The organism is Hydrogenophaga sp., assembly GCF_018780385.1.
In the GTDB taxonomy this organism is placed as follows: domain Bacteria; phylum Pseudomonadota; class Gammaproteobacteria; order Burkholderiales; family Burkholderiaceae_C; genus Hydrogenophaga.
On the sequence record NZ_JADMJO010000003.1, the window covers coordinates 223,173 to 278,901 of the forward strand.

Annotated in this window: 53 protein-coding genes, 1 other RNA gene and 1 riboswitch (2 of these 55 only partly in view); of the genes, 20 read left to right on the forward strand and 34 right to left on the reverse strand. The window is 67.2% G+C overall.

The features are described from left to right. The 17 genes from bioB to IV113_RS01730 all read right to left on the reverse strand — a co-directional run. Window positions 1–299: the 5' portion of a biotin synthase BioB gene (bioB, locus tag IV113_RS01650; RefSeq protein ID WP_291080169.1), read on the reverse strand. It extends 727 nt beyond the left edge of the window; 299 of the gene's 1,026 nt are visible here — the first part of the coding sequence; the start codon lies at window positions 297–299; the stop codon falls past the left edge of the window. Window positions 300–363: 64 nt separating this feature from the next. Further along, complete coding sequence (locus IV113_RS01655; protein WP_291080171.1) at window positions 364–1,164, reverse strand: CbtA family protein; 801 nt, start codon at window positions 1,162–1,164, stop codon at window positions 364–366. A gap of 115 nt (window positions 1,165–1,279) precedes the next feature. Further along, entirely contained in the window at window positions 1,280–1,465 is a 186-nt protein-coding gene (locus tag IV113_RS01660; protein WP_291080173.1) for a CbtB domain-containing protein, read from the reverse strand. A gap of 166 nt (window positions 1,466–1,631) precedes the next feature. Beyond that, entirely contained in the window at window positions 1,632–2,042 is a 411-nt protein-coding gene (locus tag IV113_RS01665; RefSeq protein ID WP_291080175.1) for a DUF1636 domain-containing protein, read from the reverse strand. 17 nt (window positions 2,043–2,059) lie between these two features. Beyond that, window positions 2,060–2,746, reverse strand: coding sequence for a VWA domain-containing protein (locus IV113_RS01670; protein WP_291080177.1), 687 nt, complete (start codon window positions 2,744–2,746; stop codon window positions 2,060–2,062). Continuing rightward, on the reverse strand, window positions 2,743–3,801 hold the full coding sequence (locus IV113_RS01675) for an AAA family ATPase (RefSeq protein WP_291080179.1): 1,059 nt from the start codon (window positions 3,799–3,801) through the stop codon (window positions 2,743–2,745). Before IV113_RS01675 ends, IV113_RS01670 begins: the two co-directional genes overlap by 4 nt. Continuing rightward, window positions 3,798–7,604 carry a cobaltochelatase subunit CobN gene (gene cobN / locus IV113_RS01680; RefSeq protein WP_291080181.1) on the reverse strand — a complete coding sequence of 1,269 codons (3,807 nt, stop codon included), beginning with the start codon at window positions 7,602–7,604 and terminating at the stop codon, window positions 3,798–3,800. Before cobN ends, IV113_RS01675 begins: the two co-directional genes overlap by 4 nt. Before the next feature lie 161 nt (window positions 7,605–7,765). After that, entirely contained in the window at window positions 7,766–8,830 is a 1,065-nt protein-coding gene (cobW, locus tag IV113_RS01685; protein WP_291080183.1) for a cobalamin biosynthesis protein CobW, read from the reverse strand. A 15-nt stretch (window positions 8,831–8,845) separates the two neighbouring features. Next, window positions 8,846–9,718, reverse strand: a complete 873-nt coding sequence (locus IV113_RS01690; protein ID WP_291080185.1) for a helical backbone metal receptor — start codon at window positions 9,716–9,718, stop codon at window positions 8,846–8,848. A gap of 68 nt (window positions 9,719–9,786) precedes the next feature. Then, window positions 9,787–10,356, reverse strand: coding sequence for a cob(I)yrinic acid a,c-diamide adenosyltransferase (cobO, locus tag IV113_RS01695; protein ID WP_291080187.1), 570 nt, complete (start codon window positions 10,354–10,356; stop codon window positions 9,787–9,789). Window positions 10,357–10,384: 28 nt separating this feature from the next. Next, the gene (locus tag IV113_RS01700; protein WP_291080189.1) at window positions 10,385–11,146 is read right to left on the reverse strand and encodes an ABC transporter ATP-binding protein; all 762 of its coding nucleotides are present in this window, start codon (window positions 11,144–11,146) and stop codon (window positions 10,385–10,387) included. After that, the gene (locus tag IV113_RS01705; protein ID WP_291081149.1) at window positions 11,143–12,120 is read right to left on the reverse strand and encodes an iron ABC transporter permease; all 978 of its coding nucleotides are present in this window, start codon (window positions 12,118–12,120) and stop codon (window positions 11,143–11,145) included. The genes IV113_RS01700 and IV113_RS01705 overlap by 4 nt, the downstream gene beginning before the upstream one ends. 83 nt (window positions 12,121–12,203) lie before the next feature. Beyond that, window positions 12,204–13,076 (reverse strand): helical backbone metal receptor, encoded by an 873-nt coding sequence (locus IV113_RS01710; protein ID WP_291080191.1) that lies wholly within the window; start codon window positions 13,074–13,076, stop codon window positions 12,204–12,206. After that, window positions 13,073–13,636, reverse strand: a complete 564-nt coding sequence (gene cobU, locus IV113_RS01715) for a bifunctional adenosylcobinamide kinase/adenosylcobinamide-phosphate guanylyltransferase (RefSeq protein ID WP_291080193.1) — start codon at window positions 13,634–13,636, stop codon at window positions 13,073–13,075. The genes IV113_RS01710 and cobU overlap by 4 nt, the downstream gene beginning before the upstream one ends. After that, window positions 13,629–14,447, reverse strand: coding sequence for a cobalamin-binding protein (locus IV113_RS01720; RefSeq protein WP_291080195.1), 819 nt, complete (start codon window positions 14,445–14,447; stop codon window positions 13,629–13,631). Before IV113_RS01720 ends, cobU begins: the two co-directional genes overlap by 8 nt. Next, on the reverse strand, window positions 14,444–15,787 hold the full coding sequence (locus IV113_RS01725; protein WP_291080197.1) for a cobyrinate a,c-diamide synthase: 1,344 nt from the start codon (window positions 15,785–15,787) through the stop codon (window positions 14,444–14,446). Before IV113_RS01725 ends, IV113_RS01720 begins: the two co-directional genes overlap by 4 nt. Continuing rightward, complete coding sequence (locus IV113_RS01730; protein WP_291080199.1) at window positions 15,784–17,628, reverse strand: TonB-dependent receptor; 1,845 nt, start codon at window positions 17,626–17,628, stop codon at window positions 15,784–15,786. Before IV113_RS01730 ends, IV113_RS01725 begins: the two co-directional genes overlap by 4 nt. A gap of 77 nt (window positions 17,629–17,705) precedes the next feature. Next, window positions 17,706–17,956: riboswitch (cobalamin riboswitch) on the reverse strand. A gap of 50 nt (window positions 17,957–18,006) precedes the next feature. On the opposite strand from IV113_RS01730, the gene IV113_RS01735 reads away from it, so the two are divergent. The 4 genes from IV113_RS01735 to IV113_RS01750 all read left to right on the forward strand — a co-directional run bounded on the left by IV113_RS01735 (window position 18,007) and on the right by IV113_RS01750 (window position 19,768). Then, window positions 18,007–18,255, forward strand: a complete 249-nt coding sequence (locus IV113_RS01735; protein ID WP_291080201.1) for a DUF904 domain-containing protein — start codon at window positions 18,007–18,009, stop codon at window positions 18,253–18,255. Window positions 18,256–18,316: 61 nt separating this feature from the next. Next, window positions 18,317–18,700 carry a cell division protein ZapA gene (locus tag IV113_RS01740; protein ID WP_056276750.1) on the forward strand — a complete coding sequence of 128 codons (384 nt, stop codon included), beginning with the start codon at window positions 18,317–18,319 and terminating at the stop codon, window positions 18,698–18,700. Between the two features lie 70 nt (window positions 18,701–18,770). Then, window positions 18,771–18,950: non-coding RNA, 6S RNA (ssrS, locus tag IV113_RS01745), on the forward strand. 2 nt (window positions 18,951–18,952) lie between these two features. Next, complete coding sequence (locus IV113_RS01750) at window positions 18,953–19,768, forward strand: sulfite exporter TauE/SafE family protein (RefSeq protein ID WP_291080207.1); 816 nt, start codon at window positions 18,953–18,955, stop codon at window positions 19,766–19,768. A gap of 94 nt (window positions 19,769–19,862) precedes the next feature. Here the strand turns inward: IV113_RS01750 and rraA are convergent, their stop codons facing one another. Then, window positions 19,863–20,366 (reverse strand): ribonuclease E activity regulator RraA, encoded by a 504-nt coding sequence (gene rraA, locus IV113_RS01755; RefSeq protein WP_291080209.1) that lies wholly within the window; start codon window positions 20,364–20,366, stop codon window positions 19,863–19,865. Between the two features lie 270 nt (window positions 20,367–20,636). Here rraA and IV113_RS01760 point away from each other — a divergent pair, with 270 nt between their 5' ends. The 4 genes from IV113_RS01760 (at window position 20,637) to IV113_RS01775 (ending at window position 26,129) form a co-directional block, all read left to right on the forward strand. Continuing rightward, window positions 20,637–21,086: an SWIB/MDM2 domain-containing protein gene (locus tag IV113_RS01760; protein WP_291080211.1), complete on the forward strand. Its 450-nt coding sequence runs from the start codon at window positions 20,637–20,639 to the stop codon at window positions 21,084–21,086. A gap of 139 nt (window positions 21,087–21,225) precedes the next feature. Then, a complete protein-coding gene (locus IV113_RS01765) occupies window positions 21,226–23,058 on the forward strand; it encodes a hypothetical protein (RefSeq protein ID WP_291080213.1) in 1,833 nt (610 codons plus the stop codon). A 150-nt stretch (window positions 23,059–23,208) separates the two neighbouring features. After that, window positions 23,209–24,201, forward strand: coding sequence for a phosphatase PAP2 family protein (locus tag IV113_RS01770; RefSeq protein WP_291080215.1), 993 nt, complete (start codon window positions 23,209–23,211; stop codon window positions 24,199–24,201). Continuing rightward, window positions 24,198–26,129, forward strand: a complete 1,932-nt coding sequence (locus IV113_RS01775; RefSeq protein WP_291080217.1) for a hypothetical protein — start codon at window positions 24,198–24,200, stop codon at window positions 26,127–26,129. Before IV113_RS01770 ends, IV113_RS01775 begins: the two co-directional genes overlap by 4 nt. A gap of 3 nt (window positions 26,130–26,132) precedes the next feature. Here the strand turns inward: IV113_RS01775 and IV113_RS01780 are convergent, their stop codons facing one another. From IV113_RS01780 to IV113_RS01790, 3 genes are all read right to left on the reverse strand, one after another. Beyond that, the gene (locus tag IV113_RS01780; RefSeq protein ID WP_291080219.1) at window positions 26,133–26,783 is read right to left on the reverse strand and encodes a Crp/Fnr family transcriptional regulator; all 651 of its coding nucleotides are present in this window, start codon (window positions 26,781–26,783) and stop codon (window positions 26,133–26,135) included. A gap of 6 nt (window positions 26,784–26,789) precedes the next feature. Then, a complete protein-coding gene (locus tag IV113_RS01785; RefSeq protein ID WP_291080221.1) occupies window positions 26,790–27,485 on the reverse strand; it encodes a hypothetical protein in 696 nt (231 codons plus the stop codon). Between the two features lie 123 nt (window positions 27,486–27,608). Next, on the reverse strand, window positions 27,609–29,309 hold the full coding sequence (locus tag IV113_RS01790; RefSeq protein ID WP_291080223.1) for a thiamine pyrophosphate-binding protein: 1,701 nt from the start codon (window positions 29,307–29,309) through the stop codon (window positions 27,609–27,611). A 38-nt stretch (window positions 29,310–29,347) separates the two neighbouring features. Here IV113_RS01790 and IV113_RS01795 point away from each other — a divergent pair, with 38 nt between their 5' ends. From IV113_RS01795 to IV113_RS01840, 10 genes are all read left to right on the forward strand, one after another. Then, window positions 29,348–29,998, forward strand: a complete 651-nt coding sequence (locus tag IV113_RS01795; protein ID WP_291080225.1) for a TetR/AcrR family transcriptional regulator — start codon at window positions 29,348–29,350, stop codon at window positions 29,996–29,998. Window positions 29,999–30,075: 77 nt separating this feature from the next. After that, entirely contained in the window at window positions 30,076–31,080 is a 1,005-nt protein-coding gene (locus tag IV113_RS01800) for a tripartite tricarboxylate transporter substrate binding protein (protein WP_291080227.1), read from the forward strand. Between the two features lie 21 nt (window positions 31,081–31,101). Beyond that, on the forward strand, window positions 31,102–31,590 hold the full coding sequence (locus IV113_RS01805; protein ID WP_291080229.1) for a tripartite tricarboxylate transporter TctB family protein: 489 nt from the start codon (window positions 31,102–31,104) through the stop codon (window positions 31,588–31,590). A 21-nt stretch (window positions 31,591–31,611) separates the two neighbouring features. Beyond that, window positions 31,612–33,111 carry a tripartite tricarboxylate transporter permease gene (locus IV113_RS01810; RefSeq protein WP_291080231.1) on the forward strand — a complete coding sequence of 500 codons (1,500 nt, stop codon included), beginning with the start codon at window positions 31,612–31,614 and terminating at the stop codon, window positions 33,109–33,111. Then, a complete protein-coding gene (locus tag IV113_RS01815; RefSeq protein WP_291080233.1) occupies window positions 33,108–33,938 on the forward strand; it encodes a sugar phosphate isomerase/epimerase family protein in 831 nt (276 codons plus the stop codon). The genes IV113_RS01810 and IV113_RS01815 overlap by 4 nt, the downstream gene beginning before the upstream one ends. Continuing rightward, window positions 33,935–35,290 (forward strand): hypothetical protein, encoded by a 1,356-nt coding sequence (locus IV113_RS01820; protein ID WP_291080235.1) that lies wholly within the window; start codon window positions 33,935–33,937, stop codon window positions 35,288–35,290. Before IV113_RS01815 ends, IV113_RS01820 begins: the two co-directional genes overlap by 4 nt. Before the next feature lie 173 nt (window positions 35,291–35,463). Then, entirely contained in the window at window positions 35,464–36,435 is a 972-nt protein-coding gene (locus tag IV113_RS01825) for a tripartite tricarboxylate transporter substrate binding protein (protein WP_291080237.1), read from the forward strand. Between the two features lie 42 nt (window positions 36,436–36,477). Then, window positions 36,478–37,641, forward strand: a complete 1,164-nt coding sequence (locus tag IV113_RS01830; RefSeq protein WP_291080239.1) for a Gfo/Idh/MocA family oxidoreductase — start codon at window positions 36,478–36,480, stop codon at window positions 37,639–37,641. A gap of 127 nt (window positions 37,642–37,768) precedes the next feature. Further along, on the forward strand, window positions 37,769–38,953 hold the full coding sequence (locus IV113_RS01835) for a dihydrodipicolinate synthase family protein (RefSeq protein WP_291080241.1): 1,185 nt from the start codon (window positions 37,769–37,771) through the stop codon (window positions 38,951–38,953). Next, complete coding sequence (locus tag IV113_RS01840; protein ID WP_291081151.1) at window positions 38,953–39,831, forward strand: sugar phosphate isomerase/epimerase family protein; 879 nt, start codon at window positions 38,953–38,955, stop codon at window positions 39,829–39,831. Before IV113_RS01835 ends, IV113_RS01840 begins: the two co-directional genes overlap by 1 nt. 26 nt (window positions 39,832–39,857) lie before the next feature. On the opposite strand, the gene IV113_RS01845 is transcribed toward IV113_RS01840, so the two are convergent. The 3 genes from IV113_RS01845 to IV113_RS01855 all read right to left on the reverse strand — a co-directional run bounded on the left by IV113_RS01845 (window position 39,858) and on the right by IV113_RS01855 (window position 42,008). Next, complete coding sequence (locus IV113_RS01845; RefSeq protein WP_291080243.1) at window positions 39,858–40,307, reverse strand: guanylate cyclase; 450 nt, start codon at window positions 40,305–40,307, stop codon at window positions 39,858–39,860. 82 nt (window positions 40,308–40,389) lie between these two features. Continuing rightward, on the reverse strand, window positions 40,390–40,647 hold the full coding sequence (locus IV113_RS01850) for a hypothetical protein (protein ID WP_291080245.1): 258 nt from the start codon (window positions 40,645–40,647) through the stop codon (window positions 40,390–40,392). A gap of 131 nt (window positions 40,648–40,778) precedes the next feature. Continuing rightward, window positions 40,779–42,008, reverse strand: coding sequence for an MFS transporter (locus tag IV113_RS01855; RefSeq protein ID WP_291080247.1), 1,230 nt, complete (start codon window positions 42,006–42,008; stop codon window positions 40,779–40,781). A 91-nt stretch (window positions 42,009–42,099) separates the two neighbouring features. Here IV113_RS01855 and IV113_RS01860 point away from each other — a divergent pair, with 91 nt between their 5' ends. Next, entirely contained in the window at window positions 42,100–42,984 is an 885-nt protein-coding gene (locus tag IV113_RS01860) for a helix-turn-helix transcriptional regulator (RefSeq protein ID WP_291080249.1), read from the forward strand. Here IV113_RS01860 and IV113_RS01865 read toward each other — a convergent pair. Continuing rightward, window positions 42,951–45,428 (reverse strand): DUF1631 family protein, encoded by a 2,478-nt coding sequence (locus IV113_RS01865; RefSeq protein ID WP_291080251.1) that lies wholly within the window; start codon window positions 45,426–45,428, stop codon window positions 42,951–42,953. The genes IV113_RS01860 and IV113_RS01865 overlap by 34 nt on opposite strands. Before the next feature lie 223 nt (window positions 45,429–45,651). On the opposite strand from IV113_RS01865, the gene IV113_RS01870 reads away from it, so the two are divergent. Next, on the forward strand, window positions 45,652–45,906 hold the full coding sequence (locus IV113_RS01870; protein ID WP_291080253.1) for a hypothetical protein: 255 nt from the start codon (window positions 45,652–45,654) through the stop codon (window positions 45,904–45,906). A 17-nt stretch (window positions 45,907–45,923) separates the two neighbouring features. Here IV113_RS01870 and IV113_RS01875 read toward each other — a convergent pair whose 3' ends face one another. The 9 genes from IV113_RS01875 to IV113_RS01915 all read right to left on the reverse strand — a co-directional run. Then, window positions 45,924–47,351, reverse strand: coding sequence for a coniferyl aldehyde dehydrogenase (locus tag IV113_RS01875; protein ID WP_291080255.1), 1,428 nt, complete (start codon window positions 47,349–47,351; stop codon window positions 45,924–45,926). An 87-nt stretch (window positions 47,352–47,438) separates the two neighbouring features. Beyond that, window positions 47,439–50,057, reverse strand: a complete 2,619-nt coding sequence (gene clpB, locus IV113_RS01880) for an ATP-dependent chaperone ClpB (protein WP_291080257.1) — start codon at window positions 50,055–50,057, stop codon at window positions 47,439–47,441. Between the two features lie 110 nt (window positions 50,058–50,167). Next, complete coding sequence (locus IV113_RS01885) at window positions 50,168–50,920, reverse strand: GNAT family N-acetyltransferase (RefSeq protein ID WP_291080259.1); 753 nt, start codon at window positions 50,918–50,920, stop codon at window positions 50,168–50,170. 17 nt (window positions 50,921–50,937) lie between these two features. Continuing rightward, window positions 50,938–51,411 carry a molybdopterin synthase catalytic subunit MoaE gene (gene moaE, locus IV113_RS01890; protein WP_291080261.1) on the reverse strand — a complete coding sequence of 158 codons (474 nt, stop codon included), beginning with the start codon at window positions 51,409–51,411 and terminating at the stop codon, window positions 50,938–50,940. A gap of 1 nt (window position 51,412) precedes the next feature. Further along, window positions 51,413–51,664 carry a MoaD/ThiS family protein gene (locus IV113_RS01895; protein WP_291080263.1) on the reverse strand — a complete coding sequence of 84 codons (252 nt, stop codon included), beginning with the start codon at window positions 51,662–51,664 and terminating at the stop codon, window positions 51,413–51,415. Next, window positions 51,661–52,944 carry a gephyrin-like molybdotransferase Glp gene (gene glp / locus IV113_RS01900; protein ID WP_291080265.1) on the reverse strand — a complete coding sequence of 428 codons (1,284 nt, stop codon included), beginning with the start codon at window positions 52,942–52,944 and terminating at the stop codon, window positions 51,661–51,663. The genes IV113_RS01895 and glp overlap by 4 nt, the downstream gene beginning before the upstream one ends. Further along, entirely contained in the window at window positions 52,941–53,477 is a 537-nt protein-coding gene (mobB, locus tag IV113_RS01905) for a molybdopterin-guanine dinucleotide biosynthesis protein B (protein ID WP_291080266.1), read from the reverse strand. The genes glp and mobB overlap by 4 nt, the downstream gene beginning before the upstream one ends. Next, a complete protein-coding gene (locus IV113_RS01910) occupies window positions 53,474–54,997 on the reverse strand; it encodes a threonine synthase (RefSeq protein WP_291080268.1) in 1,524 nt (507 codons plus the stop codon). Before IV113_RS01910 ends, mobB begins: the two co-directional genes overlap by 4 nt. Further along, window positions 54,997–55,729 carry the 3' portion of a homoserine dehydrogenase gene (locus tag IV113_RS01915; RefSeq protein ID WP_291080270.1) on the reverse strand. Its footprint extends 590 nt past the window's final position, so the window shows 733 of its 1,323 coding nt (coding positions 591–1,323); its start codon lies beyond the right edge, outside the window; the stop codon is at window positions 54,997–54,999. The genes IV113_RS01910 and IV113_RS01915 overlap by 1 nt, the downstream gene beginning before the upstream one ends.

Genomic DNA, 55,729 nt, shown 5'->3' on the forward strand with positions numbered 1-55,729 from the left:
AGCTTGCCGGCTTCAAGACCCGTGTCGAAATGCACCGACTGCGGGCAGTAGCCACAGTCTTCAGGACAGCCGCCGGTCTTCACCGACAGCAGCGTGGCGAGCTCGACCTCGGTGGGGTCGAAATGTTCGCGGTGCACGGTTTGCGCGCGGTGGATCAGCTCGGAGAACGGCAGATCGAACAGTGCGGCAACGTCGTCGACGCTCCAGGCCTGTGTGCCCGCGTCCGACACGGGCTTGGGTGTGGCGTGGAAATGCAGGGGCTGCGCGGTGACGGGAGATGTCAGGGTATCGGTACTCATGTGGGGATTCCTTTTGTTGTATGCGGCATTCTGCCCGCCCGGGTGGCGGGCCGATGGCCAGCGGTCAGGCTGCTTGCGCCGGCTTGCCGGCCAGGCCGAAGGTGGCGAGCAACGCCGGTTGCACCCAGCGCTGGAAGGCGAGGCCCGAGGCCACGCCCATGCAGAGCCAGAACGACAGCGAGATCCAGGTGGTGGCCCAGACAAACTGGGTGCCCAGATCGCGCAGCACCGCCTGGGCCTCCCCCTGGAAACCGCTCAGGGGATCGGCCGTGATGTGCGGAGCACCCACCACAAAGGGCAGGGCCAGCCACGCCGCAGCGGCGATCCAGCGCAAATGGCTGCGCATGCCCGCCACGGACCAGCAGGCCAGCGCCGCGCTCACGGCGGCCAGCAACCACCAGCCCTGGCGCGAACCCAGGCGCGCGGCGTCCATGCCAGGGATCTCGGCGTGCAGGCCGATCGAGGGCCAGAAGTGGAACACCAGCCAGCCCGCAGCGGCCGTGACAAGCGCCAGCGGCAGCGCGCGCAAGTTGGTGCCGCGCCACAGGGCCACGCCCATCACAGCGAACACCAGCAGTGCCATGCTGAACGCATGCAGCACATTGGCCACAAACGTCCACGCGGTGCGCTCGAAGCCGTCGGCAGGAGCCCACGCTTGCGCTTCCTCGTGCACGTGTGCAGGCGCTGCGGCCGTGCTCTGCGTGTGCACGTGGCCAGCGGTGACAGGTGCTTCGATCTTCTGGTCTTCATAGGCCTCGGCGGCCAGGATGATGGGCACTGCCTGCCATTGCTGCATGCCGGTCTGCACGACACCCACGGCGAGCGCGACGGCCAGGCTCGCCCAGATCAGTCGGGAAAAAATCATGATGTAGCTCCAGGAGAGTGAGGTGGTTTGTCCAGAGGTGCCGCGGAACCGGCTTTGCCGGGCCGCAGGCGCCGCCCCCTTGAGGGGGTCGCGCGAAGCGCGGCGGGGGTGCTTCTCAATGACAGGGCTTGACGGTGACGTGGCGCACGTCGTGCGCCGCGTTGTGCGCGACCGGGCTGTCGGCAAACGCCACGCCATACAGCACGACCAGCCCGAGGGCGGCGGCAGCGGCCAGTTGCAGCAGCAAGCTGCGCACGGCGGAGGTGGTGCCCGAAGGCGCCGAGGTGGTGGTTCCATTCATGTGGTGCTCCATTTCGAAGAGAGGTTGAGGCGTCAGGAAAAGGAAGCCATGGCGTCGCGCCCTTCGGCGCCATGGTGGGAAATCAAAACGAGTGTGGTACTCACTGGGGTACCTTCGCCCTGTGGGCTGCGGTGCGAGCTTGCTTGGGAACGGCTCGGCGCTGCGCTCATGCTTCTGTGGCCTCGAGGCTGGGCGGCAGCCGCGCCAGGATGCCGCTGCGCAAGCGCGCGGGCCGCTCGTTGCGCAGCAGGTTGCCGTCGCTCGCGGCGGCGTGCATGCCGGCGCACAGCAACACGTGCTCGGCCGTCTCGGCATCGGGCACGAGGTCGCCAAACAGGTAGGTGTGTTTGCCTGGCGCCTGGAAGGCCACCGAGCAGGCGCGCCCACAACTGCTCAGGCAGGCCATGCCACGCACGTGCACGCGCATCGACGGGTCCCCATCCAGCAGGTGGACCGCCTGCACGGCCTCGAACAGGATGGCGCCAGCCGCCGGCTCGTCGCGGGACGCGCCCGGTGGGCGGCAGGTGGTGCAGACGATCACCTCGGTGATCGGTGGTGGGGGAACGGATGAGTGCATGACGTTCAGGGTGTTGATCAGGCGGGCAGGCGGTGCTCGGCACGCCAGCGTTCGGCCCAGGCCGCGCACCGGCCGATGGGTCGCAGGCGGTCGTCGAAATCCACGACGACGATGTGGCCCGCCGCGGCAGGCGCCACCGGTTGTTCGAGCGTGCGGCCATCGGTGAGCAACCACAGGCAGTTCGTGCCGCCCATGCCGCGTGGGCGCTGGGCATTGCGCAGCAGCCGCTCGGCTTCGGCCAGGCAGGCCGACAGCGGCGTGCCGCCGCCACCGCCCACGGGCCGCACCCGCGCGCTGCCCGCCGCGCGCGCCGGACCAGGTGGCAGCAGCAACTCCACGCCTTGTCCACCGAAGCACAGCAGCGCCACATGGTCGCCCGCGCGCGCGGCCTGCTCGATGAGGCGCGCGGCATAGCCCTTGGCTTTGGCAAGACGGCCACCCGCTCGCATCGAGCCCGAGGTGTCGAGCGCGATCAGGTGCAGGCTGGGCACGCTGGCGTTCGCCGGTTGATGGCGCAGGTGCGATGGCGCCAGGCGCTGCGGCCCCTTGCTCATGAGCGTGCGCACCCAGTGAATGCCGGAGCCCATCGCCTCGGCGGGACGCGCGGCATGCCGGGCCAGGTCCGGTCGTGGAGAACGGTTCGGGCTTGGCCACCGCCAGCCGCCGGGCGCCGTCGTCGGCGCGCGCAGGCTGGGGTGGCTCATGCTTTTTTTGGGGGCCACGCCCCCGTGTTTCTGACGCGCACCATGGCTTGCGGTTGTGGTGGCAGCGCGCCCCAGTCGCCTTCGGGCGTGGGTTGCGCGGAGGCCGAGGCGCCCTGTCGGTTTGCAGAGGGCTGCGGGTTGCCGGGCGCGGGCGACAAAGCCGCGTGCGGTGGTGCCGCGTCCTCGGAACGGCGGTGCGCCAGCGCCAGTTCGGCCACGGCGTCCACGTCTTCCAGCCGCACGGTGTGGCGTTGCTCCAGCGCCGCCAGCGCGCGCGCGGCGCGCAGCATCACGAGATCGGCGCGGATGCCATCCACTCCCGCTGCCAGTGCCAGTTGCGACGCGTGCTGCACCACGTCGTCGGTCCATTCGATGGCCGTCAGCGCGGCACGCGCGGCAGCGAGCTTCGCCACCAGCTGTGCCTGCGCATCGGCGTGCTCGGCCACCAGCGCCTGCGGGTCGGCGTCAAACGCCAGCCGCGCACGCACGATGGCCTGGCGTTGGAGCGCGTCGTTCGGGTTCTCCAGCACCACCGACAGGCCGAAGCGGTCCAGCAACTGCGGCCGCAACTCGCCTTCCTCGGGGTTCATGGTGCCCACCAGCACGAACTGCGCGGCGTGCTGGCGCGAGACGCCATCGCGCTCCACCGTGTTCACGCCGCTGGCGGCGACGTCCAGCAGCGCATCGACCAGCGCATCGGGCAGCAGGTTGACTTCATCGACGTACAGCACGCCGCCGTGCGCGCGCGCCACCAACCCGGGCGCGAGACGCACCTGGCCGTCGCGCAGCACGTCTTCGAGGTTGAGCGTGCCCACGAGTTGTTCCAGGCTCGCCGCCAACGGCAGCGTGATGAAGGGCGCCTGCGGCAGCAGCGCGGCCAGTGCGCGCGCCGAGGTGGACTTGGCCGTGCCGCGCGGGCCGCTGATGAGCACACCGCCCATGCCGGGGTCGATGGCGGCCAGCAGCAAGGCACGTTGCAAGGCGGCATGGCCCACCAGCGCGGTGAACGGAAAGGCCGCGCTGGACGCGGCGTGCAGTTCGGGAACGGTGGTCATGGCAAGGGTCCTTGGTTTTCCAGCGTGTGTTCGAGGGCCAGCAAGTGCTCTTCGATGCGTTCGCGGTGCTCACCCGGCTCGGCCCACAGGCCGCGCTGCATGGCTTCCAGCAGGCGCTCGCCGATGCCGCGCAAAGCCAGCGGGTTGTGCTGTTGCAGGAAGTCGCGCGTGGCGTCGTCGTGCAGGTAGGCGTCGGCCACCAGCGCGTACTGGTGGTCGCCGACCACGCCGGTGGTGGCGTCGAAAGCGAAGAGGTAGTCCACCGTGGCGGCCATCTCGAATGCGCCCTTGTAGCCGTGGCGCTTCACGCCATCGATCCACTTCGGGTTGACGGCGCGCGCGCGCACCACGCGCGCCACCTCTTCGTTCAGCGTGCGCACGCGCGGCGCGCCGGGCGTGCTGAAGTCGCCGTGGTACAGCGCGGCGGGCGCACCGGCCAGGTGCTGCACAGCCGAGGCCATGCCGCCCTGGAACTGGTAGTAGTCGTCCGAGTCGAGGATGTCGTGCTCGCGGTTGTCCTGGTTGTGCAGCACCGCGTCCACGCGCGCCAGGCGCTGCTCGAACGCCTCGCGTGCGGCGGTGCCGTGGCCGTCCTGACCGTAGGCGAAAGCACCCGCGCGAAGGTAGGCCTGGGCGAGGTCGGCGCGCTCGTTCCAGCGGCCGCTGGCGATCACCTCTTGCAGCCCCGCGCCGTAACCCCCCGGGCGCGGCCCGAACACGCGCCAGGTGGCCTGGCGCTGCGCGTCATCGGCGGCCGCGCCGGCGGCCACGGCCTCGGCGGCTTCGCGTTGCACGCGCACCCGGATCGGGTTCACCTCGTCCGGCTCGTCGTCTTCGGAAATGGCGGCGACGGCGCGCACCGCCGTGTCGAACAGGTCGATCACGTTGGGGAAGGCATCGCGGAAGAAGCCCGAGACCCGCAGCGTCACGTCCACGCGCGGCCGGTTCTTGATGGCCATGGGCAGCACCTCGATGTCCACCACCCGGTTGCTGCCCGGCGCCCACTTGGGCCGCACGCCCAGCAGCGCGAAGGCCTGACCGATGTCCTCGCCGCCGGTGCGCATGGTGCTGGTGCCCCAGACCGACAGGCCCACCGCGCCGGGAAAGTTGCCGTGGTCCTGCAGGTGGCGCTCGATCACGCGGTCGGCTGCCAGCGCACCCATGGCGTAAGCGGTGGGCGTGGGCACGGCACGCGTGTCCACCGAATAGAAGTTGCGCCCGGTGGGCAACACGTCGGGCCGACCGCGCGAGGGCGCGCCGCTGGGGCCGGCGGGCACGAAGCGGCCCGACAGGCCACGCATCAGCTGGCCGATCTCGTTCGGACCGCAAGCGTCCAGGCGCGGCGCCAGGGTCTGGCGCATGCGCTGGATCACCGGCGCGGTCTGTGGCCAGGCTTGTGCGTCGAGCGGCGTGGGCTCCGCGCCCAGGTGCTTCGTGACGAACACGATGGCCAGAAACTCCAGCCGCTCGCGCGTGTGGCCCGCGTGGCGCCAGGGTTCGTCGCTCAGGCCCTGCAGTGCTTCGGGGCGCGGCCCGTGCCAGGCGTCCGCCCACTCGGGGCTCAGTGGGTCGAAGCCCTGCAAGCCCAGGTCGTTCGCCAGCGCCACCAGCAGGCTGCCCTGCCCCGCCGCGTTGCCGCCCGGAAAACGCGCGAGCGCCACCAGGGTGTCGGTGCGCTGGCGGCCTTGCGGCGAGCGGCCGAGGATGTGCAGGCCGTCGCGGATCTGCGATTCCTTGATCTCGCAGAGGTAGGCGTCGAGCCGCGCCAGCAGCTGTTCGCGCTGCGCCTCGTCGGCCGGTGGCTGGAAGCCCAGCTCCTGGTGCAGGCTGTGTTTGAGCACCTGCTGCAGGATGCTTTCGCGCAGCAGCTTCGCGCGGCGCGGGTCGAGCGAGAGCGCCTCGTAGTACTCGTCCATCTGGCGTTCGAGTTCCTGCAGCGGGCCGTAGGTTTCGGCGCGCGTGAGGGCGGGCATGAGGTGGTCGATGATCACCGCCTGCGTGCGGCGCTTGGCCTGGCTGCCTTCGCCCGGGTCGTTGACGATGAAGGGATACAGGTGCGGCAGCGGCCCCAGGATGGCGTCGGGCCAGCAGGCCGCGCCCAGCGCCACGCTCTTGCCGGGCAGCCATTCGAGGTTGCCGTGTTTGCCCACGTGCACCACCGCGTCCACCGCGAAGGCGCGCCGCAGCCAGAAATAGAACGCGAGGTAGCCGTGCGTGGGCACCAGGTCGGCGTCGTGGTAACTCGCCACCAGGTCGAGGTCGCGGCCACGCGCGGGCTGGATGCCTACGAAGACCTGGCCCAGACGCAGGCCCGGCACCATGAAGCGGCCGCTGCGTTGCATCGGGTCCTGCGAGGGCGGCCCCCAGAGCGCGTTCACCGCGTCCTGGCTGTCCTGCGGCAGGGCGTGGAAATCGGCCAGGTAGTCGGCCATCGCGAGGCTCTGGCCGGCGGGCCGGTGGTCATTGGCGTCCACGTTGTTGGTCACGCCCTGCACCAGCTGTGCCATCAGCGCATCACCGTGCTCGGGCAGCTCGCCGGTGCCGTACCCCGCGTCGCACAAGGCCTGCAGGATGAGCACGGTGGACGCGGGCGTGTCCAGCCCCACGCCGTTGGCCAGGCGCGCATCGTCGTTGGGGTAGTTGGCGAGGATCAGCGCGATGCGCTTGTCGGCGTTGGACTTCTCGCGCAACACACACCAGCGGCGCGCGAGCTCGGCCACGAAACGGATGCGCTCGGGCTCGGGCTGGTAACGCACCACGTCCACCTCGGTGCGCTCGCAGCGCCAGGCCAGGCCCTTGAAGCTGATGGCGCGCGTGCCGATGCGGCCGTCCACCTCGGGCAGCACCACCTGCATCGCGAGGTCGCGCGGCGCCAGGCCGTGCGGGTCGGCCTGCCACTGCTCCAGCGAGCAGCCGGCGGTGATGAGCTGCAGCACCGGGGCGTCGCCGGCCAGGGTGGCGAGCGGCGCGTCGTCGGGCAAGGCGTCGTCGCTGCCATCGAGCGAGGCCACGGCAAAGCTGGTGGCGTTGAGCACCACGCCGACGCCGCGCTCAAGGGCCAGCGCCTGCAGCGCGGCCAAGCTGGCCGGGTTCTTGAGCGAGTCCACCGCGACCGCCAGCGCATTGAGGCCAGCGTCCGCCAGCGCGGCCAGCACGGCGTCGAACACCGCCGTGTTGCCGGCCTGCAGGTGCGCGCGGTAGAACACCAGCAGCGCCACGGGTGCGCCCGCGCGCCATGGCGCGGCGGCCTGCGGCGTGTAGGGCATCACCGGTGGCAAAGGCAATGGGGGCGGAGGCCGCTGGCCCAGCCCGAAGGCCGCGTGGCCGATCAGCGAGAAGAAAGCCAGCGCGTTGTCGCGCCCGCCCTCGCGCAGGCAGCGCCAGAGCCGGTCGCAGTCTTCGGGCCCTGCGGTGCTGCGCATGAGCAGCTGCGGGTCCTGCACGTTGTCGCCGGAGAACAGCGCCAGCCACTGGCCGTGCTTCGCGGCCAGCGACACCGCCTGCTCCACCACGTAGGCCCAGTCGCTCGGGGCGCCGAGGTGGTCGATCACGACCACGCGGGCGTGGCGCAGTACGTCGTCCACATACATGTCCGTCGATGCGGGCTGGCGCAGCCACATCAGGTTGGCCAGCCGGACCCTGGGGAAATCATCGCCCAGGCTCGCGGCCGCGTCGGCCAGCAGCGAGAGCGTGGTATCGGCCGCGCTCAGCACCACGATGTCACCCGGCGTCTGCTCCACGCGCACGATGCCCTGCCCGCCGTCTTCGACGTGGCCTCCGGGGCGCGTAGAAAGCAAATGCATTCAGCTCTCCACCCAGCGGGAGCACAACGCGCACCGCAAGCCACGCACCCATGCAGGGGCACCATGGAACCGGCTTTGCCGGGCCACAGGTGCCGCCCTCCTCCCGCCGAAGGCGAGAGAGGGGGGTGCCGCGAAGCGGCGCGGGGGGTGGTTCATATTCTTCAGGCCGCCGTGGTGGCGGCGAGCAGTGCGGACTGCAACTCGCGTTGCAGCGTGTCGCGGTCGAGGTGGTCGCCGATCAGCACGAGTCGCGTGGCGCGCAGGTCGTCGGCGCGCCAGGCGCGGTCGAAGTGGCTGTCGAAGCGCTGGCCCACGCCCTGCACCACCAGGCGCATGGCCGTGCCCGGCAAGGCCACGAAGCCTTTCACGCGGTAGATCTCGTGGCGCTGCACCAGGGCGATCAGCGCGTCCAGCAGGCGCTGACGGTCGTTCACCTCCAGCGTGATCGACACCGAGTCGAACTCGTCGTGGTCGTGGTCCTCTTCTTCGTCGTGGTGGGTCTTGCGCTGGTCGATGGCGTCTTCCACCGCGCGCTCCAGGCCGAGCAGCACGCCGAGATCGATGCGGCCGTGCTGCGCGTGCACCAGCTTCACGCCGGCCGGCGTCTCGGCGCGGATGATGGCCTCCACCCGGGCGAGCGTGGCCGCGTCCATGCCGTCGGTCTTGTGCACCACCACCAGGTCGGCGGTGGCGAGCTGGTCTTCGAACAGTTCGGCCAGCGGCGAGTCGTGGTCCAGGTTCTCGTCGGCGCGGCGCTGTGCGTCCACCGCCACCGGGTCTTCCGCGAAGCGGCCGGCGGCCACGGCGGGTGCGTCCACCACGGTGATGACGGCGTCCACCGTGAACGCGTTGCGCAACGCGGGCCACTGGAAGGCCTGCACCAGCGGCTTGGGCAGCGCCAGGCCCGAGGTTTCGATCACGAGGTGGTCGATCTGGTCGCGCCGGGCGGCGAGCTGCTCCATCACCGGGGCGAACTCTTCCTGCACGGTGCAGCACAGGCAACCGTTGGCGAGTTCGTAGAGCTGGCCGTTCTCTTCGCCGTTTTCGTCGCAGCCGATGCCGCAGCCGCGCAGCAGCTCGCCGTCGATGCCGAGTTCACCGAACTCGTTGACGATGACTGCGATGCGTTTGCCTTGCGCGTTCGTGAGCAGGTGGCGCAGCAGCGTGGTCTTGCCGGCACCGAGGAAGCCGGTGACGATGGTGGCGGGGATCTTGCGGGTTTGCATGGGGTGGTCTCCAGTTCAGGAACGGGTGGGCAGAGCGAGCAAACAATCAACCAACATGTGCGCGGCCTCGCCCAGGCGCGGGCCGGGGCGCGACAGCAGGTCCATGCGCTCGACATCGAGCTGGCAGACCTGCTGCTTGCGCACCGCCTGCATGCCGGCCCAGCCGGGCCGATCGGTCATACCCGAGAGCGTGGTCTGCGGGCCGAGGATCAGGTCGGGTGCGCGGCGCACCACCATCTCGGGGTTGATGCGTGGAAACAGGGGGCCATCGCCCGCGTGGACGACGATGTTGTTCAGACCGAGCCGCGCGATGGTTTCGCCGATGAAGCTCTTGTCGCTCGCCGCGGTGGGGCCGATGCCGACTTCGATGTACACCGTGCGCCCGCGCAGGGCGGCCGGCACGCGGCGCGCGGCGGCGTCGAGTTCGCGGTCAATGCGCTGCACCAGTTCGGCCGCGCGCGCCTGCTCGCCCAGCGACTGGCCGAGCGCGAGCAGCATGCGTTTCAGGTCGGCGTGCGTGCGCGCATCGAACATCTGCACCGGCACGCCCAGTTCCGTCAGGCGTTCGCCCGCGCGGCTGCGCGGCCCGAGCAACACCATGTCGGGCCGCAGCGCGACGATGCTTTCGATCTGCGCGTCCTGCAGGCCACCGACCTTGGGCAGTTTGGCCACGTTGCCGGGCCAGCTCGAATAGCGATCGGTGCCGACCAGCTCGGCGCAATGCCCGAGCGCGCACACGGCTTCGGTGAGCGAGGGCGAAAGCGTGATGATGCGGTGCTGCGCCAGCGCGGGCGCGGGCCCGGCCAAGCCACCCAACAACCCGAACACCGCCAACGCCGACCCGGAGGCACCCACCGCCGTTCGCACTGAGCTTGTCGAAGTGCTCATGCGATGTGGGCCGGTGAGGGCTTCGACAGGCTCAGCCCGAACGGGGTTTTACCTTGGATGGGGCGCATTCAGTCCTCGATCCCTCGTTGGGCGGGGACACCCGCCTTGAAGTGGTGCTTGATGAGCGTCATCTCGGTCACGGTGTCAGCGAGTTCGATCACCTCGGCCGGCGCGCCGCGCCCAGTCAACACCACATGCACGTGGGGCGGGCGCTCGCGCAGGCAGGTCAGCACCGTGTCCAGCGGTACCCACCCGTAGCGCAACGGGTACATGATCTCGTCGAGCACGACCATGAAATGCTCACCGGCGCGGATGCTGGCCTCGGCCTTGGCCCAGCCCTCCAGCGCCAGCTGCGCCGAGTGCTCCAGGTCGCGGCTCTTCCAGCTGAAACCGTCGCCCAGGCCTTCGATGGGAATGCCCAGTTGCTCGAACAGGCGGTGCTCGCCGAAACGCGCCGACGGCACCTTCATGAACTGGTAGACCTTGACCGACTTGCCACGGCCATGAGCACGCAGGGCCAGGCCGAACGCGGCCGTGCTCTTGCCCTTGCCGGTGCCGGTGTGCACGAGCACCAGGCCGCGCCGTTCGCCCTGGGGTTTGGGGGTGTCGCGCAAGACAGGGGGTTCTTCGATCTGCATGGTTCGGGCTCCAGAAGAAAAAGAGAGGTCAACGGGGCAGCGCGACCCACTGGTCGCCCAGCGGATGGATCGCGATGCGGTGGTCAAAAACCTGTTCGAGGGCCTGATGGGTGGCCGGGTCGTTGCAGCCGCCTTGGTGGTGCACGCGGCCCCCGGCCATCACCACCATCTGGTCGGCGTGCAGCGCCATGCCGATCTCGTGCAGCACGCTGACCACCGTCTTGCCTTGCGCCACCAGTTCGCGCACCAGCAGCAGCCAGTCGGCCTGGTGCGGTGGGTCCAGGTTGGCCAGGGGTTCGTCCATCAGCATCACCTCAGCCTGCACCGCCAGCAGGCGTGCCAGCAGCACGCGCTGGCGCTCGCCGCCCGAGAGCGCGCCGAGGGGCCGCTCGCGCCAGTCCCAGGCCTGGGTGGCGCGCAGGGCCTGCTCCACCGCGACGCGGTCGGCGCCGGACGACGGGGCCAGCCAGGGCTGGTGCGGCAGGCGGCCGAGCATGGCCACGTCCCACACGCTGAGGTCGTCCGCGCCCTGCTCGCCCTGACCCAGCCAAGCCAGGCAGCGTGCGCGTTCGCGGCCGCGCCATTGCGCCAGCGGGCGGTCCAGCAGTTGCACCTGGCCGCTGTGCGGCAGCAGGCCGGCCAGCGCCTTGAGCAGGGTCGATTTGCCGGCGCCGTTGGGCCCGACCACGCTGGTCCAGCGCGCGGCGGGCAGCTGCACGTCGATGCCGTGCAGCACGGGCGTGCCGCCCAGCGACACGGCGATGCCGCGTGCTTGCAAAGCGGCGCTCACAAGCCACCTCCCGGCCGGCGGCGCCGGTGCATCAGCCACAACAAATAGCTGCCGCCCAGCACGGCGGTGAGCACGCCCACGGGCAGTTCCTGCGGCGCGATGATCCAGCGCGCGAGCACGTCGGCCGCCATCAGCAGCAGGCCGCCCATCAAGGCGCTCAACACGATGAGGCGGCCGTGCGTGGTCTTCACGATGGAGCGCACCAAATGCGGCGAGGCCAGGCCCACGAAAGCGATCAGCCCGGTCTGCGCCACGGCCGCGCCAGTGGCCAGCGCCAGCACCGCCACCAGCACGGCGCGCACCGCGGCCAGCGGCAGGCCCAGGCTGACGGCGGTGGCTTCGCCCAGGGCCAGGCCATCGAGCACGCGGCCGAACGAGGCCGCCACCAGCAAGGCGGCCAGCAGCATCGCCGCCATCACGCCGCACGCCGCCCAGCCGACGAAACCGGTGCTGCCCAGCATGAAGCCCTGCATGGCCTGCAAGGTGTCGGGCGACGCGATGGTGACGAGGTCGCGCCCCGCGCCCAGCACCACGCCGACGATCACGCCCGCCAGCAGCAGACGCAGCGTGTGCTGCACACCTTTGGCCAAGGCCAGCGTGAGCACCACGCCGATCACCGCGCCGGCGAACGCCGCACCCGTCAGGCCCAGACGCACCAGCCACTGCGTGGCAAACGGCGTGGTGCCGAACAGGGCCAGCGCCAGGGCCACCCCGAGCGCTGCGCCCGAGGCGCTGCCGAGCAGGTAGGGATCGGCCAGCGGGTTGCGGAACAGGCCCTGCGCCACCGCACCGGCCAGGCCGAGCAGCGCACCGGCCACCCAGGCGCCGAGCGTGCGCGGCAGCCGGATGTCCCACAGGATCTGCCAGGCCACGGCGTCGTGGCGCGCGTGCAGCACGCTGTCGAAGCCGGTGCTGCCCACGCCCACGCCCAGCAGCAACGCGAGCAGCGCCACCAACAGCAGGGCCGCTCCCAACCAAGAAACACCGCGGAACCGGCTTTGCCGGGCCGCAGGTGTCGCCCCCTTGAGGGGGTCGCGCGAAGCGCGGCGGGGGTGCTTCACTTCAAACCCTTGCTGGTGATGCAGCGCGCCATCAGCCGTGCGGCCTCGGCCATGCGCGGGCCGGGGCGCACCAGCACGTCGGATTCGTCGGCTGTGAAGACGCAGATCCGCTGCTCGCGCAGCGCGCGCATGCCGCGCCAGCCCGGCCGCAGCTCCAGGCCCTGCACGTTGCGCGAGCCGACCATGATCAGGTCGGGGTTGGCGCGCACCACGTACTCGGGGTTGATGCGCGGAAACGGGCCGAGCGACGGCGCCACGATGTTCTGCACGCCCAGGCGCGCCATCATCTCGCCGATGAAAGAACCGGTGCCGGCCGCGTAGCCCCCGGAACTGACTTCGTAATACACCCGCAACGAGCGCGCACCCGGCGGCAGCGATTGCGCCGCGGCTGACACGCCCGCGTCGATGGCGCGCCAGATGCGTTGCGCATCGGGCACCTCGAGCAACTGGCCGAGCTTGCCCATGACGCGCTGCGCGTCGGCCGAGCTCCTGGGCTCCATCGCCAGCACCTGGATGCCCAGCGACTCCAGCCGCTGCACGCCACGCGACGAGGTGGCCATGAGCACCACGTCGGGCTTCAAGGCCACGATGGCTTCGATGTTGGGGTCGATGCCACCACCGGTCTGCGGCAGGCTGCGCACGAAGGCCGGGTGGTTGGAGTACCGGTCCACGCCCACCAGACGGTGGCATTGCCCCAGTTCGCACACCGTCTCGGTCAGCGACGGCAGCAGCGAGACGATGCGCTGCGGCGACTGGGTCAGCGTCATCGTCACACCGCGGTCGTCGGTGACTTGCACGCCGGCGGCGTGCAGCGTGCCGGTGCAGGCCAGCAGCACTGTCCACAGCCACCTTGCTGTCGCGTGTTTCATGTCGCCTCTTTCAATGTGAGCGGCAGCCCTGCCGCCATCAGCGTGACGCGATCGCAGGCGGCCGCGACGGCCTGGTTCAGGCCGCCGAGCGCGTCCACGAAAGCGCGCGTCTCGCGCCCCATGGGGATCACGCCCAGGCCGATCTCGTTGCCCACCAGCACCACCGGTCCGCGCGCGGCCGCTATCGCGCGGCACAGGTCCTGCGTCGGCCCGGTGGCGTCGGCAGCAGCGCCCTCGGCGGGCATCAACAGGTTCGTCAACCACAGCGTGAGGCAGTCCACCACCACCAGGGTGTGCGGTGCGCTGTGTTCGCTCAGGGCAGCGGCCAGCATGAGCGGCTCTTCCACCGTCGCCATGCCGGGCACGCGCTCGGCGCGGTCGCGCTGGTGGCGCGCGATGCGGTCTCGCATCTCCTCGTCCCAAGCCTGGCCGGTGGCGACCATCACCGCGCGGTGTTGCGGTGAAGCGTCCAGCCACTGGCGTGCAAGCAACTCCGCGCGGCGCGACTTGCCGCTGCGCTGGCCGCCGAGGATGAATTCGCTGCGTGCGATCTCAGCCATGCTGCTGCATCCAGTGGGTGACGATGCGGTGCATCTGCGCCACGCCGTCGGTGAGTGCGGCCGGGCCGGGCTGCAGGATGTCGGCCGACTTGATCTCGAACAGTTGTCCGGTCTTCACCGCGGCCACGTCCTGCCAGCCAGCGCGCGCGGCCACCTTCTCGGGTCGGAAGTGCTTGCCGCACCAGGAGCCGATGATGATGTCGGGGTTGCGCCGCACGATCTCGGCGCCGTCGGCAATGATGCGGTCCTTGCCCATCGGCATGGCCGCGAGTTCGGGAAACACATCGTCGCCACCGGCGATGCCCAGCAATTCCGACACCCAGCGGATGCCGGAGATGTGTGGCTCGTCCCACTCTTCGAAGAACACGCGCGGGCGGCGCTTTCCGCTGGCCTGCAGCGTCTGCACAGCGGCGCGGATGCCGTCGAGCCGCGTGCGCGTGTCGGCGATCCAGGCCAAACCTTGTTCGGCACAGCCGACGATCGCCGCCACCTGGTAGAGCATGGAGAGGATCTCGTCCACGCTGCGCTGGTTGAACACCGTGACCTGCACGCCCGCGCGGATCAACAAGGCCGCGATGTCGGCCTGCAGATCGGAGAAGCCGAACACGCAGTCCGGTTTCAACGCGAGGATCTTGTCGATCTTCGCGCTCAGGAAGGCACTGACCTTGGGCTTTTCTTCGCGCGCCCGGCGCGGTCGCACCGTGTAGCCCGAGATGCCGACGATGCGGTGCTCCTGCCCAAGCAGGTACAGCCACTCGGTGGTCTCTTCGGTCAGGCAGACGATGCGCTGCGGGCCCAGGGCGGTGGTCATGCGGTGCCTCCTGGCAGGAACAGCGACGCGGTGGCCGCCGGGCTGGATGGGAACCAGGCGTGGAAGTAGCTGGCCTGCACCGCACCGGCGCGGTACACGGCTTCGCCGACACCACGAGCCTCACCGCGCACCGACTCGGTGTGGCCCGCTGGCTCGAGTGGAGACTCGCAACGCGAGTAGTGAAAGGTGTGGCCGCGCAGCACGCCAGCGGCCAGCGCGAGTTGCTGCGGGCCAAGCGCGGCCAGGCGCTTCTGCATCACGACGCGGCCGGGCAACAGGCCCCAGGTGGCCTGGGCGTCGCCATCGCTGGAAACGAGGGACTCGAACAGCGGCATCATGCCGCCGCATTCTGCCCAAACAGGAAGGCCCGCCTGCGCGTGAGCGCGCAGGCTGTTGCGCGTGCGTGTGCCCGCCGCGAGCGTGGCGGCATGCAACTCGGGATACCCACCAGGCAACCAGACCGCGTCGCACGGCGGCAGCGGCTCGTCGGCCAGGGGCGAGAAGAAGACCAGCTCGGCGCCCAGCACGCGCAACACATCGAGATTGGCCGGGTAGATGAAACAGAAGGCGGTGTCGCGCGCGACGGCGATGGTCTTGCCCTTCAGCAGCGGCTCCTCCGCGGGCTCGTCGTTCGGCGCATCGAACGCCACCGACCAGCGCGCCAGTGCAGCGCCATCCATCTGTCCGAGTGGCGTGCGGAACAGCGCGTCGGCCGCGGCATCGAGCCGCGCCAGGGCATCGGGCAACTCGGCGGCCACCGTCAGACCCAGGTGGCGCTCGGGCAGCGAAAAGGCCTCGTCGCGCATGACCGCCCCCAGAAAGTTCGAGTCGGTCCGGGCTTCACCACCCGGCAAGGCACCCTGCAGCATCTGCGCGTGGCGCTCGCTGGCCACGCGGTTGGCCAGCACACCCGCCCAAGGAAGCCCTGGCCGGAAGTGCTGCAAGCCAAAAGCCAGCGCGCCGAAGGTGCCGGCCATGGCCGAGGCGTCGATCACCGCCAGCACCGGCAGGCCGAAGCGCTGCGCCAGGTCGGCCGCGCTGGGCTCGCCATCGAACAGGCCCATGACGCCTTCAACCACGATCAGATCGGCCTGCCCGGCGGCTTCGTGCAGTCGCGCGCGCGCATCGTCTTCGCCCGTCATCCACAGGTCAAGGTTGTGCACCGGGTGCCCCGAGGCGAGCGCAAGCCAGTGCGGGTCCAGAAAGTCCGGACCACATTTGAAAGCGCGCACGCGCCGGCCGGCGCGCGCGTGCAGGCGCGCCAGTGCCGCGGCCACCGTGGTCTTGCCCTGGCCTGAAGCCGGGGCTGCCACGAGAATGGCCGGGCAAGGGTGTGTCACTTCTGCGGCGCCCAGTTAAGCGTGACGTAGGTCGCACGGCCCGGCTGGTTATAGCCGTACGCGGTCTCGTAGAACTTGTCGCCCACATTGTTCAGCCGCAGCGCCAGCGACCAGTCCTTGTTCACGGCGTAGCGCGCGTGCAGGTCCACCGTGCCGAAGCCCGGCAGACGCCGCGCGTTGGCCGCGTCGTCGAAACGCTCGGACACGAGTTGCACGGATGTGCCCCAGGTCCAGGCCCCGGTCTTGTGGTCCAGGCTGGCGGTCAACACCTCGTCGGCGCGGCGCTGCAGCTTGCGGTGGTTGAGCTCGTTGCGCGCGTCCAGCAGTTCCAGGTTGGTGAACCAGCTCCAGGCACCCGCCGAGCCGGTGTAGGCCAGCGACCAGCCTTCAAGGCGGGCGCGGGGCACGTTGGTCACCGCCGGCTGGATGGTGATGAAGCCGCGCACGCGGTTGTCGAAGCGCGTGAGCTTCACTTCATGCAGCCCTTGCGAGTAGGTCAATCCCACCTCACGGTTCTTGCCGCGCTCGGGTTGCGTGCTCGGGTTGCCGGTAAAGAAAGGCGACACGTAGTACAGCGTGTTGAACGACGGCATCTTGAATGACGTGCCGTAGGCCATATGCGGGCGCCAGTTCGGTGTGATCTGGAACCCGTAGCTGGCGAAACCGGTGGTGGCACCGCCGAACTGCGAGTTCTCGTCGCGCCGCAGGTTGGCCTGCCAGAGGTGTTGGCCCGCCTGGCCGGTCAGGCCCACGAAGACCGCATCGGTCGTGCGCGAGTGCACCGCGTAGGCCTGCGTGCCCGACACCGCTTCCTTGATCGACTCCGCGCCCACCAGCAGATTGCCCACGGCGGTGTTCCAGTCGTGCTGCAGCGTGATCTGCGTCTGCGAGGTATTGAACACCGACGGCGCACCCGGCGCGCTGAACGTGTCTGCCTGGTCATCGCTGCGCGACACGCGCAATTGCGTGCGCGAATCGGCCGACCACTTGCGCTCCAGGCCCCAGCCCGCCACGCGGGTGATGCTTTCGATGCGCGCGTTGAACGTGCCCGGCCCCTGGTCGAACTGGCTGGTGCCGTCGGCCTGGGTGAAGTTGAGGTCGGTCGTCCAGCCTGGTGCGATGGCCCAGCGCAGCGAGGCCGAGAGGCTGTCCTGGTCGAAGCCATCTTTGTCGGGGTTGTGGTTGCCGAAGGCCACGTTCCGGTTGGTCGACGAGAAGCCGTCTTCGCGCAGGGCGCCCACGCTCAGGTTGTAGGTGACCGTGTCGTTGCCACCGCTCAGGCCTGCGTTGACCTCGCGGTGCCCGAAGCTGCCGAGCGTCACGCTGGCGTTTGGATGAAAACCCTTCAAGCCGCGCTTGGTGAAGATCTGCACCACGCCGCCCACCGCGTCGCTGCCGTACAGCGCGGACGCCGGGCCCTTGAGCACCTCGATGCGATCGATCGCGTTCAGCGGGATGTTGTCCCAGTTCGCCGAGCCGGCGGTGCTGGAGCCATAGCGCACGCCATCGATCAGCAGCAGCACGTGGCGGGCTTCGGTGCCGCGAATGAACAGGCCCGACTGTTTGCCCAGGCCGCCGTTGGACGACATCTGCAGGCCCGCATTGCGCGAGAGCACTTCGGACAGCGAGCGGCCAGCGGACTGCTGGATCACTTCTGCGTCGATCACGACCACGTCACTGAGCACGGCGTCGGTGCGGGTCTCGACCCGCGTGGCCGTGACCACGGTTTCCTTGAGGGTGGATTCGGCAGCGGATTGAGCGTGGGACGCAGACGCGCCAAAGCCCGCCAGCAATGCCAGCGGTAGCACGGCCAGGGGCGCGTGCAGGATGCGATTTTTCATGGTGAAGAAACGAACAGGAAGCCCTCACCATCTTCCCCGACGGTGCATGGGCATCACGGCGGCGCGGCCGTTGCCAGACGCACCACCACCTTGTTGGCCGGTATCCGGGCTGACAGAACAACCTTCATCGCCTTCCCAGACAACAACGTGTGTCGTCCAGTGGCTGCGTGATGAAAGCGGAGTGGCCCGATCTGCGTCGGGTCTCTCGTCTGCTTACCGTTGCGGGGGCAGCGCAGGTTAGGTTCGTCCTTGTGGACTCTCCCTCCTGCTTCCCGTTGAACTGCGGCATGTGAACCACACCGCGAGCACCAACAGGCGGCATTCTAAGCCGCGCCGGCGTGGGGCAACCCTACAATGCGAAAACTGCGAGTCCCCACCATGGCCGATCCCAAGCACCTTGATCAGATCACCGAGCGTGTCGAACGCCTGCTGTTGCGGCATGAAGAACTGCAGCGCACCAACGCCCTGCTGGTCGAGCAGGTGCACACGCTGCAGGCCGAGCGCGACTCGCTCAAGTCCCGCCTGATGGCCGCGCGCGCGCGCATCGATGCGCTGTTGGAGCGCCTCGCGCCCACGCACATCGACCCGGCCAGTGCCCAGCCCGACAGCCACAAGGACCGCGCATGAGCGCAGCGCCGGGCCGCCCCAAGCCAGCTCGCACCGCAGTGCAAAGCACGGAGGTTTTCCAATGAACAAGCCAGGCAGCAAGCAGATCGAGGTTCAGATCATGGGCCAGAGTTATCTGCTCTCGTGCCCGCCCGGTGGCGAGTCGTCGCTGCTCGACGCGGTGGAGCGCGTGGACACCGCCATGTGCCGCATCCGCGATGCCGGCAAGGTGAAGGCACGCGACCGCATCGCCGTGCTGGCCTCGCTCAATCTGGCGTTCGAACTCTCTCAGAAGGAAGCCGAGAGTTTTCAGGCTTCGTCCTTTGGTCAGCCGGACAACAGCGCGTTTGCCGAGGCCGGTGGCGCCTTCGACCACGAGCCTCTGGACCCGCAAACCCAAGCCCGCGTTGATGAACTCATGCGCCGTCTGGACCAGACACTCGACAAGGACGGCCGGTTGCTCTGACACCGTCCGTCACTGCGCTCTCTTTTCTTTTCCGCTGGCCCGCACGGGCCTCGCGCAGCACCTACAATTTCCCTGTCTGCAGTGCGCGCCGGGCTTTATATTTCCTTGAACCAATGCTCATAGAGCCCGGGCTTGGTACATTGCGTGGCTGGCGTGAGCGTCTCGCGTCAGACGATCCCGAAGCCACGCTGCCCTTGCCCACCTGAACCCCGGTTCAGGATGCCGGTCCGGCGGCACTTGCAGACACCTTTCATGCCTTTCGATCCCCTGTTGATTCTTCAATTGGCCGCGCTCGGCCTGGGTACCGGTTTTCTGGCCGGCTTGTTGGGAATCGGTGGAGGCATGCTCATGGTGCCCTTCATCACCTTCATCCTCTCGGCTCGGGGTGTGGAGGCCGATCTGGCCGTCAAGATGGCCATCGCCACATCGATGGCCACCATCATCTTCACTTCCATCTCCAGCGTGCGTGCGCACCACAAGCGCGGAGCCGTGCGCTGGGACATCGTCAAGGGTCTGGCACCGGGCATCGTGCTGGGTTCAATGATCGCCAGCCTGGGCGTGTTCGCCCTGCTCAAGGGCAGCTGGCTCGCGTTCTTCTTCGCCGGCTTCGTCAGCTTCTCGGCCACTCAGATGCTGCTGGACAAAAAACCCAAACCCACGCGCACCATCCCCGGCACCCCTGGCCTGCTCGGCGCGGGCGGCGTGATCGGGTTCCTCTCGGGCCTGGTCGGCGCTGGCGGCGGATTCGTCAGCGTGCCCTTCATGACCTGGTGCAACGTGACCATCCACAACGCGGTGGCCACCAGTGCAGCGCTCGGCTTTCCGATCGCACTGGCCAACGCAGTGGGTTACATCATTGCCGGGCAGAACGTACAGGATCTGCCCGCCGGCGCGGTGGGCTACATCTACCTGCCGGCACTGGTGGTGATCGCTTGCGTGAGCGTGCTGATGGCGCCGCTGGGCGTGAAGGCCGCTCATGCACTGCCGGTGAAGTCGCTCAAGCGGGTGTTCGCCGGCCTGCTCTACATGCTGGCCGCCTACATGCTCTACAAAGGCATCACAGCCTAAAAGGAGAGCCCCCACGCTCCGCCGCTTCGCGGGTCGCTGCCCCCCAAAGGGGGCTGGCCTTGCTTGGGGCGGCCCGGCGCGGCGGCCTGACCCATCAGGTCAGCGCGCGATCCGCGACAACGATGCCGTCCTCATCGGCATAGAGCCAGTCGCCAGGCCGCACCCACACGCCCTGGATCTGCACCGCCACATCGCGCTGGCCTTCGTTGCGCTTCGCGGTGGGCAGCGGCAGGGATGCCAGCGCGCGGATGCCGGTCTGGCTCGTCGCGAGTTCGGCCACGTCACGCACACAGCCATCGATCACCACACCGGCCCAGCCATTGCGCGCAGCCGCTGCGCCCAGGTTGCCGCCCAACAAGGCACGGCGCAACGAGCCACCACCGTCAACCACCAGCACGCGGCCCTCGCCCGCGCTGTCCACTGCGGCCTTCACCAGCGAGTTGTCTTCGAAGCATTTGACGGTGACCACCGTTCCACAGAAGCGATGCACCGCACCGAAATCGCGGAACACCGGTGGCAGCACACGAAAGGCGCCAGAGGTGTCGTTCTTGTGTGCATCGCACAGATCGCAGGTGGCGAATGATGGCGTGTTGGTCATGGAATTTCCTGTCAAAACGTGAAGCGCGGACAGCGAGGAAAACAGCGCCGCATTTGAGCAGATGCGCCTGCACGCCGCGTCGCTTGGGGCTCTGCCCGCGTCGAAGTGTTGTTTTCCCCGCCAAAAAGCAGCTTTCCCCCTCTGAAAACGAAGAAAAAACCGAGTCGCCCTCCTTGGATTGCATGTGCATCTCCATTAGCATCCGAGACACCAGTGTGAAAGCGCGTTTTCCGCTGGGGAATAAGTCAACTTCTAGAAGGAAATTCAACCATGGCAACTGCGAAAAAAGCTCCCGCTAAAAAAGCGGCCCCGGCCAAGAAGGCTGCTGCTCCGGCAAAGAAGGCCGCTCCGGCCAAGAAAGCCGCGGCACCTGCCAAGAAGGCTGCTCCTGCGAAGAAGGCTGCTCCGGCCAAAAAAGCCGCTCCAGCCAAGAAAGCTGCACCCGCCAAGAAGGCAGCTCCTGCCAAGAAGCGCACCCCCAACGCTGCGTTCATGAAGGCACTGACCCCCAGCGCCGCGCTGGCCGCCATCGTGGGTGCAAGCCCCCTGCCGCGCACCGAAGTCACCAAGAAGATCTGGGAATACATCAAGAAGAACAAGCTGCAGGACTCGGTGAACCGTCGCATGATCAATGCCGACGCCAAGCTCAAGGAAATCTTCAAGAAGGCCCAGGCCTCCATGTTCGAGATGACCAAGCTGGTCAACGACCACCTGAAGTGATCCTGGCTTTCGCACCCGGTTGGGTGTGATTCCCCAGCAAAGCCGACGCAAGTCGGCTTTGTTGTTTTCGCCATCTCCGCAACGGACGCTCAAGTGCAGTTGTGAGAAACTGCAACGCAACCCGCATACCCCCACCGGCATGACCAGCAGCCCCACCCCCAATACCTCGCAGATCCCGGACGACAAAGGGGCTGGGGAGACTGCACTTCCATTGCCGCAGCAGCGCCACAAGGTGGTGCTGGTGATGGACCTGGTGGAGTCGGTGCGCCTGATGGCCGCCAACGAAGCCGCCGTGGTGAACCAATGGCGCGGTTTTGTGCACCACGCCACCAGCACGGTGCTGCCCGACTGCAAGGGCCGCATGGTCAAGAGCCTGGGCGACGGCATGCTGGTGGAGTTCGACCAGCCCACCGATGCGGTGCGCGCGGCCCTCACGCTGCACAAATACTTTGCCCCGCTCAACGACACCTTGCCGGTCAACCAGCACCTGTTTCTTCGGGCCGGGCTGAACGCCACACACCTCTACGCCGACGAGAACGACGTGTATGGCCACGGCGTGAACCTCGCGGCCAGGGTGGCCGACCTCGCCGCCCCGGGCGAGACCATCATCACCGCCAGCATCTTCGACGGCATCGTGGTGGGCATGGATGCCGAGGTGGAAGACCGCGGCGAAAACTACCTCAAGCATTGGCCCGAACCGGTTCGCACCTGGGCCATTCATCCAGTGAGTGCGGGGTCGTCCGCGATCCGAGCCCAGGTGCCAGAGGGCACTGCGCTGGACTTCCGCCCTTCAATCGCCGTCGTGCCCTTCGAGACGCGCAGCCACGTCACCGAACAGTTCGTCATTGGCGAACTCATTGCCGACGGCGTCATCGCGCAACTCGCGCGCAGCCCCGATCTGCGCGTGATCTCCCGCCTGTCCACCACCGCCTTCCGGGGGCGCACCTCTTCCGCAGGCGAAATCGGTCGGCACCTGGAGGCCACCTTTGTGCTGGGCGGCAGCTACGTGACCTACGGCGACAAGGTCGTGATCATGGCGCAGCTCACCGACAACCGCCGCGAAGAAGTGATCTGGGCCGATCGGCTCACAGGCGACGTGCGAGACCTGATGGAAGCCCAGAGCGCACTGCTGGACGCCCTGTGCTCTGCCTGTTCCAAGGCATTGCTGAACGACGTGGTGCAGCGCACCCTGGTGCTGCCCCTGCCCCAACTCGACAGCAACGCCCTCTTGCTCGGTGGCATCACGCTCATGCACCGCTCCACGCCGCGAGACCTGCAACGCAGCCACCAATTGCTCGAAGCGGTGGTGGAGCGCCACAAGCGTGTGGCCACGCCATGGGCCTGGCTGGCCAAGTGGCACATCATGCAGGTGGTGCAAGGGCTCTCGGCCGAACCCGCGCGAGACTTTCAACGCGCCATTGACACCGCAGACCGAGCACTCGATCTGGAACCTGGCAGCTCTCTGGCCATAGCCATCAAAGGCCATGCGCTGTGCCACCTCGGAGACGACGTGGACGCATCGCGCAGGCTGCTGCAGGAGGCGACGCTGAGCAATCCGAACGACCCGATGGCATGGCTCTACAACTGCGTGTGGGCACAGATGTGGGGAACCGACGAAGATTCGGTCAGCTACGCGGAGCAGGCATTGCATCTTTCGCCGCTTGACCCGCAGAAATACTACTTCGAGATGATGCTTGCGGCGAGCCATGCTGCCATGTGTCACTGGGAAGAGTCCGTGCGGTTCTGCCGAGCTTCGCTGCAAAAAAATCGCTACCACCTGCCCACCATTCGATGTCTTCTGGTGGCGCAGTACGAGCTTGGCGCCGTGGACGATGCAAAAGAATCGTTGAAGCTTCTGTTGAGCATGCAACCGAACTTGACCCTCAACCACTATCTTTCGGCGGGCAGCCAAAGCCCGCTGCGTCAGCGAGTCGCGAACGCATTGTCCAATCTGGGTTTGCGCAACAACTAACCAAATGGAGAAACTATGAGCGGAGGCACAAGCGGCGGAACGAGTGGAGGCACAAGCGGCGGAACGAGTGGAGGCACCAGCGGCGGAACGAGTGGAGGCACAAGTGGCGGAACCAGTGGCGGAACCAGCGGAGGAACAGCCAGCGCGGTTGTGAATTCGGATGCCCTCATTCTCAGCCGCGCCGCCATCGTCGGCCCGTTCATCGGTGCGGTCCTGCACGTCAACGAACCTGTTTTCGACCAGCCCGACAACCTCAGGCTCTGGGCCGATGGCCCCCGCGTCGAAGCCTGTTTCACCGACCTCGTCGAGGGACTGCTCTTCAAAACACGCAATGGTCCCAAGGAGGCGATGCTGGAGTTTGCCAATCTGCAAGCCAGCAATATCCAGCGCAAAACTCTGGTGAAACTGCGCGCACCGACCAAGCCGCAGTTCAAGAAGCAGCTGGACCTGGTGGCCGCGTACGCCGACCTGCGGGCCGACCGCGCTGCCGAGATCGTGGCGCAAATGGCGCCTCCCATGGCCTTTTGGTCATCTGTGGTTGGGCTCACCGCGCACCGGCACAAGAAGACACTGCAGCTCATGGACCTGGTGTTCTCGTTGTGCATTCACGTCGAGATGCGCTTCAAGCACATCTTCGCCAGCATCCGGCCGGTGGCGATGTCGCCACAGATCCAGCCCATGATCGAGACGCCGGGACACGGCAGCTGGCCCAGTGGCCACGCCACCGAAGCGTTTGCCATGGCCGTGCTGCTGGAGGCGCTGCTCAACGCCGCGTCGCCTCAGGCCAGCCCCCCCAATGGCTCCGAAAGCCGCGAGCAATTGCAACGCCTGGCCGCACGCATTGCGACCAACCGCGTGGTGGCCGGTGTGCACTATCCGGTCGACAGCGCTTGCGGGCGCTTGCTCGGCACCGCTCTGGCCGAATTCCTGGTGGCTCGGGCCACTGGCACCAAGGTGCACGAGCGCGGTTTCGACGGCCGCCTGTTCGAAGGCCCCCATGGCGAACCGCTGGACTTCAGCCTGCACCAGTCGATGGACCACACCAGCGGTCACGCCTACACACGATCGGCGAGCAGCACGGGTGTGGGCAACGCGCCCCTGGTTGCCTGGCTGTGGGAGGAAGCGATCAAGGAGTGGGCATGAGCGCGGGCTGGGCCCCGTTACCTACCGGCGAATTCACCGGCATCCACTGGAGCGCGCCTGGCGCCATCGACGGGCAAGACCCCTACTTGGCGTGGGCCGAAGCCGACAAGTTCGCCGGCTACCGCGTCAAGCCAAAGGGCAAGCCGCCGAAGTGGCTGCCCATCGTCATTGAACTCACACCGGGCGCCAGCGTGCCGGCGCTGGTGGCGGCCTCCAGCACGAAGTGGCTGCAGATACCGCGCGTGTATCTCAACCTGCCCGCGCTGCGCTTTTGCACGGCACACGTTAGCCACAAGTTCTTCCAGCGGCTGCGCTCCGACCCACAACTGCGCAGTCTGATCCAACGCCTGGAGCTAGGCCTGCCGGTGGGCCACCACACGCAACCGATCCACGACCCCTGCACGCCGGGCGCACATCCCGTCAACGCACCCGATCGCCTGAACGGAAAGGTACTGGGCTTGATCGATGGCGGATTGGCCTTTGCCAACCAGGTCTTCCTCAACGCCAAAGGCCGCACACGGGTGAAGCACTTCTGGCGTCAGGACGACACGCAGGACGGCAACTGGCCAGGCAACGAGCCGCACCACCAGACGCCGCTGGACCCCGCTCGCGCCGGCCCCCGACCGCGCGACATGGGCTACGGCCACGAACTCTCGGGCGCGGCCATCAACAAAGCCATGGCGGCCTACACGCACCATGGCCGGCTGGACGAAGACGCGCTCTATGAGCACCTCCAACTGTGGGATCTGAGCAAACCCGTCAACCACGGCACACACGTGATGAGCCAGGCCTGCGGCTCGGGCAACCTGCTGCAACCCCGGGACGACGAGGCCAGCCGCTGCGACCTGATCGCGGTGCAGCTGGACTGGTCCAACGTGCTCGATACGTCAGGAGGCGCGATGAACGTGAGCGTGCTCGATGCACTCATGTACATCCTGGCGCGCTGCACGCCCCAAGCTCAACTGGTGGTGAACATCAGCTGGGGCACGCTGGCAGGCCCACACGACGGCAGCTCCATCCTGGAGGCTGCGATGGACCAGCTGATCGATCTGTACGGGGGACGTCTGCAGGTAACGGTGCCCGCGGGCAACGCCTACCAGAGCCGCACCCACGCCAACGACACGCTTGCACCGGGCGCATCGGTGCCCTTGCACTGGCGCGTGCAACCCGACGACCGCACGCAGAGTTTTCTGGAGATCTGGCTGCCCGACGATGCGCAAGGTGTCGAGATCAGCGTGACGCCACCCGGCCATGCGCAAGCCTTGCCACCGCTGCGCAAAGGAGAGTCGGGTCTGTGGCTGGGCGCCGACGGCCTGCCGATGTGCGGCCTGATCTTTCCGAACGACTCGGCGTTGGGCATCGGTAGCACCTGCGCCCTGCTGGCGCTGGCGCCCACCTTCAGCCGCTACCCCAAAACGGTCATCGCACCGTTTGGCTCATGGCAAGTGACGCTGACCAACACCGGCGCCGAGCCCGTGGTGTTCGACGCCTATGTGGAGCGGGACGACGTTGCGCTGGGTCAGGACACCGGCGCGCGGCAGTCCTACTTTGAAGACGCGTGGTACGACACCAGCGGCAACATCGGCAGCTTCGTGGACCACCCGAACAACCCCACGCCCATCCGGCGCAGCGGCACCTTCAACAGCCTGTCGACCGGGCAGAACACGGTGAGCGTGGGCGGCCTTCGCCGGCACGCATCGCCCAGCGGGCACTTCGCGCTGTACTCCCCGCGCAAACCCGACCCGGACGCCAGCCGACCACAACGCCCCGGCGTGAAGAATGTGCCCGACACGCTGGCCGTGAGCGACGACAACCCCGCCCTGTGGGGTGTGCTGGGCGCGGGCAGTCTGAGCGGGAGCGTGGTGAGGCTGGCGGGCACCAGTTCGGCCGCGCCGCTGGAGGCACGACGCCTGATCAACCTGCCCTGACGCTCACCAGCGGGCCGGCAGCGTCTTGAGCAGCCAGATCCAGCGCTCGCGCACGGCGATGTAGCCGCCGGTCTCCAGATCCTTGAGCAGGCGGCTCACCATCTCGCGTGAGCACGCCAGGTGTTGAGCCATCTGCTGGTGGGTGAGGCGCTCCTTGAGCGCGCGCTCACCCCGCTCGTTGGGTATCTGCGCCAGGGTGTTGAGCAGCCGGACCAGGCGACCGTACACGTCGATCAGCGCCACACTGCGTGCGCTGTCGGTGGCCAGGCGGGCTCGGCGGATCAGGCGCGCCATGAGTTCCAGCGCAAATTCGGGGTGTTCGGCGATGTAGGCCAACAAGGTGGTGCGGCTCACCACCGCACAGGTGCTGGGCTCGGCGGCTTCCACGTTGGCCGAGCGGGGCCCGCCATCCAGCGACATCTCGCCCACGTACTCCAGCGGACCGTAGAGGCCCAACGTGAGTTCGCGCCCGTTGTTGTCCGACAGAAACGCCCGCAGGCGGCCCTGCAGCACGATGTACAGCGTGTCGCCAGTCTCGCCTTCCTGGATCAGCAGGGTGCCGCGCCGATAGCGGCGCTGCACGCCCTGCGCGGCCAGCGCTTCAATGTGTTGGTTGGGATGGGCAAATACAGAGGCGGAAGGTATGACTGGCATCCATGCTCACGGGTGGATTGACTCCGCGGCATTGTGGGGCATGGGCATCACGATGCGCAAGGCGGGCACCACCGGCGGCAGGCTGTTGATGCGCTGCAGCAGCCGGCGGATGCTGGCCGAGCCCGCCTTCTCGCGCAACGTTTTGATCTGGCTGCGGATGGTGGACGAGGCCACACCGTGCTCGGACGCGATCTCCGGGATCTCCAGGCCACGGCACAAACCCATGAGCACCGCTTCTTCACTCGGGCTCAGCCCAATGGTGCGGGCAAACATGCGCACCGCCAGGTTGTCGCAGGTGCTCTGGCGCGAAAGCATCACCAGCACGCTGGGCGGGTCGGCTTCGAGCGGGTGGCTCAGGGGGGTGAAGGTCATGGCCAGCTCGCGCTCGCCCTTGTTGAGCAGCGCCAGTCGGCGCTGGCCGCGAAACGCCGCCTCCATGGCCAGTTGCAACTGCGCGGTGAACTCGGCATTGCTGCCCAGCAGCATGTTGCCGTACGACATGAGCATGCGTCCGCTGGCGAGTTCGTGGCGCGCCAGGTGGTTGGCGTGCAGGATCGTTCCCTGTGCATCGACGATCAGCATGCCGTAGTCGACTTCGTCGAGCACGCGCAGCAGGTGTGCCCGCCCCATGGATGGCTGACTTGGCCCCCCGCCCAGTTCGTGAACCTCGGGTAGCTTGGTTGCACCGGTTACTTGCCACATGGCCACTCTCCCTTTGATTGGATAAGACCAGTCTAGGCAGGCAGTGCGCTCAGAGGGTGTATGGAAGTGCCGGGGTCTTTGTGATGTATTCACCAAACAGCCATGCGGCCGGGAGCGTGGAGGTCAACCGGGCGACTGCGCGCGCGCCCGGATGGCCGTGAGCGTGCCCCGTGTCGTGATCACATCCACATCGATCATCACCTCGATCACGCTGCCGCCCGGTGCGGCCAAGGCGCGCTGCAGCGCGGGCTCGAACTCGGCCGTGTGCGTGATGCGCTCGGCCGCATAGCCATAGGCGCGGGCCAGTGCGCAGAAGTCGGGGTTGGACAAGGCCGAGCCGCTGACGTTGGCCGGGTAGTCACGTTCCTGGTGCATGCGGATGGTGCCGAAGCTGCCGTTGTTGAGCAACAGCACGATGCTCTTCGCGCGGTGCTGCACGGCGGTGGCCAGCTCCTGGCCGTTCATGAGGAAGTCGCCGTCGCCCGCGATGGTGAACGCGGTGCGCCCGGTGAGGATGGCCGCGCCGATGCCGGCCGGCACGCCATAGCCCATGGCACCGTTGGTGGGCGCGAGCTGTGTCTTGTGGCCCTTCACCAGCCCGTGGTAACGGAAGAAGCGGTGCAGCCAGCTGGCGAAGTTGCCGGCGCCATTGGTCAACACGGCGTCTGCTGGCAGATGCTTTTGCAGCGAGTGCACGATGGCGGGCATGTCGATGGTGCCGGGCAAGGTGATGCCACCATTGGACGGATCGATGTTGGCCAGGTAGTCAGCGTTGCAGGCCTGCGACCAATCACTCCAGGGCACGGTCGGCGGCGCGGTGAGCACTTCCAGGCTGCGCGCGGCCGCGTTCATGGTGGCGTTGATCGCCAGCGTGGGCTGGTAGACGCGGCCCAGCTCTTCGGCACTGGCGTGGATGTGCACCAGCTTCTGCTTGGGCACCGGCGCCTCGATCAGCGTGTAACCCCCGGTGGTGGCTTCGCCCAGGCGCGGGCCAATGGCGATCAGCAGGTCGCTCTCGCGCACGCGCGCCGCCAGTGCCGGGTTGATGCCCAACCCCACGTCGCCCGCGTACAGCGCGTGGTGGTTGTCGAAGGTGTCCTGGAAACGGAAGGCATTGGCCACCGGCAGTTGCCAGTTCTCGGCGAAGCGCTGCAGCGCGGCGGCGGACTGCGGCGTCCAGCCGCCACCACCGGCAATCACCAGCGGCCGCTCGCTCGCCAGCAACAGCGTGCGCAGCTCGCGCAGCGCGCCCGGGTCGCTCCAGGCCTGCACCGGCTCCACGCGCGGCAAGGGCTGCGCGTACACCGTTTGCGTGAGCATGTCTTCGGGCAGCACCAGCACCACAGGGCCGGGCCGGCCGTTCATGGCCGTGGCAAAGGCGCGCGCCACGTACTCGGGAATGCGGCGCGCGTCGTCGATGCGTTCCACGCGTTTGGCCATGCCCTTGGTGGACGGGCCGAAGAACGATGCGTAATCGACCTCCTGAAAAGCCTCGCGGTCGCGCGCATCGCTCGCCACATCGCCCACGAAGAGCACCATGGGGGTGGAATCCTGGAACGCGGTGTGCAGACCGATGGAGGCGTTGGTGGCGCCAGGGCCGCGCGTCACGAAACACACGCCGGGGCGGCCAGTGAGCTTGCCCTGCGCTTCGGCCATGAAAGCGGCTCCGCCTTCCTGCCGGTTGGTGATGAAGCGGATACGCTCGGCGTGGGCATGAAAGCCATCGAGCACGGCGAGGTAACTTTCCCCGGGGACACCGAAGGCGTGGGTCACGCCCTGGGCAATCAGGCATTCAACGAGCAGATGGCCGGCTATGCTGGGCATGGATTGACTTTATTAACCAATTGGGGAATTATTCCAGCATGAGCACCACACCCACACCGGTTGCAGAAGAGCGCCTGAGAGACGCCGACCGGTCGCAGAATACCATTCTGAATGCGGCACGCGACGAGTTCTCGGAGCATGGGCTGGGCGGTGCGCGCATGGACCGCATCGCCGAGCGCGCGGGTCTGAACAAGCGCCTGATCTACTACTACTTCGAGGACAAGGAGAAGCTGTTCCAGGCGGTGCTGGAGCAGGCCTACCGACAGATTCGCGAGGAGGAACGCCAGCTCAACCTGCTGCACCTCAAACCCGAAACCGCATTGCGCCGGCTGGTGGAGTTCACCTGGAACTATTACCTTGAGCATCCCGAATTTCTCACCCTGCTCAACAGCGCCAACCTGCATCGCGCGCGGCATCTCGAACAATCGGACCGGGCGCGCCAGCTCAACTCGCCGCTGATCGCCACGCTGGGCGAAATCCTGGAGCGCGGCCGCGCGGACGGCACGTTTCGTGGCGGGGTCGATCCGCTGCAGCTCTATGTGTCGATCGCCGGCCTCTCGTACTTCTACCTGTCGAACAACCACACGCTGTCGGCCATTTTCGGACGCGATCTCATGACGCCCAAGGCGCACAGCGAAAGGCTCTCCCACATGTGCGACGTGATCCTAGGGTATGTCCTGATGAACTGAGCAGGTTTGCGGCTTGACGTCGGGCAGGTGGATTTTTAGTATTAACCGCCCGGTGAATTAAATCCAGGAGACCTTGCATGACACCCGTTCGCGTCCGCCAACTGCTCATCACCTCCCTGCTCGCTGCGGCCTCGGCCAGCGCGATGGCCCAATGGAAGCCCGACCGACCGATCACGTTGATCGTGCCCTGGGCGCCGGGCGGCTCCACAGACCAGGTGACGCGCGTGACCGCGGCCGAACTCGAGAAGCACCTCGGCCAGAAGATCGTGATCATGAACCAGCCCGGCGCTTCGGGCTCGGTGGGCACCAAGAACGCGATGGCGGCACCGGCCGACGGCTACACATGGACGGCCGGCGGCGCCAAGGACCTCGGCACCTACAAGGTGCTGGGCATGCTCGACACCTCGGCCAGCGACTGGAACCTGTACCTCAACGTGGCCCACATCGCGGTGGTCGGCGTCAACGCCGACACGCCGTACAAGACCATGACCGAACTGCTTGCGGCCATGAAGGCCAACCCCGGTTCGGTCTCGGTGGCCACCGCGGGCGTGAACTCCAGCGGCCACTCGGCCATTGAAGCCATCGCGCGCGTGGCCGGTGTCACCTACAAACACGTCACCTATGACGGTGGCGCGCCCGCCGCCGTGGCCGCCGCTTCTGGCGAAACGCAAGTCACCACGCAGCTCGCGGCCGAACAGACCGACATGATCCGTGCCAAGAAGATTCGCCCCTTGGCGGTGGTGGGCGACAAGTCGATCGAGATCGAGGGCTACGGCACCATCCCGCCGCTGTCGCAGTTCATTCCCGGTTTCAAGGACCCGATCAACTACTTCGGCATCTTCGTGCCCAAGGGCGCGCCGCCCGAAGTGAAGCAGACGCTCGACAAGATCTGGGCCACCGAGATGGTCAAGAGCGATGCGCTGAAGAAGTACGCGCAATCGCGCGGCGCCATGTTCGCGCCGATGGCGGGTGAAGAAGCACAGAAGGCGGTGTTCCCGGCCATCCAGTCCTACGCCTGGACGCAGCAGGCAGCCGGCAAGGCCAAGGTGTCGCCGGACACCGTGGGCATTCCCAAGCCCTGATCCACACACACGGAACACCGCATGACCGAGGGTGGAACATCCGCCCGCTCCGACCTCTGGGGCGGTGCGGGCTGGGCGGGCTTTGGCCTGCTGATCGTGGTGCTGGCGTGGCGCATGGAGCGCTTCGAGTCCATGGGCGCCGAGCTCTACACCATGCCGGGTTTCGTGCCGGGCATGTTGGGCGGTGTGCTGCTGTTGCTGGGCACCGTGCTGATGCTGCGCAGCTGGCACCGCAGCCGCCAGCAGACCGGCACTCCAGCGACCGAGCCTCTGTTCAACCGCCGCATCGGCCTCATGCTGGCGCTCTCGCTGGCCTACGCCGCCGGCTTGATCGGCCGCGTGCCCTTCTGGCTTGCCACTGCGGTGTACGTCGCTGTCTTCGTCGCGCTGTTCGCTCCACCCGAGCAGTCCGCGGTGCGCCGCCTCACCGTGTCCCTGCTCGCCGGTGTGCTCACCTCGGCGATCGTCACCTTCGTGTTCCAGCAGATCTTCCTCGTCCGTCTCCCCTGAGCACTCTCACCCCACGCCGCCATGTTTGAAGGACTGATCCTCTTCGGTGAATCGATCGTGCGCTTCAGCACGCCCGAGGCCATCGCCTACGCCCTGCTCGCCTCGTTGGTGGGCGTGATCATGGGTGCCCTGCCCGGCCTCACCGCCACCATGGCGCTGGCCCTCATGACCACGCTCACGCTCAAGTTGCCGCCCAGCCAGGCGCTGCTGATCCTGATCTGCACTTACGTGGGCTCCATCTACGGCGGCTCGCGCTCGGCCATCCTGCTCAACATCCCGGGCACACCTGCGTCGGCTGCGTCCTGCCTGGACGGCTACGCGCTGGCGCGCCAGGGCATGGCCGGTCGCGCCATGGGCATCGCCACCACCGGCTCGGTCATGGGCACGCTGATCGGCATGTTCTTCCTGGCCACCTTCACGCCGGTGCTCGGCGGCCTGGCGCTGAAGTTCGGCGCCTACGAATTCTTCTGGCTCGCCTTCTTCGGCGTGATCATCGCCGGCACGCTCACGGGTGACGATCCGCTCAAGGGCTGGATCGCGGGCATCGCGGGTCTCTTCGTGGCCACCATCGGTCAGGAACCGCAGTACGGCTTCGAGCGCTTTGCCTTCGGCGTGCGCGACCTGGCCGGCGGCATCCAGCTGGTGCCCGCGCTGGTGGGCGCCTTCGGTTTCGCCGAGCTGCTCACCGCCATGCGGCAGCGCCAGCTGCCGGTGAAGATCAGCGCGTTCGACACCGTCATCCCCAAGCTGCGCGACGTGACCCAGTACTGGCGCACCATCCTGCGCTCGGGCCTCATCGGCACCGGCGTGGGCATCGTGCCCGGTGTGGGCGAGGATGTGGCGGCCTGGTCGTCGTACGCCGCCGCCAAGCGCGCGAGCAAGGAGAAGGAAAAGTACGGCAAGGGCTCGGTGGAAGGCCTGATGGCCGCCGAGACCGGCGACAACGCCTGCGTGCCCGGCGCGATGATCCCGGTGCTCACGCTGGCCATTCCGGGCTCGGCACCCGCCGCCGTGCTGATGGCCGCGATGATCATCCACGGCATCAAACCCGGGCCGCTGATCATGGTGGAGAACCCGCAGTTCGTGTACGACGTGGTCGCCATGATGCTGTTCGCCACCATCGGCATCCTGATCTACGGCCTGGTGCTCACCAAGGCGCTGGTGCAGGTGCTGCGCGTGCCCCAGCACCTGATCGTGCCCATCATCCTGGTGCTGTGCGCGGTCGGCAGCTTCGCCATCGCCGGGCGGCTGTTCGATGTCTACGTGATGCTGGCGTTCGGGGTGATCGGCTTTTTCCTGCGCCACTTCGGCTACCCCATGGCGCCGCTGGTGCTGGGCATCGTGCTGGGCGACCTGATGGAGAAAAACCTGCGCCGCGCGCTCATCCTCTCCGACGGCAGCCTCGCGCCTTTCTTCACGCGCCCGATCGCCGGCACCGTGGCCGCGATGATCTTCGCCACCATCGCCTGGAAACTCTGGAGCCTGTACCGACGACCGGTTCACCGCAAGGCCGCGGTATGAAGCTGGCGCTGTGCAACGAGGTGCTGTTGCCGCTGAGCCTGCATGCACAGTGCGAGGCCGCGTCGCGCATGGGCTACGACGCCTTGGAGATCGCGCCCTTCACGCTGACCGACGACCCGCCCACGCTCGACACCGCAGCCGCGCGCCAAGTGCGTGCCACCGTGCACAGCCATGGCCTGACGGTCTCCAGCCTGCACTGGTTGCTTGTCAAACCTGAGGGCTTGTCGCTGGTGAGCGACGACACCGCGCTTCGCCGCCGCACGCTCGATCTGCTGCGCCGCCTGATCGATTTCGCAGCGGCCTGTGACGCACGGGTGCTGGTGCACGGCTCGCCCAGACAGCGCTCCCCCGCGCCCGGTCAGAGCGTGCTGCAAGCCACCGCGCGCCTCGAAGCCGCGCTGGCCGAACTGGCGCCACACGCCGCCGCCGCTGGCGTCATCTACTGCATCGAGCCGCTCGGGCCTTTCGAGACCAACGTGATCAACACCGTGGCCGAAGCGGCTGCACTGGTAGACCGCATCGGCTCGCCCGCCATCCGCACCATGCTCGACGTGAGCGCCGCGTCGCACAGCGAGACGGAACCGGTGCACGAGGTTCTGAAGGCCTTCCTGGCCAGCGGGCACATCGCCCACGTGCAGGTGAACGACAAAAACCGCCGCGGTCCCGGCCAGGGCGACACCGATCAGCGCCCGGTGCTGCAGGTGCTGAAAGACATGCACTACACCGGCTGGGTGGCGGTGGAGCCTTTTGAATACCTGCCCGACGGCCCCGGCTGCGCCGAATTCTCGGCGCGCCATGTGCGTGACATCTGGAGAGACCTGCCATGACCGCCGTGACCCTGCGCATCCACGAGGTGCAGCTGTACCAGCGCCACGTCACGCTGCGCCTGCCGTTCCGCTTTGGCGCTGCCACCGTCACGCAATGCCCGCAGGCCTTCGTGCATGTGGTCGGTGAGGTCGACGGGCGCAGTTTTGAAGGCGCCAGCGCCGAGCTCATGGTGCCCAAGTGGTTCGACAAGTCGCCCGCCCTCACGCACGAACAGAACTTCGAACAGCTGCGCGAGTCGCTGCGCAATGCCCGCGACGCGGTGCTGGCAGCCCGCGAGCCCATGAGCCCGCACATGCTTTCGCAAACGGCCGGCGACAACGCCATCGCCGTCTCGGTGGCGCGCGGGCTGCCCCGCCTGGCCGCGCAGTTCGGCCCGGCCCTGCTCGACAAGGCGGTGGCCGACGCGGCCCTGCGCGCGGCCAAGCGATCGTGGGTCGACGGGCTGCGCGCCGGCGTGCTGGGCGACCCGTGGAGCACGCAACTGGAACTGGTGCGACCGACCCAGGTGGTGCTGCGCCACACCGTGGGCCTGGCCGACCGGCTGACCGGTAGCGACACGGGTGCCGACCCGCAAGACGGTCTGCCCGCCACGCTGGAGGCAGCCATCCAGCGCCACGGCCTGCACCATTTCAAGCTGAAGCTCTGCGGGCAGATCGAAGCCGATGTCGAGCGACTCAGCCGCATCGCCGAGGTGCTGACACGTCTTGGTGGCAACTACCGCGTCACGCTGGACGGCAACGAAACCTTCACCGACGCGTCCGGTCTGGGCCGCTTCTGGCAGGCGCTTCAAGCAACGCCTGCGCTGGATGACATGCTGGAACGCACCCTGCTGCTGGAACAACCGCTGGCGCGCGCTGTGGCATTGCGCGAATCCATTGCGACGCTGGGCATTGATGTGCCTGTGATCCTGGACGAGTCTGATGACCACGCCAGCGCGCTTGAAGAGGGCCTGGCACTGGGCTACCGCGGCATATCGAGCAAGGCCTGCAAGGGCATCTACCGCTCGCTGGCCAACGCACACCGCATCGCGCAAGACCCGCGTTTGCTGCTCTCGGGTGAAGACCTGACCTGCCAGGCAGGTCTGGCGGTGCAGCAGGACACGCTGCTCGCGGCGAGTCTGGGCGTGCGCCACATCGAACGCAACGGCCACCACTACGTGGACGGCTTCGGCAGTGCGCCGCCCGAAGAGGCCCAGGCCTTTGCCGATGCGCACCCCAGCCTGTACGACACCGCCTCGGGCCGCGCGCACCTGACCGTGCGCCATGGCCAGCTTGACCTCACCTCGCTGCACGTCACCGGCTTCGCGTCGGCCGCCACGCCGCACTGGCGCCACCTGCAAGCCATTGTCTGATCGTTCACCATTTGGTGAATTGAAAGATCAAGCGACCGGCCGAATATAGGTAAAAACCCCGATCACACCCCCGGGATAATCCATTGCAGCTGGCCAACGTCGCTTCTATAATTTCCACTATTCACTGAATGGTGAATTAAAACAGCGACAGCACAACACCCCTGGAGACAAACATGACACTGATCCACGCCACTGCCCTGACCGTTTTAGCCTTCGCCGCCAGCCTGCCCGCCACCGCTCAGCAGGCCTACCCGAACAAGGCCATCCGCGTGATCGTGCCGTTCGCCGCTGGCAGCACCACGGACATCATTGCGCGCGCCATCACCGACAAGATGAGCCAGAGCATGGGCCAGCCCATCGTGGTGGACAACCGCGGCGGCGCCAGCGGCACCATTGGCCAAGCGGCGGTGGCCACGGCCGCGCCCGATGGCTACACGATCATGATCCACTCGTCGTCGCACACAGTGAGCCCGTCCACCTTCGCCAAGCTGTCGTTCGACACGGTGAATGACTTCGCCGGCGTCACGCCGATCACCTCCACGCCCAACGTGCTGGTGATCGCGCCCAGCAAGAACATCAAGACGCTGCCGGCACTGCTGGCCTACGCCAAGGCCAACCCGGGCAAGATGAATTTCGCCTCCGCCGGCCAGGGCAGCGCCACGCACCTGAACGCCGAGAAGTTCAAGATGGCCGCGAAGATCGACGCGCTCAACATCCCGTTCAAAGGATCGGCCGAAGCCGTGACCGAAGTGCTCGCTGGCCGCGTGGACTATTACTTCTCGCCCATCGCTCCGGTGATCGGCCAGATCAAGGAGGGCAACCTGCTCGCCTTGGCCGTGGGCTCACCGCGCCGCGCGAGCGCCCTGCCCGATGTGCCCACCACCACCGAAGCAGGTGTGCCGGGCTCCGAATTCAACTTCTGGATCGGAATGATGGCCCCGGCCAAGACACCACGCGACGTCGTCAACCGTCTGCACGACGAGGTGGTGAAAGCCCTGGCCACGCCGGAGGTGAAAGAACGCTTCCTCAAACTCGGCGCCGATGCCTGGACGCTCTCACCCGAGCAGTTCGACGCCTACATCAAGGAAGAGATCAAGAGCAACGCGGTGCTCGTGAAAGCCGCCGGCCTGCAAGTGGCCAACTGATCCGACCCCGCTGAATTTTCAAAGAAAGAGAAGGACTTGACGATGGCTGTTCAACAACTCGGCATCATCATGCACGGCGTCACCGGGCGCATGGGCATGAACCAGCACCTGATCCGCTCCATCTGCGCGATCCGCGCACAAGGCGGCGTGACGCTCTCCAACGGCGACCGGGTCATGCCGGACCCCATCCTGATCGGCCGCAACGCCGAGAAGATGGAAGCGCTGGCCAAGACCCACAACATCGCGCGCTGGGGCACCAACCTCGACGCGGCGCTGGCCAACAAGAGCGACACCATCTTCTTCGACGCCGGCACCACGCAGATGCGCCCGACCCTGCTGGCCAAGGCGATCCACGCCGGCAAGCACGTGTATTGCGAGAAGCCGATCGCCACCAACCTCAACGAAGCCGTGGAGATCGCGCGCCTGGCCGAAAGCTCGGGCCTCAAGCACGGCGCCGTGCAGGACAAGCTGTTCCTGCCCGGGCTGCGCAAGCTCGACATGCTGCGCCGCGCCGGCTTCTTCGGCCGCATGCTCAGCGTGCGCCTGGAGTTCGGCTACTGGGTGTTCGAAGGCGACCTGCAGCCCATTCAGCGCCCGAGCTGGAACTACCGCAAGGAAGACGGCGGCGGCATGATCCTGGACATGATGTGCCACTGGCGCTATGTGCTGGACAACCTGTTCGGCGAAGTGAAATCGGTCTCGTGCATCGGCACCACGCACATCCCCACGCGCTGGGACGAAGCCGGCAAGCCCTACGAGTGCACCGCCGACGACGCGGCCTACGCCACCGCCGAACTGGTTGGCCACAACGGTGAATCGGTGATCGCACAACTCAACATGAGCTGGGCCACCCGCGTGAACCGCGACGACCTGGTGACCTTCCACGTCGACGGCACGCACGGCTCCGCCGTGGCCACGCTGACGGGTTGCAAGGCCCAAAGCCGCGTGAACACGCCGCGCCCCGTGTGGAACCCGGACGTCAAAAACACCATGGATTTCTCCGATCAGTGGCAGGACGTGCCGGACACGCAGGTGTACGACAACGGCTTCAAGATCCAGTGGGAACACTTCATCCGCCACGTGGTGGAGAACGAGCCCTACAAGTGGACGTTGCCCGAAGGCGCCAAGGGTGTGCAGTTGGTGGAAGCCGCGCTGGACAGCTGGAAGGAACGCCGCTGGGTGGATGTTCCAGCCCTGAAGGTCTGAAACGGGAACACCCCCGCCGCGCTTCGCGCGACCCCCTCTAGGGGGCGACACCTGCGGCCCGGCGGAGCCGGTTCCGCGGTGTCTCTTGAATGGATCACCTCGCGCGTTGCGCTCTGGAGCTACCCCTATGACCCTTTCAATCAAACTGCCCAACACCTCGGGCCAGGTCGAGGCTTACACGCTGCGCGGCACCACCCCGGTGAAGCCCGCAGCGGGCGTGAAGTTCAACCGCATCGCCTACTCCGCCGCGCACGTGGTGGCCGACCCGCTGGCCGCCATCGACCCCTGGTTGCAGTGCGCGGTGGACTGGGACGAAACAATAGCCTACCGCCAGCGCCTCTGGTCGCTCGGCCTGGGCGTGGCCGAGGCCATGGACACGGCGCAGCGCGGCATGGGCCTGGACTGGCCGACCTCGCTGGAACTCATCCGCCGCTCGCTCGACGCCGCCAAAGACGTGCCCGGCGCGCTGGTGGCCTCGGGTTGCGGCACCGACCACCTGGTGCTGGAGAACGTGAAGACGGTCGATGAAGTCATCAAAGGCTACGAGGAGCAGATGGCCGCGATCGAGAAGCTCGGCGGCAAGCTCATCGTGATGGCCAGCCGGGCGCTGGCCCGCGTCGCCAAAAGCCCGGCTGACTACGAACGCGTGTACGACCGCATCCTCAGCCAGGCGAAACAACCCGTGGTGCTGCACTGGCTGGGCGACATGTTCGACCCCGCGCTCAAGGGCTACTGGGGCAACAACGACCCGGACAAGGCGATGGACACCGCGCTCGCCGTGATCGCGGCACACCCGGACAAGGTGGACGGCATCAAGATCTCCCTGCTCGACAAGGACAAGGAAATCGCCATGCGCCGCCGCCTGCCTGCGGGTGTGCGCATGTACACGGGTGACGACTTCAACTACGCCGAGCTGATCGCCGGCGACGGTGTCGGCAGCGAAGTCACACACGGCCAGAGCGACGCGCTGCTGGGCATCTTCGACGCCATCGCACCGGCGGCCAGTGCCGCGCTCGGCGAACTCGCGCAGGGCAATGTGGCGAAGTTCCACGAGATCCTCGGCCCCACGGTGCCGCTGTCGCGCCACATCTTTGCCGCGCCCACGCGCTTCTACAAGACCGGTGTGGTCTTCATGGCCTGGCTCAATGGCCACCAGAAGCACTTCACCATGGTCGGGGGTCAGCAGAGCACGCGTTCGCTGCCGCACTTCGCCGAGCTGTTCCGCTTGGCCGATGCGGCCAACCTGCTGGAGCAACCCGATCTGGCGGTGCGGCGCATGAACACGCTGGCCGCGCTGCACGGGGTGGAATGATGCGCGATTTCTCGCAAGACCACCGCTGGCTCTCCATCAACACCGCCACGGTGCGCAAGAGCCGGGGCCAGGACCTGCCGCTCACCGACATCCTCGACGCCTGCGCGCGCCATGGCATCCAGGCCGTCTCGCCCTGGCGCGACCAGGTCGCGGCCGTGGGCCTGAAGACCATCTCCGCGCAAGTGAAGTCGCTCGGTTTGAAGCTCTCGGGCTATTGCCGCGGTGGCATGTTCCCCGCCGTGGACGCGGCTGGCCTGCAGGCCGCGCGCGACGACAACCGCCGCGCGGTCGATGAGGCCTGCGAACTCGGCGCACCCTGCCTGGTGCTGGTGGTCGGCGCCTTGCCCGGCGCGCTGGCCGGCAAGGCCGCGCACAAGGACATCGCGCGCTCGCGTCAACAGGTGAGCGACGGCATTGCCGAACTGCTTGTGTACGCGAAGGCCAACGGCATGCCGCTGGCCATCGAACCGCTGCACCCCATGTTCGCTGCCGACCGCGCCTGCATCAACACCATGGAACAGGCGCTCGATGTCTGCGACGCGCTCGACCCGGGCAAGACCGGCGCGCTCGGCGTGGCGGTGGACGTGTACCACGTGTGGTGGGACCCGAAGCTGCAGGCGCAGATCGAACGCGCCGGTGCATCGCGCCTGCTCGCCTTTCACGTGTGCGACTGGCTCACGCCCACCACCGACCTGCTCAACGACCGCGGCATGATGGGCGACGGCGTGATCGACATCCCGCGCATCCGCGGGTGGGTGGAAGCGCAGGGCTTCGAAGGCTTCAGCGAGGTGGAGATCTTTTCCACCGGCAACTGGTGGAAGCGCGAACACGACGAAGTGTTGGCCACCTGTATCGAGCGGCACCGCAACGCGGTGTGAAGCTCCCGCGCGGGGGGCTCGAGCTTCTAGCGAGGAAGGTAGGCCGGCAACATCCCCGCAGCCGCCTTGAGCAGATCGAAATGCTCGTCGGACAGGGGACAGGTCAACGCATCAAAATGACACAGGGTACCGAACAACTCGCCTTGGTTGTCCAGCACGGGGACCCCGTGGTACGTCATCAAGACCCCCTGGTACTTGTGGCCATCCAGTCGGTGGTCGTCAGCCGTGTTGCTCGATTTGAAGAGCCCATCGCGCAGCACGAACTGGCAGAAGCTGTCCTTCAAGGGCACTTCTTCAAGGAACTCCGGCTTGATTTCGTTTTCCTTGTCGGCCAATTCGACGTTTCTCAGCACGCCATCGGACAGTCGATACAAAGCCGTGTAGCGATGTGCGACGGGAGCGTTCAACAACTCCAGCCCCTGGCGCAGGCGCCCTTGCTGCAATGCGGCTTGCAAGAGATCGATCTTCACGGGCATTGAGGTCACTTTTTGGTTCGCTGAGGTGGGAGATATCCTACCTCCCGAGGTGGACTGTTGAGCGACCACATTTCAACCGTCGTCAAGGCAAGGCAGGCGCGTCGCTGGCGGTCAGCAAAGGCGCAGCAACTCCCCCTCGCTCGTCGGCCAGCAGGAGCGAACCCGTCGCGCGCTGCTGCACGCGGCGCTGCTCGCCACGTTGGGTGGAGTCGTTGAGCACGGCGATGAATCCCATGAGCACCAAGGCGGCGCACGCCACCAGCAGCCAGATCAACGCGTGAGCCGAGAAGTTGAACCAGTCAGCATCGCAATAGCGCGGCCGGTCAGGGTTGGGGTTCATGGAGATCTCCTCGATGCGTTGTGGGTATGGAACGCATGATTCCAGTGCGTGCAAGCCAGACTTGTCGGCGCACGGCGACGCCGGATGTAGGAGGCCGCTGACAAGTCCACGCCGGGCGGCGCCTCCCCGCCTCAGGCCGTGCGGCGGCCCACGCCGAGCGCTGCCACCACCGACAGACCCAGAAACACGGCACTGCCCACCAGCGTGGCAGCAAACCAGCCGCGGTCCATGAACAGGCCAAACATCAGGGGCGCCGCGGCAAAGCCCACGTCCAGCCCGGAGTAGACCGTGCCATAGACCCGGCCGGTCGCGCCCTTGGGCGTGGCGCGCTTGATCATCAGGTCGCGGCTGGGGCCACCCACGCCCACGGCAAAACCTGTGGCAGCCAACGCCACCAGCGTCCCGATGGCGCCCAGCCAACCGGTGGCGCACACCAGCAACAGCACGGCGCCCAGCGCCATGGCCCAGGCCACCACGTGGTCGCTGGAGAGCTGGTGGTGGTGGCTGTAGGCCGCCACGAAACCGCCCACCAGCATGCCGAAGGCCGCGCACAGCATGTAGGCACTGATGGTCAGCGTGGCCACTTCCATGCTCGTGCTGTGCATGGCCTTCAGGATGGACGGCGCAAAGCTCTGCACCACCGCCAGCGACATGGTGGAGAGCAGGAAGAAGGCAAAGCACCACCACACCACGGGCAGCTTCAGAAAGCCGAGATCGCCACCGCGCGGCGCGCCCGCCGCTTGCACCACCACCTCGGTGCGCAGCTTGTCGCGCTGCCAGAACATCACGCCCAGGATCACCAGGTACAGCAAGGCGGCCACCTGGTAGGCCACGCGCCAGTCGGCCCAGGCCGAGATGCCCACCAGCAGTGCGGGTGCCAGCGCCCAGCCGAGGTTGCCGGTGAGGCCGTGGGCGCTGAAGGCGTGGCCCAGCCGGGGCGATGACACGCGCTGGTTGAGGATGGTGAAGTCGCAGGGGTGCAAAGGCGCGTTGCCCGTGCCGGCCAGCACCGCCACCAGCATGAGACCCGCGTAACTGTTGGCCTGCGAGGCAGCCACGGCGGCCAGGAAGAACATGCCGACGGCCCCGAACAGCACCGGGCGCGCGCCGATGCGGTCGACCAGAAACCCGGCCATGGCCTGGCCGACCCCGGAGATGACGAAGAACACCGTCATGAGCAGGCCCACATCGGCAAACGAGAGGCCGAACTCGCGGATGAACACCGGGAACAGCGGCGCGAGCAGCAACTGCGAAAAATGCGAGGTGCCGTGGACGAGGCCCACCAGGCCGATGACGGCGGCGTCCTGTTTGAGCGAGATGGGGTTGGCGGGCGCGGCAACGCGCAAGGTGGCGGTGTTCATGGACACGATCGTAGGGCGGGTGGAGAATGCGAAATTGCGACAGAACGACAAACATCGTCGAATGTCAGCCAAACCCAGCCGGGAGTTCACCATGCTCCGCCCATCCACCCACCGCCGGCTTCTGCCAACCACCGACACCGACCCGTATTGCCCCACACCGGCGCATCCGGTGCGCTGCCGTGCGCGCCAGGTCGATAGCGACGACCAGTTCGAACCGCACCACCATGCCTGGGGTCAATTGGCCTACTGCGCGCGCGGGCTGCTGCAGGTGACGGTGGTTCACACGAACGCCGCTGACGAACACTCGCCACAGGAGACCACCACCATCGTGCCACCCTCGCGCGCGGTGTGGATACCGCCGATGGCGCGCCACGCGGTGACCATCGTCGAGTCGGCCCAGTTGCTCACCCTGTACATCGACGCCAGCGCCGTGCCGGCGCACTGGACCCGCTCCCGCGTGCTGGTCGTCTCGCCCCTGTTGCGCGAGCTGGTGCATGCCCTGAACCGTCCGCTTCGACCATCGGGTGACGCGGAGCGCGCCCTGCACACGCTGCTGTTTGACGAGATGGAGCACGCCGCCACCCAGCCGCTGGGTGTGCCCATGCCGAGCGCAACCGGCGGTGACCGGCGGCTGCGCAACCTGTGCGAGGCGGTCATGCAGGCCCCCGCCCAGCACGCCACGCTGGCGGCGTGGGCCACGCACGGCGGTGCCAGCGAGCGCACCCTGGCGCGCTTGTTTCGCGACGAACTGGGCACGAGCTTTCAGCGCTGGCGCCAGCAGGTGGTGTTGGCGCATGCCCTGCCCATGCTGGCACGCGGTGTGTCGGTGGGGCGGGTGGCCGAAGCCAGTGGCTATGCGAGCGAGAGCGCGTTCTCGGCCATGTTCAAGTCGGCCATGGGCCTGCCGCCCACCCGCCTGCGCGAGCAGGCCAGGGCACAACCTCAGGCCGGCGCGGCCTCTTCGACGCGGGTCTGATCGGCCGCGATGGCCTCGATGGCCTTGCGCACCACGCTCTGGCCGTCCACGGGGCGCAGCAGGCGGTTGGCAATGAGGCGTTCGCAGCTGCGTTTGGTCATGGAATGCGGGCGACCTCCGCGGCTCACGAACATGAAGAGCGTGCCGCGGTTGCTCGCCCAGATGAGTTGGGCACGCAGCCATTCGCGGTGCGAATACAGGTCGACCCAATCGCCTTCGCGCAAGCCCGCCAGCACCGTGATGGCGTCAAACGGAATGCCCTCTTCGCTCTCCGCGTCATCCACAGTGGTGGCCTCCGACGGAGCCACCTCGTGCGCGCCCCGGTTCTCGGTGAGCTCGGAGAAATCGGTTGGCATGGTGTCTTCAAAACCCGCCGCTTCCAGCTCCTCGCGTCCCAGCCAGGGCTGAGCGGCCTTGCGCGGCTTGCGCTGCTCGGGTGTGGCCGGCAAGGTCTCGTCGAGTTCCATCGACATCGACGAGGTGTCCAGCGGAACCGGATTCGATGCACTCGCGTCGGCCCGTGCCCGCGCGCGCCTCAGGCCCAGCACCGGCTGGTGCAGGCGCATGAGGGCGTCAAAGAACGGTTTGGTTTCGTCGCGGGTTTTGCCCAGCGACTCCAGCCCGGCGTGCAGCGTGGCCAGCATGCCCGGCACCATCTCCAACAACTGGGACGGCAGGCGCAGCGTGACGTCCTTCTTGGTGCTCCACAACAGGTTGGAGACCACCTTGCGGTAGCCCCCGGGATCGATCTGCCCCTTCGGCGCATTGAGCTGCGCGGAGGCGATCGCCAGCGCCCAGGGGCCGTAGAGGAAATCGAGGATGAAGCCGGGCACGTTGTCCACATCGGGGCGCTGGCTCAGGTCCCAGGCCACCTGGTCGGCCAGGGTCTGGCGCGCTTCGGCGTGGCGGATCGCCTGCAGGTTGTTGTCCTGCGCCGCCACGTCCTGGCGGTCGTGGCTTTCCCATTCCTGCAGCAACTCGTCCAGCGCGATGGCAAAGGCTTGCGGATCTTCTGTCTCCAGCTCGTTGAGGGCGTTGAACGCCTGCTGCACCGGCTGGAAGAACTCGGCGAACTCACTGGAGAATTCATCGTTGTATTTGAAGCTGCGCTGCGCCACGCACTCCACCAGGCGGCGGGCCGGGTGCGCGTCTTCGCTGAAGAATCGCGGGTTGGCCATGGCCAGGCGCAGGAGCGAGGGCTCCAGCGCCACCACGGCTTCGCGCACGGGTGCCAGCAGCAGCGGGTCTTGCGCGACCTGGTTGACCAGCTTGCGCACCACGTCCAGGCCCATGGCCTGCGCCACGCGCTCAGCCTTCTGCTTGAGCTGCATGAGCACGCGGGCGCGCTCGTGGGCCGCAGCGAAATCGCCCCAGGTCTTCTGGCTGAGCTGAGTGCCGATGTCCACCGCGCGCGCGGGCCGGTCGACCACGGGCAGCGCCTTGTACTGCTCGCTGCGCCGCACCACCATCGACTCGTCCAGCGTGGGGATGGCGGCAAACGCCTCGATGGCCGCGAGCTCTTCGCTCACCTGTTCGTAATACTCGGGCGCCAGGGACTGTTCGTACCGCTGCCCACCCTTCTCCAGGAAGTTGTGCAGGTACTGGTTGTCCACCGGCGTCTGCAAGCGCGCCAGCTGCGGCATGTCGGGCATGGAGTCGCCAAAATGCGCATCGCGCGTGCTGTCCCCGCGGTAATCCAGTGGCGCCGGGCCCGACGGGTTCCATTCGGTGGCGGCCGGGCCGGCGCCGCGCGCGGCCCGGGCTGCGCTGGCCGCAGAGCGCGCTGCCGCACCCGGGGCCTCGGCGATCAGGCGCACGCGGTAGCCGGCTTCCTGCACGTTGGCCCGTTGCAGCACCAATGCCAGGCGGGCATACAAGCCCTTGAGTTCATGGCCGATGGCCTTGCCGCAATGGCGCAACCACAGGGCACGGATCTGCGAGTCGGGCTCGTCGAGAGACATCATCTCGCGCAGGGCCCGCACGAACACCGAAGGGCGCAGCGGGTTCATGTCGGCCTGCACAGTCGAGAGACCCTGCAGCGAACTCATGAGCGCATCCAGCACCTTGAGTTCCTGCTCCAGCGGCGGCAACAGGCTCTGCAGCAGGCGCGCGGACTCAATGGATTCGGTGACCGTGTCGTCCTCCACCAGCGACAGGTAGGTGGATTCGCTCAGCAGCGAGGTGCGCGAGGACTGAGGGGCATCGGTGGGCACGGCAAACGCTTCACGCAGGCGCTGCGGGAAATCGGCGACCCAGCCTTCCTTTTCCTGGCGCATGCGCCACCAGGCGCTGGCCAGGCGGTCGCGCTGGGCGACTTCAAGGCACTGCTTTTCGGCCTCCTGCAGGCTCACCACCGCCGCGTCAAGGCACCGCCCCAGCATCGCGGGGGCGTCTTCAAGTGCCTCGGCCAGGCACTGTTGCAGCAATCTGGGGGGTACCGTCATCGCCTGGTTGCGGCGGTCTGCCGCTGAGTCGGAGTGTGAAACACGTCACGGTTATACCTGCGCACGCCACCGGGGGCATGACACCGCTGAGATAAGGCAGATATCGGTCACCGAACGGTCAACCGGTCAGCCAAACGGCTCCCGCGTCAAGACACTGTCACAACTGGCATGCAACATGCGAAGGTGCTGTCAACACACGCGCAGGCTTCAGGGAAACAAAACAATGATGCAAACCATCCGGCGTTACGCCAAGACGAACATGGCATGGGAGGCCCTCTCACGCCCCGACGCCGTCGGCCGCCAGGCCCACACACTGTTGCTGATGGCCAACGGCCGGCGCAGCGAGCAGGAGCTGTCGCTGCTGCTGGGCTCGGATGTGTCCGAGCTGGCCTATGGGTTGATGCAAAAGGGTTTTTTGCAAAACACGGCTGCTGTGGTGCAACCCGAAGCCGACGACGACGCGCTCGCAGGCGTCTGAGCGTGCTCAGCCGCGGATCACAGCCAACGCTTGAGCAGGCCCATGATCTGGTCGAAACGCGGACCGTAAGGTGGGTAGAACAGATGCCCCATCGAGAAGCGTGATTGCACCAGAACGGGTTTTTGCTGGGTGAAGCGCAGGAAGCCGGTTTCACCGTGGTAGGCACCCCAGCCGCTCTCGCCCACGCCACCGAAGGGCAGGTTTTCGTGGGCCACGTGCATGAGCGTGTCGTTCACGCTCACGCCGCCACTCACCGTGTTGGCCATCACCCGGTCGCGCGCGGCGGTGTCGGTGCCGAACCAGTACAGCGCCAGCGGGCGCGCCGCGGCGTTGATGCGTTTGATGGCCTCATCCAGCGAGTCGTAGGTCAGCACCGGCAGGATGGGGCCAAAGATTTCCTCGTCCAGCAGTCGCAGGCCCGGGCCGGGGTTGAACACCAGGGTGGGGTTCATCTGACGCGCGGTGGACGCTGCAGCCGCCGCACCGGGCGGCGCCACATCGACCACACGAGCGCCCTGCGCCGAGGCTTCGCTCAGCAGGGCTAGAAGGCGGGCGTGGTGGCGGTCGCTCACGATGGCGGCGTAGTCGGGGTTGCCGGCGATGGTGGGGAACAGGCGTGCCACTGCGACTGCGTAAGCGCGCTCGAACGCAGCTTCCTGACCGCGCGGCAGCAACACATAGTCGGGCGCGATGCAGGTCTGGCCGGCATTGAGCAGCTTGCCGTGCGCGATCTTCACGGCTGCCTCATCCAGATTGCACGACGCATCCACGATGCAGGGTGACTTGCCGCCGAGCTCCAGCGTCGTGGGGGTGAGGTTGACTGCGGCGGCCGCCGCCACCTTGCGGCCCACGCCGGTGGAGCCGGTGAAGAACAGGTGGTCGAACGGCAGGCTGGCGAACTCGTGGGCCACATCGGCGCCGCCGAGCACCACGCTGAATTCTTCTGCCGAGAACGCGCCCTGCACCAGCGAGGCGATGAGGGCCGAGGTGTGGGGCGTGAGTTCGCTGGGCTTGAGCATCACCCGGTTGCCCGCGGCCAGCGCGGTGGCTGCAGGCCCCAGCGTGAGTTGCAGCGGGTAGTTCCACGGGCCGATCACCCCCACCACGCCCAGCGGCTGGCGCTGGATGTGTGCCCGCGCAGGCTTGAGGTACAGCGGTGTTGCCACGCGCCGGGTCTTCATCCAGTGCGGCAGCTCCTTGTGCAGCTGGCCGATGGCCGCACGCAGCACGAACAGGTCAGCCACCTCGGTGAGCTGGCGCGAGCGCACGCCGAAGTCGGCCTGCACCGCGTCGGACAACGCAGCGCCGTGCGTGTCGATGAGTGCCTTCAGGCGGGACAGCCGCTCGCGGCGCAGCGCCAGCGGCACATCGATCTGGGCGCGGCTGGCGTGGTGCTGGGCATCAAACAGGGCACGCAGGGGAAGGGTCGGGGGTATCTGGGTCATGAGCCGGATGATAGGTCTGGCGCCCCGGCAGTGGTAGAGGCAGAGCCCCATCCCGACGGATGGAGGTCTGCGCCCTGGCGGGTGCGATCAGGCCTCGGCGACCGCGTCGCCGAACTCGAACACGCCCGGGTTCTGCACCGGGTCCACATCCACCGGAATCGACGATTTCGGCGGGTAGCGGCCTTCCAGCAGGAATTTCGAGAGTGGGTTCTCGATGCGCTGCTGGATCGCGCGTTTCAAGGGCCGCGCGCCGAACACCGGGTCGAAGCCGACCTTGGCCAGCTCGGCCAGCGCCGCGGGCGACACCTGCAGGTGCAGGTCCATCTTGGCCAGGCGCGCTTCGAGCACCTTGAGCTGGATCGCGGCGATCGATTCGATGTGCTGCGCGTCCAGCGCATGGAACACCACGGTCTCGTCGATGCGGTTGAGGAACTCCGGGCGGAAGTGGTTCTTCAGCTCGGCCCACACCGCGTCCTTCACGTCCTCGTAGGGCTCGCCCACCATGGCCTGGATCATGTGCGAGCCGATGTTGCTGGTCATCACGATCACGGTGTTCTTGAAGTCCACGGTGCGGCCCTGGCCATCGGTGAGGCGGCCGTCGTCGAGCACCTGCAGCAGCACGTTGAACACATCCGGGTGGGCCTTCTCCACCTCGTCGAGCAGCAGCACGCTGTAAGGCTTGCGGCGCACGGCCTCGGTGAGGTAACCGCCCTCCTCGTAGCCCACGTAGCCCGGCGGCGCGCCAATCAGGCGGGCCACGGAATGTTTCTCCATGAACTCGCTCATGTCGATGCGCACCAGGTGGTCTTCGCTGTCGAACAGGAAACCGGCCAGGGCCTTGCACAGCTCGGTCTTGCCCACGCCGGTGGGGCCGAGGAACAGAAAGGAACCGGTCGGGCGGTTCGGGTCTGAGAGGCCCGAGCGCGAACGGCGGATGGCATTGGCCACCGCTTGAATGGCCTCGTCCTGGCCGACCACGCGTTCGTGCAGTTTGCCTTCCATCATCAGCAGCTTGTCGCGCTCGCCCTGCATCAGTTTGCTCACCGGAATGCCGGTGGCGCGGGCGACCACTTCAGCGATCTCTTCGGCGCCGACCTGCGTGCGCAGCAGCTGCGGGCGGCCCTTGCCGTCCTTGTTCAGTGCCTTGCCGGCTTCCACCGCCTGCGCATCCTTCAGCCGCTTTTCCAGCTCGGGCAGCTTGCCGTATTGCAGCTCGGCGACCTTGTTGAAGTCGCCCTTGTCGGTGAAGGTCTTGATCTGCGAGCGGATGCGGTCCATCTCTTCCATCACGTCCTTGGAGCCGAGCGCGGCGGCCTTCTCGGCCTTCCAGATTTCGTCGTAATCGGAGATTTCCTTCTCCAGCCGGACGATCTCTTCGGCGATCAGGCCGAAGCGCTTCTGCGATGCCTCGTCCTTCTCGCGACGCACGGCCTCGCGCTCGATCTGCAGCTGGATCAGGCGGCGGTCGAGCCGGTCCATGACCTCGGGTTTGGAGTCGAGTTCGATCTTAATCTTGGACGCGGCTTCGTCGATCAGGTCGATCGCCTTGTCGGGCAGGAAACGGTCGGTGATGTAGCGGTGGCTCAGCTCGGCCGCGGCCACGATGGCCGGGTCGGTGATCTGCACGCCGTGATGCACCTCGTACTTTTCCTGCAGGCCGCGCAGGATGGCGATGGTCGCTTCCACGCTGGGCTCACCCACCAGAATCTTCTGGAAGCGGCGCTCCAGCGCGGCGTCCTTCTCGATGTACTTGCGGTATTCATCGAGCGTGGTCGCGCCCACGCAATGCAGTTCGCCGCGCGCCAGCGCCGGCTTGAGCATGTTGCCCGCGTCCATCGCGCCTTCGGCCTTGCCCGCGCCCACCATGGTGTGCAGCTCGTCGATGAAGACAATGGTCTGGCCCTCGTCCTTCGCGAGTTCGTGCAGCACGGTCTTGAGGCGCTCCTCGAACTCGCCGCGGAATTTGGCGCCGGCCAGCAGCGCGGCCATGTCCAGGCTCAGCACGCGCTTGCCCTTGAGCGAATCGGGCACCTCGCCGGCCACGATGCGCTGGGCCAGGCCTTCGACGATGGCGGTCTTGCCCACGCCGGGCTCGCCGATCAGCACCGGGTTGTTCTTGGTGCGGCGCTGCAGCACCTGGATGGCGCGGCGGATCTCGTCGTCGCGGCCGATCACCGGGTCGAGCTTGCCCATGCGGGCGCGCTCGGTGAGGTCCATGGTGTATTTCTTGAGCGCCTCACGCTGGCCTTCGGCCTCGGGGCTGTCCATCTTCTGGCCACCGCGCACCGCGGTGATGGCGGATTCCAGGCTCTTGCGGTTCAGGCCGTTCTCGTTCGCGATGCGGCCGAGTTCGCCCTTGCTGTCGGCCACGGCGAGCAGGAACAGCTCGCTCGCGACGAACTGGTCGCCGCGCTTGATGGCTTCCTTTTCGGTGGCCTGCAGCAGCTTGGCCAGTTCCTGGCCCACCTGCACCTGGTCTTGCCCTTGCACTTCAGGCAGGCGCTTGATCGCCGCCTCGGCGGCCTTGGCCAGGCCAGGCACATTGACGCCCGCGCGCTGCAGCAGCGACTGAGGCCCATCGGCCTGGCGCAGCAGGGCCAGCAACAGGTGGACAGGTTCGATGTAGGCGTGGTCGGCCCCCAGCGCCAGTGTTTGCGCTTCGCTCAGCGCTTCCTGAAATTTGGTGGTGAGTTTGTCGAGTCGCATGAAAGAGCTCTCCGGGTGATCTGAACTGTTGGGCATGTGGAGCTGCTCCACCGGTTTTCAAGCCTGCAACCCAGCTTGCGCCCGCCCGCCGCGGGCAGGCTTGACGCAGATCAATCCACCAACGGAGGGCGCCAGTAGGCGTAGGGCCAGGCCAGGGTGAAACCGGCACGGCGGTACAAGGCCTGGGCCGGCAGGTTGTTCGCATCGACCTGCAGGAACACGCCGGCCACACCACGACGAACAGCCTCTGCCGCCATGGCGTGCAGGACGCGGCCCGCCAGGCCCTCACCGCGCCGGGCGGCCGCCGTGCGCATGCCATGCACGCCCAGCCAGCCGTGACCGTACGACGCAGCACCGCAGGCCACCGTCTGCCCCTGCTCACGCACGGAGGCGTAGAGAGTGTCGGTGGCACGGCTGAGCGAGCGCGAACGGCTGGCGCCATCGGCCGGGTCCAAGCCCTCGCCCAGGAACATGGCCATCCAACCGGCATCGGGCCTGGCATCCAGTTCACCCGGCGGGCCGGGATGCAGGTCCATCAGCCGGTGAACCTCCCCCGTCATGGTCAAGGTGGGCTGGTCGCGCCGCCAGCCTTGCTGCGTCAGGGCCTCATGCCACGGCCGGAAGGTCGGCAGATCGGGCAGGCGGAACCGGGGTTCGAAACCCCGCGCGGCATAGCGCGACAGAATGGCCGGCAACCGTTCGATGTCGTGTGTCTCGTGACGCAGCGGTACGGCGCTGCGGGCACGACCCACGGTGCCGTGGTCCATGGCCAGCAGCCAGCCATCCAGGGGTTCCACCACCTCGGGCGCCACCGCCTGAAGCGTGGCGCGCTCGATCGATTCGATGTCTGCAGCGCTGAGCATGGCCTCGCTGCGGCTGTTCAGCTGTTGGTGGCTGCGATGCCCCAGCGCGCCAGGGCTGCGTCGTCACTCACGCGGGCGTCCACCCAGCGAGCGCCTTCGGGTGTCTGCTCTTTTTTCCAGAACGGCGCCTGTGTCTTCAGGTAATCCATGAGGAATTCGCAAGCCTGGAAACTCTGGCCACGGTGTGCCGAGGTCACGACCACCAACACGATCTGGTCCAGCGGCTGCAGCAGGCCCACGCGGTGGATCACACGGGCGCCGAAGATATCAAAGCGCTTGTGTGCCTCGTCGATCATGGCTTCGATGGACTTCTCGGTCATGCCGGGGTAGTGCTCCAGCTCCATGGTGCTCACGCTCTGGCCGTCGTTGCGGTCACGCACGGTGCCGATGAAACTGCAGACCGCGCCCACACCTTTGTCGGCTTCGCGCAGCTGCGCCACCTCGCTGCTGAGGTCGAAGTCTTCGGTCTGGATGCTGACGCGCTTGCCCATCTCAGCCGCCGGTGACGGGGGGGAAGAAGCCGACTTCGGCGCCCTCGGTGAGCGCGGCGGCCTCGTCGCTCATGGTCTGGTTGAGCGCCACGCGCACCGCCTTGCCAGGCGCCAACGCGTCCGCGTAGGCGCCGCCACGCGCCACCAGCTCAGCCCGCAAAGCACCCAGCGTGGCGGCCTGGGTGTCCAGCGATTCGCTGCCCAGGGACAGGCCTTCACGGATGGAGGCGAAATAACGCAGTTGGACTTTCATGCAAGCAGGTCCGCAAAAGAGATGAAGGACACGAGGTCGCCGTGGGCGATGGTTTTGCCAGCGGGGTTGTCGACCAGGCCGTCTCCCCACACCGTGGAGGTGAGCACACCCGAGCTCTGGTTGGGAAACAGATCAAGACCACCGGCAGCATTGCGGCGCACGCGCAGGAACTCACGGCGCTTGTCGGCCTTGCTGAGGGTGAAGTGCGCGGGCAGCGTGACGGCGTTCATAGCAACCGCGTCAACCCCCTGCAGGCGCAACAGGAAAGGCCGCACCAGCAGCAGGAAGGTCACAAAGCTGGACACCGGATTGCCCGGCAGGCCAATGAAGTGGCATGCCTCGCCCGCCGCCGGGTCTGCGCCCGCGTCGCGCTTCACGGTGCCGTAGGCAAACGGCTTCCCGGGCTTCATGGCGATCTGCCAGAGATCAAGCCGGCCGAGCTGTTGCACAGCTGGCTTGATGTGGTCTTCTTCCCCGACCGACACGCCACCGCTGGTGAGAATGAGATCGTGGTGATCGGCCGCGGTCTTGAGTGCTGCCAGCGTGGCCTCGCGCTGGTCGGGCACGATGCCCAGGTCACTCACCTCGCAGCCCATGCGGTGCAGGAGCGCGCGCAGGAAAAAGCGGTTGGAGTTGTAGATGGCGCCTGGCTTCATGGCCTCGGGCGGCACCTCGCCCGGCATCACGAGTTCGTCTCCGGTGGAGAACAGCGCCACACGCGGGCGCGCCATCACCTTCAGGTGCGCCAGGCCCAGGCTCGCGGCCAAGCCCAGGCTCGCTGGCGACAGGCGTTCGCCACGGGCCAGCACCACCGCGCCGCGCGTCACGTCTTCACCCGCGCGCCGCACCCACTGACCCGGCTGGGGCACGGCCAGGATGCGCACACCGTGGATGTTGCCCCCCACCTCGACCGTGTCTTCCTGCATCACCACCGCGTCCGCGCCCTCGGGCATGGGCGCGCCGGTAAAGATGCGCGCACAAGTGCCGGGCTCCAGAGGCTCACCGGAGTGGCCGGCGGCGATGCGCTGCGTCACGGGCAGCACCTTGCCCGCCTCGGTCACGTCGGCAGCGCGCAGGGCGTAACCGTCCATGGACGAGTTGTCGTTGGGTGGCACCTGCAGCGCGGACACGAGGTCTTGGGCCAGCACGCGGCCGTCGGCGTCGAAGGTCGCCACCATTTCGGTGGACGACAGCGGCCCGGCCTGCGCCAGCAAGTTCACCATCGCGTCGTCCAGCGACGTCAACGGCACACGGGTCTGTGATGGAGGGGGCGTGGTCATGGCAGGCTCAACGGGGTGCAGTATTCGAATCGCTCTGCATTGTCGACCAACCAGGCAGCCACGTCATCGGCCCGATTCAAATCCAGCACGGTGCAGTGGATGGACTCGGGCAAGGTGTCCGGGGTGTCGGTGGCGATGGCCACGATGTGCTGATCGTCGGGAAAGCGCAGCGCCTTGCCATGGGCCTGCCGCCACACCTCCACCTTGGGCAGATCGCTCTGTTTGAAACCCTCGACCAGCACCCAATCAACGTCTGCCCGCAACTGGGCAAGAAGGTCGTGCACCGAATGTTCGACAACGGTCTCCAACTCGCGCATGAGCACCATCCGTTTGGGCGAAGCGGCGAGCACCTCGAAGGCTCCGGCTTCGCGGTGGCGCCAAGTGTCCTTGCCGGGGTGATCGATGTCAAAACGGTGGTGCGCGTGCTTGACCACGGACACGCGTTGACCCCTCAGCTTGAGCGCGGGAATCAGTTGCTCGACCAGCGTGGTCTTGCCCGATCCCGAGAAGCCCGCAAATCCGACGACCTTCATGCCCGGGCGCAGTGCTCGGCGATGAAGGCCTGCACGGCAGCCGTGCTCGCCGGCATCACCTGCACGCGCTTGGGCAGATCTTCGATACCCTCGAACTGCGGCGGGCGATGTGGCTGCTGCCCCAGGGCTTCCACGATGGTCTCGGCAAACTTGATCGGCAGCGCCGTCTCCAGCACGATCATCGGCACGCTTGGTTGCATGTGCTCGCGCGCCACCTTCACGCCGTCGGCGGTGTGGGTGTCGATCATCACGCCGTGGCGCTTGAAGGTGTCGCGAATCGTCTCGAGTCGGTTTTCGTGCGTGCTCTTGCCGCTGCGAAAACCATAGTGGCTCGCGGCGCCGGCAAACGCCGCGTCTGTGCTCAGGTCGAAGCGCCCCTCACGCGACAGCACGTCGCCGAACAAGGCCTTGACGCGCTCGCCGTCACGACCCAGCAAGTCGAACACGAAGCGCTCGAAGTTGCTGGCCTTGGAGATGTCCATCGAGGGGCTGGAGGTCTCGCGGGTGTCGGCGCTGGCGCGCACGCGGTAGATGCCGGTGCGGAAGAACTCGTCGAGCACGTCGTTCTCGTTGGTCGCGACCACCAACTGCTCGATCGGCAGGCCCATCTGGCGTGCCACGTGGCCGGCGCAGACGTTGCCGAAATTGCCGCTGGGCACGGTGAACGAGACCCGGGAAAGAGACCGATTCGCCGCCGGGCCGTCCCAAGGCGAATCAGCCCCATCGGGGGGCAGCGAACCACGCGCAGCGGGGAGCGTGGGGGCATCGCTCGTCGCCTGGAAATAGCCCGCAAAGTAATACACCACCTGCGCCAGCAGCCGCGCCCAATTGATCGAGTTGACGGTGCCGATCTTGTGCGCGCGCTTGAAGCCCAGGTCATTGCTGACGTTCTTGACGATGTCCTGGCAGTCGTCGAATACACCCTCAATCGCGATGTTGTGAATGTTCTCGTCCATCAGGCTGAACATCTGCGCCTGCTGGAACGGGCTCATGCGGCCGTGCGGGCTCAACATGAAGACGCGCACCCCGCGCTTGCCCCGCATCGCGTACTCGGCCGCGCTGCCGGTGTCGCCCGAGGTCGCGCCCAGGATGTTGAGCTCTTCACCGCGACGGCCCAGTTCGTACTCGAACAGGTTGCCCAGCAGTTGCATGGCCATGTCCTTGAAGGCCAGCGTGGGGCCGTTGGACAGGGCTTCGAGGTAGAACCCGGGTTCCAGCTTCTTCAGAGGCACGATCTGGGGCGTGCCATACACCGCCTCGGTGTAGGTCTTGTCGCACAGCGCGCGCAAATCGGCGGCGGGAATGTCGTCGATGTAGAGCGACAGCACTTCAAACGCGAGCGCCGCATAGCCACCCGCCGCTCCCTGGTTGAACACCTGGCGCCAGCGTGTGAGCGTGGCAGCATCGACCTGGGGGTAATGTTCGGGCAGGTACAGGCCACCATCGGGCGCGAGGCCTTCGAGCAGGATCTCGCAGAAGTGTTTGCGCCCCGGGTCACCGCGGGTGGAGAGGTACAGCATCAGTTCAGCTCTTCCTTGCGGATGCGCACGATGGGCGCGAGCACCGTGGGCAGCTTCTGCAACTGCGCCAGGGCATCGTTCATGGTGCCCTCGCGGGTGTCGTGCGTGAGGATGATCAGGTCGGTGGATGTGCCGCCTTCGCCGCTCACCTCGTCGGCCTCGCGCTGCAGCACCGCGTCGATGCTGATGCCGGCTTTGGCCAGCAAGCCTGTCACTTCGGCCAGCACGCCGGCCTCGTCGGCCACGCGCAAGCGCAGGTAGTAGCTCGTCACCACTTCGCTCATGGGCAGCACGCTCAGGTCGCTCATCGCATCGGGCTGGAAGGCCAGGTGCGGCACGCGGTGGTGCGGGTCGGCGGTGTGCAGGCGGGTGATGTCCACCAGGTCGGCAATCACGGCGCTGGCGGTGGGTTCACTGCCCGCGCCCTTGCCGTAGTACAGCGTGGTGCCCACGGCATCGCCCTGCACCACCACTGCGTTCATCGCGCCCTCCACGTTGGCGATCAGCCGCTTGGCCGGCACCAGGCTCGGGTGCACGCGCAGCTCGATACCCTTTGCGGTCCTCTTGGTGATGCCCAGCAACTTGATGCGGTAACCGAGTTGCTCGGCGTATTTGATGTCGGTGGCGCCCAGCTGCGTGATGCCTTCCACGTAGGCCTTGTCGAACTGCACCGGGATGCCGAAGGCGATCGCGCTCATGAGCGTGACCTTGTGCGCTGCGTCCACACCCTCG

What these genes read in the sequence shown, in the direction of transcription:
- IV113_RS01655 (WP_291080171.1), bottom strand. Translation starts at nt 1,164, where the DNA reads ATGATTTTTTCCCGACTGATCTGGGCGAGCCTGGCCGTCGCGCTCGCC.
- IV113_RS01660 (WP_291080173.1), bottom strand. Translation starts at nt 1,465, where the DNA reads ATGAATGGAACCACCACCTCGGCGCCTTCGGGCACCACCTCCGCCGTG.
- IV113_RS01665 (WP_291080175.1), bottom strand. Translation starts at nt 2,042, where the DNA reads ATGCACTCATCCGTTCCCCCACCACCGATCACCGAGGTGATCGTCTGC.
- IV113_RS01670 (WP_291080177.1), bottom strand. Translation starts at nt 2,746, where the DNA reads ATGAGCCACCCCAGCCTGCGCGCGCCGACGACGGCGCCCGGCGGCTGG.
- IV113_RS01675 (WP_291080179.1), bottom strand. Translation starts at nt 3,801, where the DNA reads ATGACCACCGTTCCCGAACTGCACGCCGCGTCCAGCGCGGCCTTTCCG.
- cobN (WP_291080181.1), bottom strand. Translation starts at nt 7,604, where the DNA reads ATGCATTTGCTTTCTACGCGCCCCGGAGGCCACGTCGAAGACGGCGGG.
- cobW (WP_291080183.1), bottom strand. Translation starts at nt 8,830, where the DNA reads ATGCAAACCCGCAAGATCCCCGCCACCATCGTCACCGGCTTCCTCGGT.
- IV113_RS01690 (WP_291080185.1), bottom strand. Translation starts at nt 9,718, where the DNA reads ATGAGCACTTCGACAAGCTCAGTGCGAACGGCGGTGGGTGCCTCCGGG.
- cobO (WP_291080187.1), bottom strand. Translation starts at nt 10,356, where the DNA reads ATGCAGATCGAAGAACCCCCTGTCTTGCGCGACACCCCCAAACCCCAG.
- IV113_RS01710 (WP_291080191.1), bottom strand. Translation starts at nt 13,076, where the DNA reads ATGAAACACGCGACAGCAAGGTGGCTGTGGACAGTGCTGCTGGCCTGC.
- cobU (WP_291080193.1), bottom strand. Translation starts at nt 13,636, where the DNA reads ATGGCTGAGATCGCACGCAGCGAATTCATCCTCGGCGGCCAGCGCAGC.
- IV113_RS01720 (WP_291080195.1), bottom strand. Translation starts at nt 14,447, where the DNA reads ATGACCACCGCCCTGGGCCCGCAGCGCATCGTCTGCCTGACCGAAGAG.
- IV113_RS01730 (WP_291080199.1), bottom strand. Translation starts at nt 17,628, where the DNA reads ATGAAAAATCGCATCCTGCACGCGCCCCTGGCCGTGCTACCGCTGGCA.
- IV113_RS01735 (WP_291080201.1), top strand. Translation starts at nt 18,007, where the DNA reads ATGGCCGATCCCAAGCACCTTGATCAGATCACCGAGCGTGTCGAACGC.
- IV113_RS01740 (WP_056276750.1), top strand. Translation starts at nt 18,317, where the DNA reads ATGAACAAGCCAGGCAGCAAGCAGATCGAGGTTCAGATCATGGGCCAG.
- IV113_RS01750 (WP_291080207.1), top strand. Translation starts at nt 18,953, where the DNA reads ATGCCTTTCGATCCCCTGTTGATTCTTCAATTGGCCGCGCTCGGCCTG.
- rraA (WP_291080209.1), bottom strand. Translation starts at nt 20,366, where the DNA reads ATGACCAACACGCCATCATTCGCCACCTGCGATCTGTGCGATGCACAC.
- IV113_RS01760 (WP_291080211.1), top strand. Translation starts at nt 20,637, where the DNA reads ATGGCAACTGCGAAAAAAGCTCCCGCTAAAAAAGCGGCCCCGGCCAAG.
- IV113_RS01765 (WP_291080213.1), top strand. Translation starts at nt 21,226, where the DNA reads ATGACCAGCAGCCCCACCCCCAATACCTCGCAGATCCCGGACGACAAA.
- IV113_RS01775 (WP_291080217.1), top strand. Translation starts at nt 24,198, where the DNA reads ATGAGCGCGGGCTGGGCCCCGTTACCTACCGGCGAATTCACCGGCATC.
- IV113_RS01780 (WP_291080219.1), bottom strand. Translation starts at nt 26,783, where the DNA reads ATGCCAGTCATACCTTCCGCCTCTGTATTTGCCCATCCCAACCAACAC.
- IV113_RS01785 (WP_291080221.1), bottom strand. Translation starts at nt 27,485, where the DNA reads ATGTGGCAAGTAACCGGTGCAACCAAGCTACCCGAGGTTCACGAACTG.
- IV113_RS01790 (WP_291080223.1), bottom strand. Translation starts at nt 29,309, where the DNA reads ATGCCCAGCATAGCCGGCCATCTGCTCGTTGAATGCCTGATTGCCCAG.
- IV113_RS01795 (WP_291080225.1), top strand. Translation starts at nt 29,348, where the DNA reads ATGAGCACCACACCCACACCGGTTGCAGAAGAGCGCCTGAGAGACGCC.
- IV113_RS01800 (WP_291080227.1), top strand. Translation starts at nt 30,076, where the DNA reads ATGACACCCGTTCGCGTCCGCCAACTGCTCATCACCTCCCTGCTCGCT.
- IV113_RS01805 (WP_291080229.1), top strand. Translation starts at nt 31,102, where the DNA reads ATGACCGAGGGTGGAACATCCGCCCGCTCCGACCTCTGGGGCGGTGCG.
- IV113_RS01810 (WP_291080231.1), top strand. Translation starts at nt 31,612, where the DNA reads ATGTTTGAAGGACTGATCCTCTTCGGTGAATCGATCGTGCGCTTCAGC.
- IV113_RS01815 (WP_291080233.1), top strand. Translation starts at nt 33,108, where the DNA reads ATGAAGCTGGCGCTGTGCAACGAGGTGCTGTTGCCGCTGAGCCTGCAT.
- IV113_RS01820 (WP_291080235.1), top strand. Translation starts at nt 33,935, where the DNA reads ATGACCGCCGTGACCCTGCGCATCCACGAGGTGCAGCTGTACCAGCGC.
- IV113_RS01825 (WP_291080237.1), top strand. Translation starts at nt 35,464, where the DNA reads ATGACACTGATCCACGCCACTGCCCTGACCGTTTTAGCCTTCGCCGCC.
- IV113_RS01830 (WP_291080239.1), top strand. Translation starts at nt 36,478, where the DNA reads ATGGCTGTTCAACAACTCGGCATCATCATGCACGGCGTCACCGGGCGC.
- IV113_RS01835 (WP_291080241.1), top strand. Translation starts at nt 37,769, where the DNA reads ATGACCCTTTCAATCAAACTGCCCAACACCTCGGGCCAGGTCGAGGCT.
- IV113_RS01840 (WP_291081151.1), top strand. Translation starts at nt 38,953, where the DNA reads ATGCGCGATTTCTCGCAAGACCACCGCTGGCTCTCCATCAACACCGCC.
- IV113_RS01845 (WP_291080243.1), bottom strand. Translation starts at nt 40,307, where the DNA reads ATGCCCGTGAAGATCGATCTCTTGCAAGCCGCATTGCAGCAAGGGCGC.
- IV113_RS01850 (WP_291080245.1), bottom strand. Translation starts at nt 40,647, where the DNA reads ATGAACCCCAACCCTGACCGGCCGCGCTATTGCGATGCTGACTGGTTC.
- IV113_RS01855 (WP_291080247.1), bottom strand. Translation starts at nt 42,008, where the DNA reads ATGAACACCGCCACCTTGCGCGTTGCCGCGCCCGCCAACCCCATCTCG.
- IV113_RS01860 (WP_291080249.1), top strand. Translation starts at nt 42,100, where the DNA reads ATGCTCCGCCCATCCACCCACCGCCGGCTTCTGCCAACCACCGACACC.
- IV113_RS01865 (WP_291080251.1), bottom strand. Translation starts at nt 45,428, where the DNA reads ATGACGGTACCCCCCAGATTGCTGCAACAGTGCCTGGCCGAGGCACTT.
- IV113_RS01870 (WP_291080253.1), top strand. Translation starts at nt 45,652, where the DNA reads ATGATGCAAACCATCCGGCGTTACGCCAAGACGAACATGGCATGGGAG.
- IV113_RS01875 (WP_291080255.1), bottom strand. Translation starts at nt 47,351, where the DNA reads ATGACCCAGATACCCCCGACCCTTCCCCTGCGTGCCCTGTTTGATGCC.
- clpB (WP_291080257.1), bottom strand. Translation starts at nt 50,057, where the DNA reads ATGCGACTCGACAAACTCACCACCAAATTTCAGGAAGCGCTGAGCGAA.
- IV113_RS01885 (WP_291080259.1), bottom strand. Translation starts at nt 50,920, where the DNA reads ATGCTCAGCGCTGCAGACATCGAATCGATCGAGCGCGCCACGCTTCAG.
- moaE (WP_291080261.1), bottom strand. Translation starts at nt 51,411, where the DNA reads ATGGGCAAGCGCGTCAGCATCCAGACCGAAGACTTCGACCTCAGCAGC.
- IV113_RS01895 (WP_291080263.1), bottom strand. Translation starts at nt 51,664, where the DNA reads ATGAAAGTCCAACTGCGTTATTTCGCCTCCATCCGTGAAGGCCTGTCC.
- glp (WP_291080265.1), bottom strand. Translation starts at nt 52,944, where the DNA reads ATGACCACGCCCCCTCCATCACAGACCCGTGTGCCGTTGACGTCGCTG.
- mobB (WP_291080266.1), bottom strand. Translation starts at nt 53,477, where the DNA reads ATGAAGGTCGTCGGATTTGCGGGCTTCTCGGGATCGGGCAAGACCACG.
- IV113_RS01910 (WP_291080268.1), bottom strand. Translation starts at nt 54,997, where the DNA reads ATGCTGTACCTCTCCACCCGCGGTGACCCGGGGCGCAAACACTTCTGC.